Raw genomic sequence first — 56252 nt, 5'->3', positions numbered from 1 at the left:
TGTATGTCCTGGTGTCGGAGGTCACCAAAATCTGGCTTTTTGATCATGGTGGCCGGGGCAAGCGCAGGCGAAATGCGATGAGACCACTTGAGAGGAGGCCCGCAAAGCAAATCGGCCCGGCGCTCTAGCTAGACCAGCCGGGCGCAATCGCTCGCATCGATGTAGAAGTCCGGTACGCGAGGAGGTGGGCGAACGACCTGGTGTCAACCCCCAACAGCGGCCTTGGTCACGTTCACGCCAAGGTCATAAACAAGCTGCCCACCATAGTAGGCCGTTACGGTCACCAGGGCCGCGCCGGCTATTTCTACAGCGGGTATGGCGAGAGCCAATGTGCCCAATTCGCGATTTCGCGCCCACAACGCGAGTCGAATGAGACCCCAGCCCAGAAAGGTGGCGGCGCTGATAGTGCCCAAGCTCTCATGTATCTCCGCTACTTCGCTGCTGAAACCGGCGGCCTCGGCGTGGTCGAGGGCCATGCCTCCGAAGAACCAGGTGCCGACGGCGAACAATCCCGCGGTAACGGCAACAAAGGTGGAAATCGTCCCGACGCTCGAACGCATGGTTACGGCATTGCTTTTGGCGAGCGCGATGAGATCGATGACCGCAAGTGTGTAGATGAGCACAATAGGGAAGTGAACCAGGATCGGATGGACATGCTGGATTGCAGGCATTGTAAATTTTCTCCGGGAATAGTGAGGGTGGCAGCCGTTCGATACCTAGTCGTCTGTCAATCGTCGCTATCGCCGAATTCTTCGTCTTCCTGATGGGTGCGAGTGCCCGATGCGGATTTGTTGCCGATGCACTCGTCGTCGCCGACCGCTTTGACCGCCTTGGAACCAACGGTGTTCATCATGGGGATAGCCTCAAGGTCGATTGTATCGGAAGCAGTGGCGGAGGGGGCGCACGATCCATGGCTGGATTCAGCGGTGGCGGGTATGACAAGAGCTATGAGACCTGCAAGGGCGACAAGCAAAACCGGAAAGTTGCGCATGATGTATCCTTCTCTGCGCGCCCATCATCGGGCGCGATGGTTCTTGATAGACACCTGTTGCTTGCCGTCGGCTGACAACGATTGTCAGCGCTTTGAAAGCTTCCCAATGCGACATCTCTTTTCGATGAGAACCGCGTTAGCGCGCCTGGCAGCTCTGGGCATGGCAGGACTTATCTGGGCCACGCCATTTGCCGCTCGGGCACAAGACGACGACCACGACCGCGCTCGCGATCTTTATGAACGCGGCGAGATCGAGGGCCTTGCCGATATTCTAAGCGTCGTCCGCGCGAAGGCTCCAGGCGATATCGTAGCTGTAGATCTCATTCGCGTGGGAGGAAAGTGGGTCTATCGGGTTCAGGTGGTCGCTGCTGATGGTCGCCGCAGGATCGTTGATGTCGACGCCGGCGCCGGCGCCGTTTTGGGCGGCGAGGGCGACGGCAGATGAAAATCCTCCTGGCCGAAGACGAACCGCGCATTGCGGCCGACATCGCGGCGGTCCTCAAGGCATCTGGCATGGCTGTCGATATTGTTGGCGACGGCGATGCGGCCTGGTTCGCAGGCGATGTAGAGGACTACGATGCAGCAATCCTCGATCTGGGATTGCCTAAGCTCGATGGCCTCACGGTGTTGAAGCGCTGGCGCGCCAATGCCCGCCGCTTTCCAGTCCTGATCCTGACGGCGAGGGGGCTGTGGACGGAGCGCGTCGAAGGCATCAACGCCGGCGCCGACGACTACCTTCCGAAACCTTTCGAGATGGAGGAGCTGCTGGCGCGACTGCGCGCTATTTTGCGCCGGTCGAGCGGGCAGGCGGCACCGATTCTGAGATCAGGCCCTTTGCTGCTCGACACACGCCAGATGCGCATCTCGCTCCGCGGCGCTCCCGTAGCGCTTTCGCCGCTGGAATATCGGCTTCTGGCGTTCCTGATGCATCATGCTGGCCGGGTGGTCGCGCCAACCGAGCTTGCCGAACATCTCTATAGCTCCGGCAACGAACGCGATCCGAACACGATCGAGGTCATCGTTGCGCGTCTGCGGCGGAAACTTGGCAACGATGTCATCGAGACACGACGCGGGTTCGGATACGTCGTGCCTGATGGACCCGGCTGATGGGCAATTCGATCCGCTTCAGGCTTTGGTCGGCGGCAGCCATATCGATCGCCATTGCCCTGGCCATCGCCGGTGTTGGCCTGCGTTACCTGTTTGAGCTGAATGTCGAGCGGCGTGTCGTCAGTGAATTGACAGTCGATCTCAATGAACTGATCGGTGCGACAAAGTTCGCATCCGACGGCCGTTTGTCGGTCGAGTCGACGCTGGCTGACCAGCGCTTCGCCAGTCCATTGTCCGGCCACTACTGGCAGGTGGAAGACTTGGCCACCCACAGCCTCGTGCGATCGCGATCCCTCTGGGATGCAACGCTGACCCTGCCTGAGCGGGCAGCCAGCGGCGAGTTGAGAACGGAAGAGCTGAAGAGGCCCGGCGATGAACTCACGGTTGCGGTGGTGCGCACGATCACCGATGCCGATGGGCGTGCCTTTCGGGCCATCGTGGCGGAGGACCATAGCAATGTAGAAGTGTCTGTAGGCGAGTATGTCCGCGATCTCGCACCGGCGCTCATGGTCCTCGCATTCGCCCTGATGGGGGCGTTTTTCATTCAGATCACTGTTGGTCTGGCGCCGCTGGAAGGCCTGAGGGTCGCCGTCAGAGACGTGATTGCGCAGCGGACGGCGCGGCTGGACGTGGCAGCGCCGGGCGAAGTGCAGCCGCTCGCCGACGAGATCAACCGCTTGCTCGACGCCCAGGAGAAGGCCCTCTCCCGCGCCCGCTCGCGCGCTACCGATCTTGCGCATGGCCTCAAGACGCCGCTGCAAGTCCTGTCCGCCGATATCCGGACTTTGCGCGAAAAGGGCGAAACCAAGCTTGCCGACGAAATCGAGAAGAGCGCCGGCGCGATTCGCCGCCATGTCGAGCGGGAATTGGCGCGTGCCCGCTTGGCACCTGGTGTTTCCGGCAGGGCCGCGTGCCGTGTCCGGGAGGTGGCCGCTGGCGTGGTTGCCGTCGTCAAACGCACGCCAAGAGGCAAGCAGCTCTCATTCCTGATCGACGCCGCCGAGGATTTTATGGCGCCGATCGACGAAGGAGACCTATCGGAGATACTCGGCAACCTGGTGGAAAACGCGACGCGTTTCGCAAAATCCTTTGTGCGGGTTGGTGCATGCGCAAACGCAGGCGAGGTTGTTCTCGCCGTCGTCGACGATGGGCCGGGTATCCCCGAGGCCGACCGGCAGGCGGTTTTGTCGCGTGGCGTCCAACTCGACAGCAAGGGCGGCAGCAGGGGCCTTGGCCTGGCGATCGTCTCGGATATCGTCGAAGCCTATGGCGGCCGCCTTACGATGGCCAACGCCAGCCCCGGTCTGGCGGTGACCATCTACCTGCCTCGGCACGGGTGAGCGGCGCTCAGGCAAATCCGGGGAAGTAGTCAACCTTGATCCTTGAACGGCGCACACCCATGGCCAGCAACTTCTTCCGCAAAGCGTTGACCATGGCCTGAGGGCCGGAGATGTAGAAGGTGCGTTCGAGGTAGTCAGGCATGGTCAGGCGCACCAGGCGGGCGTCAATGTACCCGGGATACTGGCCGCGCTCAGCGCCCTTCGCCACGGCATGAAACGTCCTAATGCCCAGCTCGCGCCTCGCGGAGGCGAGCACTTGTCGATAAGCGATGTCTTCCTGGCTCTCTGTTCCGTAGAGAACAACGATGGGCCGCGATTCGTTGCGATCGATGAGATACTGGAGCATCGAACGGAATGGCGTGATGCCGATGCCGCCGGCCAGGAACGCGATCTTGATCTTCGGATCTGAAGGCAGCGTAAAATCACCGGCCAACTGCGCAGCATGGATAGTGCCGCCAGGCCTCATGGTGCCCAGCGCCTGCTTGAACGCGCTTGATTTCGGATAGAATTTGACGCCCAGCCGTACCGATTGCTCGGTGGGAGATGAAGCCACCGTGAAATAGCGCCGGTTGCCGCGGTTGTCGGATCTGTCGAGGCCAAGCGTCCACTCGAGGTACTGGCCCGCCTGGAAGGCGAGCTTCCGCTGCGACCTGAAGATGAAGTCGTAGCTATCGACGGCGGTTTGCTCGATGCGTTCCAAGGTCAGCACGAACCGTCCTTTCGGGCTGACCGCGTAGGCGAAGACGTTGCCCACCAGGAGAGCGAGCTCGGGTGTGAAATAGAATGAGCCGATATGGATGTTGGGCGCGAACAGAAAGCCCACAATGCCGGCAAAGGCGATACGCGGCCAGCGTATTGTCGGAGCCGTCAGCGGTTCGGTCAGCATCACGAAGGCGAAGAACAGCAGCGGCGACGAGCTAAAGGTCTCCGCGAGCGCGGTGCCATATTGAGACGGATCGGTAGTGGCCAGTATCGTCGCCAGCGCCACTCCGAAAAAGGTGGCCACGAGATCGAACCGGCGTAGCTTGCGCACCACCAGAATGCCGCCCAAGAGCACCAAGGGAAGCAACCAGACATTGCCCCCCACCCACCATGTGGCGGGGCGATCGAGCAAGAACGCGGCCAAAGCAACGCCCAGCGCGGCCGGATTGAACAGATGCTTCCTGCCGACGGCGAGAATGTATTTCGAGGAGATCGCCCATACCGAGGCGAATGCCATGGCGCCAATGCCTTTGAAGTCGGTGGCGGCGACCGGATCGAGGATAAGCGCCAGGATCATGGCGGTGATGTAGACGGACTCGCTGTTTGCGGGAACCTCGAAGATGTATGCAAAAACCCTGTTGGTGATCCAGCAGGCGGCCAGCACCAGACCGGTCGCGAGGGCAAGTGCAGACGGATCATGCGGCACAAGATCCAGGAAGCTCAAGACGAGAGCGGTGCCCAGCAGCGCCATCAGGTAGTAGAGAACCAGCCGATACATGGTCAGGTGGTCGAGAAGCCGATCCAGGGTCTTGATCATGGTTGGCAGAAAGCTCCAAAGCCGCTTGTCGGCGTGGCACGGCAGTTGCCATCGACGAGATATCCCTCGAGCCCTTGTGTCTGCTCGAGAAAGAGGATGCCGTCCCGGCCCATGGCAAAGGCCGCGGTGGCGAAGCGATCGGCCTCGAGCACATCAGAGCCTATGACGGTCAGGCTGACGATGTCGGTGATCGGATCATGCGCTGCCCGAGGATTGTAGATATGCAGCCCGCGCGCGTATGTGCCGGAGGTGGCGACGCCGCATCCTCGCGGATAGATCACCTTGATGATCTCATCCGCGTGGAACGGATTGCGGATGCCGACGCTCCAGTCCCGACCAGAAGCATTCCTGCCGGAGGACTGGATGTCGCCGCCCGCCTCGATGAAGAAGTCGCTGACGCCGGCCTGACGGACGATTTCGGCCGCGTTGCGGATGGCCCAGCCCTTGACGATGCCGGAGGGATCGAGGGAGCCGTCCGGCCTGTGAATGTCGAAATACCCGTCCGTCTCTCTTCTTGTTTGTTCCGCAAGCGCCATCACGTCACGCATCTGGCCGCTCCAGTCGCGCACCGGAACGTCGCCCCGGTTTATGGCCGAGATTTCGCTGTCTTTCCGGTAGGTGCTGAAGCGTCGGTCGACGCCGTCGAAATAGTCGAAGACCTTGCCGACAAGGTCGCCTGCCGGGACGCCCAGGTCGACAGTGATGGGCATGCCCATCAGAATTCTGGTTTCGCGCATGGAACTGCTACGACGCCTTCCTCAGGGCACCGCGCAGCGACTGGATGAAGGCCTTGCTGGTCAGGGTCGCGCCCGAAATGATGTCGACATCCGCGCTTTGCGCGGCGATGGCTTCGTCGCGCAGCATGGGCAACGCCTGCCGGTTGATGTTGACAGAGGTGCGGCGATCGTTGGGGTATCTCAGTATCTTGAGCGCAGTGAGACGACCGCCCTGAACAAGCGCTTGAAGCTGGATGATGCCGTAGTAGGCGTCGGCCGCAGGTCCAGCGTAGACCCCGTCGACATAGCCGTGAGCCGCAAGCTTCACACCGGTGCGAACGACGTGGGCGGGTGCCTCAGAATATTCCGGCCGTGGCTGCGGAACCGGAACATAAACAGCCGGTGTCACAGCAAACGAAGGTGCTTCCGGCATTTCGACACTTGCGGCTGCAAGCGTGGGGTTTCGCTTCGGTGCCGGAGGCGGCGGGTTGGCGGCCGTCGCCGGCTTCGGCGCAGCAGCCGCAACTGGGTCCGTTTTGAACTCGCCCGGCTTGTCTTGCGTCAGCTCCTGCCTCGCATTCTGTCGGGGAGCGTTGGGTAAGCGCGCCGCCGGTGCACTAGCCGGAAAGGCCGGAGCCGGAGGGACGACCCGCGGCAACAGGCTCTGCTCCGAGGCACCGGTGGGGCTCCGCACATCGATCAGGTCGTCGGCGGGGGGACTACCAGCCTGACTCCAGACATAGGCCCCGGACGACGCGATCACGAAGAGCGATAAGGCGATCTGTTTCATTAGCGTTGCATCCCAGATTCAGGCATGCATCGGCCGAGCCGCTACATGCGCGCTGGGGCAATATCTCACGTGCTAGCTGACAACTGGCTGTCAGCCGCCACGGCATGCGGAAATTGCCGGGTAGGCGAACCAGCCAATTGACTTTGATCAAGGCATTTGCCCGGATCGAAGGGCAATGAGCGTCAGGCGCTTTTTGGACAATTCTTCGGATCATGAGCCGTCTTCACACTGAAAACCATCTGGTGTCGCGCATTGGCTGGCTACGAGCCGCGGTGCTCGGCGCCAATGACGGTATCGTTTCGACTGCCAGTTTGATCATTGGGGTTGCAGCCGCCAACGCAAACACCGCCAGCGTCCTGGTGGCGGGCATTGCGGGTCTGGTTGCGGGTGCCATGTCGATGGCCGCCGGCGAATATGTATCCGTCAGTTCCCAGGCCGATACCGAGCAGGCAGACCTCGCCCGTGAGCGAAAGGAACTAGCGAACCAACCCGAGTTCGAGAGGCACGAGCTCGCGCAAATCTATATTCATCGCGGAGTCGAGCCGCGACTGGCCCTGCAGGTGGCGGATCAGCTGATGGCCAAGGACGCGCTCGGCGCCCACGCCCGCGACGAGTTGGGCATTTCCGAGACGACCGCAGCACGGCCGATCCTCGCCGCGCTGGCTTCAGCAGCGGCGTTCTCCGTCGGTGCGGTCATGCCTCTGGCGATGGTGCTGCTTTCGTCGCCTTCAAGACTCGTCGTCGTCGTATCGATTGCATCGCTGCTGTTCCTGGCGGTGCTGGGCGCAATCGGCGCGAGGGCCGGCGGCGCCGACGTGCTGAAGGCCACCGCTCGCGTCACCTTCTGGGGAGCTCTGGCAATGGCTCTGACTGCCGGTGTTGGCGCGATGTTCGGCACGGCAGGCTAGCAGATGGCACCCGTGCTGAGTTCTCTCGCCCCCGGGTGCCTATGACACAAGCACCATGGACAACGGCCCGGCGCAGAAGAGGTTGTCCTTGACCTCCCTTACCCCCTCGACGTTCTCCGCCGCGACAACCGCCGCCTGGCGCTGACGCTCATCGAAAATGGCGCCGCTCAGTTCGACGACGCCTTGGTCGACCCTCACGCCGATCAATGTGCCGTCGCCCCATGCCTGGCCCTGCAGCTCGGCGACGATGGCCTTGCGAATGAGTTCGTCGTCGGCGGTTGCCGCACCTGATTGGGGCAGGATGCGAAGCAGGGCGCGCAGCAGGTCCGTGCGCGTGATGATGCCGACGGGCTTGCCGGCCTCGACGATCGGCACGTTCTTGATGGCGTGGCGGGTCATCAGCTCGACGATATCGGCGAGCGTAGCAACCGGTGGCGCAGAGACGATCTCGGTCGTCATCACCTCGTCGACTCTTCGTGCGTTGGCGCGAACGTATTCATTGGCGATCCTGCCGGGGCCGACCAGGAATTCCAGCCAATGCGGACGAGTGCGTTGCGTGCCCAGCTCCTGGCGGCGCAAGAAATCGCCTTCGCTGATGATGCCGACCATGGCGCCATCGCGCGTGATCGGCAGGCAACTGATTTTCCTGGTCAGCATCAGATCGGCCGCTTCGGCGATCGAGGCCGAAACATCGATCGAGATCACCGGCGTCGTCATGATGGCCTGGGCTTGCATCGGCATCTCCTGCGTCCAGGCTGCTATTTGGAACACCGCGAACGACGGCGCTTTGATCTGCGTCAGTTCGATCGCGAGCCATCGCCGCTTCGATCATCGGGCTCGATCAGTATCCGCTCCGCGGCACCGTCAAGATCCTCGTACTGGCCGCTTCGCAATGCCCATAGGAATCCTGATAGGCCCAGCGCCCCCAGAAACAACGCCACCGGGATGAGATAGACGAGGGTGGTCATGGCTGGACCATCCCGGCCACGTCGGCGCGACGCTGGCGCATGCCGAGTTGAGGCGGCGCCATCCTCGTTGCGCCCCTCAGCCGCATCGCATTGGCGATCACGATCAGCGAGGACGCAGACATTGCGATCGCGGCAATGAGCGGTGTGACGTGCCCAAGGATGGCGATCGGGACGGCAAAGGCGTTGTAGACGATCGCTATAGCGATGTTTTGGCGAATGAGCCGGCCTGCCTTTCGCGAGACATCGATGGCAAGAGGGACCGCGAGAAGGCTTTCGCGCAGGAAAACGAAGTCCGCGGCCTTGCGGCCAATGTCGGCCGCTGTCGCAGGCGCGATCGAGACATGAGCCGCTCTCAGCGCCGGCGTATCGTTGAGACCGTCGCCCACCATCAGCACCTCGTGTCCCGCGCGCGTCAGCGACTCGATCCACTCCACCTTTCCCGAAGGCAGCAGCGCCGGCACGAAATTCTCGATTTCCAATGTGTCGGCAACCTCGCCGCAGGCCTTTTCGGTGTCGCCGGACAACATGTCGACCGACACGCCGGCCTGCTTCAACTGCCGTATCGCTGTCCTGGCATCCGGTCGGGTCGCATCCTCGAAGGCGAAGCACGCGACGATGCTGCCATTCCTCGAAAGCACGGTCCCGCCATAGCCGCCAATCTTGCCTTCGCCGCCGGTGCGAGCCTTCCATCCGGCCCATCCGCGTCGGCCAAGGCGCCAAGTGTCGCCACCGGCGAGCGCTTCGACGCCGAAGCCGGGTTCCTCGCGCACGGAGTCAAGCTTGGGTTGACCGGAAAAACCTCCGTGGACCGCAATGGCTTTTGAGAATGGGTGGCGGGAATGCGCTGCGATGTCGGCGGCCATCGCGAGCATGGTCGGATCGATCGCGGATGCGTTGACGAGCCTCGGCTGTCCGAACGTCAGCGTCCCGGTCTTGTCGAACACGGCCGTGTCGATCGCGGCGAGGCGTTCCATGGCCGAACCGTCCTTGACCATGACCCCGGCCTCGAAAAGGCGCCGGGCCGCGACCACCTGGACGATCGGCACCGCGAGGCCGAGCGCGCAGGGACACGTGATGATAAGCACGGCGATGGCGATGGTCATCGCCCGGTGCCAATCGCCGGATACGGCCATCCAGCCGAGGAACGTTGCAAATGCCGCCAGATGCACGACGGGCGCGTAGAGCGCCGACACCCGGTCGGCTATCCGCCGGTAGCGCGAGCGTCCGCCTTCGGCGGCTTCCATCAACCGAACCATTTCCGCCAGGAAGGAGTCCTTCGCGGCGGCGGTTGCCTGCATCGTCAGCGGACCCGTGAGGTTTAGCGTGCCGGCCTGGACATGGGTCCCGGCGCCTACTGCCTTTGGCGCGCTCTCGCCGGAGACGATCGAGCAATCGAGGTCGGAATTGCCGTTGAGTATATCGCCGTCGACCGGAACCCGCTCTCCGGCCGCGATGAGCAGGCGCATTCCGGGCATGAGTTCGGCGGCGGGCACGTATTCGCGCGTACCGTCCTCGCGCAGCACAACCGAACCCCGCGCCGCCAGCCTTGACAGGCCGTTGACGGCTGTTCGTGCCCGCTCCCGCATCACGTGGTCTAGCGTGCGGCCGATCAACAGGAAGAAGAGCAGCGATACCGAGGCATCGAAATAGGCGTGCTCGCCATGATTGATGGTCTCATAAAGGCTCATCGCGTAGGCAAGGGAAACGCCGACCGCGATCGGCACATCCATGTTCATCCGGCCATGGCGAAGCGCGTTTGCCGCGGAGCGGAAGTAGATCCCGCCGGCGAAGGCGAGCGCCGGGATGGCGATGAGGGCGGATATCCAGTGAAACAGGTCCCGCGTCGCCCCTTCGGCTCCGGACCAGACAGACACCGAAAGCAACATGATGTTGCCCGCGGCGAAGCCCGCGACAGCGACGGCGCGGATCAATTCCGACAGCGTCTTGTCCCTCTCATGGGCTTCCGGGTCGAACAGATGTGCCCGGTAGCCCAGCCGTGAGAGCACCGCGAAAAACGGAGGAACGTCCTCCCCGTGCCAGCGGACCGATACTCTTTTCGTCGAGAGATTGACGCGGGCCGTTTCAACATTCTCAAGCTTGGTGAGCGCGGCTTCGATCGCCTGGATACAGCCACCGCAATGGACCGCAGGCACCGACAGATCGGTCTGACGGCTGCCGCCCAACGAGCGGCTGGCCAGCTTGACTTCGTCACTGGATGGCAGCGCGGATGCCGCGCTGGTGACATCCAGCGCCATTTCGGCGCCAGGCGCGCAGCAGCTCATTGCATCGCTCCCTTGGAGATCACGATCCGGCGAACGTCGCGATAGGGCGCGGCAAGCCCGGCGTCGGCGTCGATTTCGACGATCCAGACGCCATCCTTCGGTGTGTGCCGCACACTGAATTCCTGGCCCGCGCCGGCCGCCAGGACCACGGCCTCGTCTTCGGCCTCATAGGCGGGATGCCGGAACAGCATACGGACGCCGTGCAAGCCGACGGGCTTGCCGGCAGCATCCGCCAGCCCATAACGGACCTCGCCGGACGCAATCGTCAGCCTGCTCTTCCAGCCAAGCGCGGCCTGCGCGCGGCCCTCGCGGGCCTTCTCGTTGAACTGCTGGCTTGCCACATAGGTGTTTTCGACGACAAGGCCGGTCCAGCTCCTGCGAGCGAACGTCGCCATCGTCAGGTTGACGGCAATGACGACCGCGAAGAAGGCAACGATGGAGAACAGCATGTGCCGGCCGGTGAACTCGCGCGGCTTGTGTGCAGGGGTGTTCATTTGCCGTTCTCCGGCGCGTTGAAACTGGCGGTATATTCGGCGGATTCGGCACTCGCCTTGTCCTGGATGCGGAATTCGAAACTCTGCACAGGGTCCTTGATCCGATCCGCCGGTTGGCGAACGAAGACCTTGAGCATCTTCAGCCGATCGGGTTCGACCGGAATGGCGAAGGAGCGGCTCGGCGGCTGGTCCACGCCGACGATGCTCATTTCGCCGCCTTCGAGACCCTCAAGCGTGACCTCGATCGTCCTCGGCTCAGGGATCATGTTGAGCAGCTTGACGGTGTAGCCGTTGCGGATCGACCCATCCGAGAGTGTCACGAATTGCGGATTTCTGTCGTGCAGCACACTCAGCTCAAGCCGCTCGCGCGTCAGCAGCGAATAGAGGAGCGCCAGCCCGATCGCCGACCATACGGCGAGATAGATGTAGGTGCGCAAGCGGAAGATCTTGCCCAGATGGAAATGCGCCAGCCCGTCGACAAAGGCGCCGCTCGCGGTCCTGACGAGCGCCGGATCCACAGGCCCGCTGCCGCCCGCCGTCGCCAGCGCCATGTTGGCGTTGTAGTCGGACAAGGTCGCGTAGGAGATCAGCCCGCGCTCCCGGCCAAGCTTGTCCATCACGCCATCGCAGGCGTCGATGCAGAGCGCGCAGGTGATGCACTCCAGCTGCTGCCCATCGCGAATGTCGATTCCCATCGGGCAGACGGCGACGCAGGCGTTGCAGTCGACGCAGTCGCCGACCGATTGCCCGGCGGCGGTGGCCTTCTTGGCATGCCGCGAACGCGGCTCGCCACGCCAATCGTTGTATGTCACGGTCAGCGAATTCTCGTCGAGCATGGCGGCCTGTATGCGCGGCCACGGGCACATATAGGTGCAGACCTGCTCACGCATCAGCCCGCCGAACACGTAGGTTGTGCCGGTCAGGACGAGGATGGTGACATAGGCAACGGGAGCGGCCGTGCCGGTGACGACTTCGGAAAGCAGCGTCGGTGCATCCGCGAAGTAGAAGATCCAGGCGCCGCCGGTGGCGACCGCGATGACAAGCCAGATGATATGTTTGGACGCACGCAGGAAGAGCTTGCGGGCGCTCCACGGAGCGGCGTCCAGCTTGATGCGGGCATTGCGATCGCCTTCGATGGCGCGCTCCACGACCAGGAACAGGTCCACCCAGACCGTCTGCGGGCAGGTATAGCCGCACCAGGCTCGCCCAACCGTCGACGTGATCAGGAAAAGACCGACGCCTGCCATCATCAGAAGGCCTGCGACGTAGTAGAATTCCTGCGGCCAGATCTCGACGAAGAAGAAATAGAAACGGCGATTGGCCAGATCGATGAGGATAGCCTGGTCGGGCGCGAACGGCCCGCGGTCCCAGCGCAACCACGGCGTCAGGTAATAGATGCCCAGCGTGATCGCCATCACCAGCCATTTGAACTGTCGAAAACGACCGGAGGCGCGCTTCGGAAAGATCTTCTTGCGCGCAGCGTAAAGTGGCTGTCGCGTCTTGGCGGAGTTGACCGCTTCGGCCTCGAGCCGTTCTACCTGCGTTTGATCCAGCACGACGATCTCCAATCGCGGCGAAGTCGTACCGCTTCTGTCCGGCAGTCTTGCAATCGCTCACGCCGTGTCGCGTTGATGCAGGTCAAATTCACTTGCCAAAAACAGATCGAGGCCCGGCGCAGCTCGCCGGGCCTCGTCGCTTGAACGGCTAAGGGTCGAGAACAGGCCCCGCTTCCTATTCTCCGCCGCCAAGCGAATGGACATAGACCGCCAGTTCCTTGACCGTCGTCTCGCCGAGGCGGCCGACCCAGGCGGGCATCACCCCATTCTTCGGGGCTTTCACCTGAGAGGCGATTGCCGCTTCCCCGGAGCCGTAGAGCCAAATCGCATCGGTGAGATCGGGAGCGCCGAGCTCCCTGTTGCCCTTTGCGTTCGCGCCGTGGCAGGCGGCGCAGTTGTCCGCGAAGACCTTCGCGCCGGGCTCGATCAAGCTCTTGTCTTTCACCGGCCCCGACAGGCTGGCGACGAAAGCGCTGACCTGGGCGATCTGCCCCGGCTGGAGCACATCCGCGAAGGCCGTCATTTCCGACTGGCGGGTATCGGGGTCGGCGGTAAAGCGGATGCCGTGCGTGATCGTCTGCTGGATCTGGTCAGTCGTGCCACCCCAAAGCCAATCATCATCGTTGAGGTTCGGAAACCCTTTCGACCCTTGTGCGCCGGATCCGTGGCATTGCACGCAATTGACCTTGAACGCCGCGCCGCCGGCCGAGACGGCGAACTCGCGCAGCGCGTCGTCCGAAGCGATTTCGGAAACGGTCTTGGATTGTATTGCCGCCACATATTTGGCCTTGCCGGCTTCCGCCGCGGCCATTTCGTTCTTGACGTCGTCGCGGCTGGAGAAGCCCAGGACGCCCCTGGTGGCGGAACTCAGCATCGGCCAGGCGGGATAGGCGATCGTATAGGCGATCGCCCAGGCGATGGTGACGTAAAAGGTGATCACCCACCACCGGGGCAGCGGGTTGTTGAGCTCCTTGATCCCGTCCCACTCGTGGCCTGTTGTCGCGATGCCCGAGATTTCGTCGATATGCTCGCTGCTCATGATCAGTCGTCCTCGAGTGGGATTTGTGCGGCCCGGTCGGCATGCGTCCTACCGCCGGGGCGAAACGCGAAGCCTATGCAGCCGATGAAGAACAGGGCCATGACAAGCAGGCCCCAACTGTCGGCAAATTCCCGCATCAGGTTGTAGTCCATCTGGCACTCTCCTCAGCGATAGCCGGCTGCTTCGTCGTAGGTCTTGAAGTCGACCAGCGTACCGAGCATCTGCAGATAGGCGACCAGGGCATCCATCTCGGTCACTTGCTGGGGATTGCCGTCGAAGTCACCGACCTTGGCCTTGGGATAGCGGGCCTCCAATGCGGACGTGTCGGCATTGGGATCCGCCTGTGCCATCAGATCGGCGTTGGCGTTGGCGATCATGTCGTCCGAATAGGGCACTCCGACGCGCCTGTTGGCGATGAGATGCGTCGAGAAGTCCTTGATCTCGATGGGCGTGTCCTTCAGGAACGCATAGCTTGGCATGATGGATTCCGGCACCACCGAGCGCGGATCGTCGAGATGCTGGACATGCCATGCGTTCGAGTAGCGATCGCCGACACGAGCGAGATCGGGGCCGGTGCGCTTGGATCCCCATTGGAACGGGTGATCGTACATCGACTCAGCCGCCAGGCTGTAGTGGCCATAGCGCTCGACCTCGTCGCGAAACGGCCTGATCATCTGGCTGTGGCAGAGGTAGCATCCCTCGCGCACATAGATGTTGCGCCCGACGAGCTCGAGCGGCGAATAGGGCCGCATGCCGTCAACCTTCTCGATGGTGTTGTCGAGATAGAAGAGCGGCGCGATCTCGACGATGCCGCCGACGGTCACCACCAGCAGAGATCCGACGAGAAGAAGCGTGGCGTTCCTCTCGATCAGCGCGTGTTTGTCCATCAGACCCATGTCTGGCTCCTTATTCGGCAGGCTGGAAGGCGGGCTTGGAGCCCGGCAGGGGTTGCTCCTCGCGCTGGTAGCCGAGGATGGTCATGGTGACGTTCCAAGCCATGATCAGCGCGCCGGCGAGGTACATGGCGCCGCCAGCGGCGCGCATGACGTAGTAGGGGTGCATCGCGGCCACGGTCTCGGCGAACGAGTAGACGAGGAAACCCTGCTCATCGTACTCACGCCACATCAGGCCCTGCATGATGCCGGAAACCCACATCACGGCGGCGTAGACGACGATCCCAAGCGTTGCCAGCCAGAAGTGCCAGGTGACGAGCCGCAGCGAATAGAGCCGCTGACGGTTCCACAGCTTGGGCACCATGTAGTAGATGGCGCCGAACGAGATCAGGCCGACCCAGCCGAGCGCGCCCGAATGGACGTGGCCGACGGTCCAGTCCGTATAGTGGGACAGCGAGTTGACGGCCTTGATCGACATCATCGGGCCCTCGAAGGTCGACATGCCGTAGAAGGCGATGGCCGCGACCATCATGCGGACGATCGGATCCGTGCGGATCTTGTCCCAGGCGCCCGAAAGCGTCATCAGGCCGTTGATCATGCCGCCCCAGGAGGGCATCCACAGCATGACGGAGAACACCATGCCGAGCGTCTGCGCCCAATCGGGCAGCGCGGTGTAATGAAGGTGATGCGGACCCGCCCAGATGTAGAGGAAGATCAGCGCCCAGAAATGGATGATCGAAAGGCGGTAGGAATAGACCGGCCGGTTCACCTGCTTCGGCACGAAGTAGTACATCATGCCGAGGAAGCCCGCGGTGAGGAAGAAGCCGACCGCGTTGTGGCCGTACCACCACTGGGTCAGCGCGTCCTGAACGCCTGAGAAGGCGGAGTAGCTCTTCGAGCCGAGGAACGAGGCGGGCATCGACAGGTTGTTGACCACATGCAGCATCGCAATGGTCACGATGAAGGAAAGATAGAACCAGTTGGCGACGTAGATATGCGGTTCCTTGCGCTTCAGGATGGTGCCAAGGAAAAGGATGAGATACGCGACCCAGACGATCGTCAGCCAGAGGTCGACATACCATTCCGGCTCGGCGTATTCGCGGCTCTCGGTGATGCCGAGCAAATAGCCGGTCGCGGCCATGACGATGAAAAGCTGATATCCCCAGAAGACAAACCAGCCGAGGTTACCGCCGAACAAGCGCGCGCGGCAGGTGCGCTGCACGACATACATGGACGTGCAGAGAAGCGCATTGCCGCCGAAGGCGAACACGACGCCGGAAGTGTGCAGCGGCCGCAGCCGGCCGAAATTGAACCAGGGCTGGATATCGAGATCCGGATAGGCGAGCTGAAGCGCGATGATGACGCCGACCAGCATGCCGACGACGCCCCAGAACACCGTGGCGATGGCTCCGTAGCGGATCGGGCCATCCATGTAGGCGGAGGGGTCGATCGCGGCTACCGGTTTGAAATCCGTGTTGCGCAACAGGATCGCCGTGAAGCCAGCCAGGACGAAGAACAGAACCCACATATGCTGGCGAAAAGGCTCATCTGCGCCGAAGCCTGCAGCCACAAGAGCGGCAAAGGCAAACAGGCCTAGAAGGACGATCTCCGTGCCAAATCTCATTGTAAGTCCCCGATCTCGAATTCCGGCGGATGCCGACCGCCGCATGAATTCCGCAACCCGAGACCGTCGGCCTTGATCTAAGTCAAAGCCGCATCGTTTCGCTTTCGGCAGCGTCGACTTCCGGAAACGACCAGGAGGCAATCATGAAGAAAGGGCCGCTTCAAAAGGCGCTCCTTCCCACGGGCCTCGACAATTCTCTGCCGGCGAGCTGGTCAGGCCATCAGGCGCTATCGGGCGAAACGATGAAGTGCGCACATCGCGAGAAACTCAGGCTTTGCGATGCGCTGGAGAAGCTGGCCGATCAATTGCCGAACGTGGACCGCCTGCAATGCCTCAACCTGGCCAACACAATCGTTCCCTTGATACGCGATGTGCATCGGTATGAGGAGGCGGTTGTCTTCCCCGCCTACGAGGCGGCTTTGACTTTGGTCGAGGCCAGTCTTTCCTCCGTCAGCAGGCTTCGCGCGGAGCATATCGAGGACGAATGCTTTGCCGGCGAGGTCACCGAGGCGCTGCTGGCGATCGGTCACGGGGGAGGAACAAAGAATGCCGAAGCCGTCGGATTCATGTTGCGAGGCTTCTTCGAAAGCCTGCGCCGCCATGTCGCCTTCGAGCGCGAGCATGTCCTGCCGCGGATCGGAATAGACGGATAAGGCTCGGCTAAAGCGCGTCGCGATCCCTCAGGTTCGCTCCATGCGCTTCAGGCGCTTGATTTTGCGCATGTCTTTGTCGCGAAACCGGGTCCACTTTCGGGAGACAGGATTTTAGTCGCCGCAGCGTTGCTCCAGGCGGCCCAGATCATCCACCGTCACATGCCGGTTGTTCTCGATCCGGATCACGTCACTCGCGCGCAGCCTGGTCAATTGGCGGCTCACCGTCTCGATCGTCAGTCCGAGAAAGTCGGCAATGTCGGCGCGGGTCAGCGGCAGGTCGAAGCTGGCCGACCTGGCCGCCGGGTCGGCAGCCGGGTCGATGTTCCTGGCAATCATCAGAAGGAAGCTCGCGACCCGCTCGGATGCCGTCTTGCGCCCTAGCGCCAGCATCCATTCACGCGCCTCGTCGAGCTCGTTCAGCGTCTGCTTGAGCAGGCGATGTTCGAGCCCCGGCGAAGCCTTCATCATCCGTTCGATGACCGTCCTTGGGAACGAGCACAGCGACACTTCCGTCGCCGCTTCGGCATCGATCGCGCTTTCCGACTTGAACGGCCTGCCCAGAAAGTCCGGAGCGAACTGGAGGCCGACAATCTGCTGGCGGCCGTCCGAAAGGCCCTTCGTCAGCTTGACCACGCCCGAGAGCACGTTCGAATAACTTTCCACGGCTTCGGCATCGCCCATCAGCCCAGCCCCAGCAGAAACGCCGCGCCTCGACGAGGTCTTGGCCAGCTCGACCAATTGGTCGGGTTCGAGCGCGCCGCACACACCGCGGTGGCGCGCTTCGCAGGATTGGCAAAGAACGGGGATGCCGGCACCATGGATATCCTGTCTGATCGTCATCGCATCGCCCAGGGTCAGAGACAAAGACGAAGACAGGATACCATTTTCGCATCGCGTTATTGTTGCGTCAGTTTGTCCATGCCGCCGGTACCTTGATCGAAATCAAAGTCCGGCTTGCCTGCCCGGCTAGATTGGCTCAATGGAACCAAAAGCTGCCAACGACGCGCATCGCTTATTGACCGCTAACCCGGCGGAGAACGTGCCACGTTACACAAGCTACCCGACAGCGCCGCACTTCCATTCGGGAGTCGACGCGGTGACGGTTCGCGGGTGGCTGAATGCGCTTGAGAGCAGTGACGAGATATCGCTGTATCTGCATATCCCCTATTGCGACAGGCTGTGCTGGTTCTGCGCCTGCCACACCAAGCAGACCCGGCACTATGCGCCGGTGGCCACCTTTCTGCGTTCGCTGCACAGAGAAATCGAAACTGTCGGCGGCCTGGTGAGCGGCCTGGGCAGGGTCCGCGCCGTCCATTTCGGCGGCGGCTCCCCGACGATGCTCAAGCCCGACGACATCCTCATGCTCGGAAGCGCGTTGCGGGACCGGTTCGACTTTCTCGATGACGCCAGTCTCAGTGTCGAGATCGATCCGAGCGACATGGACGAGGGGCGGCTTGACGCTTTCGCGGCGATAGGCATGACGAGAGCAAGCCTCGGCGTCCAGGACTTCGATCCCAAGGTGCAGAAGGCGATCAATCGCGAGCAGAGCTTCGCGCTGACCAAGAGCATTGTCGATGCGGTGCGGGCGCGAGGCGTCACGTCCGTCAACCTGGATCTGCTTTACGGACTGCCGCACCAGACCTGCGAGAGCGTTGCGGCGACTGTCTCCCAGGCGCTGACGCTGGCGCCAGACAGGCTGGCGCTGTTCGGCTACGCGCATGTGCCGTGGTTCAAGAAGCATCAGACGATGATCGATGAGGCCTGGCTGCCCGATTCAGCCGCACGCCTGGCTCAGTCGCAGCTCGCCGCGCGGCTGATTGTCAATGCCGGCTACGAGGCGTTGGGATTGGATCATTTTGCCAAGCCGCAGGATACGCTGGCCGTCGCCGCGCGCGGCGGCAAAATCCGTCGCAATTTCCAGGGCTATACCGAGGACCAGTGCGAGACTCTGATCGGCCTTGGGCCTTCCGCCATCAGCCGGTTCCGCCAGGGCTATGCTCAGAACATCATCGCGACCGGCGAGTACGAGAAGGTCGTGAACGCCGGGCAGCTGGCGGTGGCGCGCGGCATTGAGTTCAGCGTCGATGACCAGGCGAGGGCATGGGTCATCGAACGCCTGATGTGCAACTTCACTTTCTCCGCGATAGAGCTTGTCGAACGCTTCGGAAATGTCGGCCAACGCCTGCTCTGCGAGGCGAGTCGCTTGGCCATCGGCGGCGCAGGCCAGCTTCTGAGGCTGGACGGCGAGAACTTCATCGTGCCGGAACAAAGCCGTCCGCTTGTCAGGACGGTCGCGGCGAAATTCGACAAATATCTCAGGAGCGGAACCGCCAGGCACTCGGTCGCGGTCTGAGCGATACGCGGCGCCGCGGATCAGAAGTGCTCGCCAACCCTGAAGGGGCCGACACGGGTGCCGGCCGCGATCAGGTAAGCGGTCGACCAGCCGATCAGCAGAAACCCGTTCACGCCTTCCAGGGCCGCCAGGACGCGCCAACCGTGAGCGGGCACCACGTCGCCATAGCCGACAGTGGAGAAGGTGATGGTGGAGAAGTAGAGCGCGGTCTCGAAGTCGGGCAGGATTTCAAGCTGGCGATAGACGCCGGCCCAAAGCCATACTTCAGTCGTCATGATTGCAAAGAGGCCCATTACGACGGTGATCATCGCCACGACGCGACTGCGGCGGCCGTGCATGCGAAAGCGGGCGACCAGGCGCGCCATCGCGTAGGTGACCGCGATGAGACCGAACGTGTGGATCAGGACGGTCAGGCTGATGACAATCGTGCCGACGCAGAGATTGAGGATCATTCGAGGAAGCTATGTCCTCCGATGAGCTTGGTCTTTGCTTAAAATCAAGTCCGGGACCGGCTTAAAGCGCGTCGCGATCTTTCAGATTCGCTCCATGCGCTTTTGGTTTTTGATTTTACGCATGTCTTTGTCCCGAAACCGGTTCCCACTTTCGGGAGACACGCTTTAGCAGGGTCCAGGGACGATCACCAGCCCGAGTCAATCCATCCGCTACCTGCGCCCCGCGGCGGGATCCAGGCGGAAGAACATGGCGAGCTTCAGGCTCGCAGCGATCCGTTCCGCCCGCTCGACGAACACCGCCGCGATTTCGGGCGCGAACAGCTCCGACGCCGTTTCACGGAAGAGAGCCAGCCAGATATCGAAGTCGGCTTCGGTGACATCCCCGAGCTTCAGGTGCGCCGGCACCGGCCGTCCGTGATAGTCGCCGCTCTTCAAGATAACGGAGCACCAGAAGTCCGTCATCTTCTCCAGATGCGGCTCCCAATCACCAGTGATTTCGCGAGCGAAAATTGGACCGAGACGTTCGTCGTTCCTGACCTTCGCATAGAACGCGCGCACCAGCTTGCCCATCGACGCCCTGTCGACGCCGTCGTGGTCCAGAGGCAATTCGGCGGCAGGGCGCGCCCGTTCGATCACAGCGGATCTCGAAGTCATTCGTGCTCTCATTGTTGATGTCAGGTGATGCCCAGGCGGCGAAGGACGGCCCGCAGAAGGCCACCGCGCTCGCGCACAAGACGGAAGCCGAGATTGTCCGGCGGTGTGCCGACCGCGCAACCGCCGCTCTTGCCGTCGCGGATGAAGTTCGACATGTAAGTGCGGTGGAAACCCTCTACGGCATGCACGCCGCAATTGGCAATCGAGCTGACGGTGCCGTCGCTGGACATCGTTGCGTGGGCGTAACATGTCGATGTCCACTCCCAGACGTTGCCTGCAATGTCGGCAACGCCCCTTGAGTTGAGGCCAAAAGACCCGGGCGGTCGCGGTTCAGGATCCGGCTTACGTCCCAGCGCGACTTCGTTGCGATACCGCGTGAGCCATCGCCTTGCCGGGTCGGACGGGTCGCCTTCTCCGCCTTCTATGTCGGCACGAAATCGCTCGCCTGCGGCAAAGGCCCACTCCGGATCTGTCGGCAAGCGCCATGTTTCGCCGGTTCGCGCCGACAGCCAACTCGCATAGGCCTGCGCATCGATGAAGCTGACGCCTGTCGCCGGAACGTTGCCGGCATGGCGCGAGTCGGCGGGCTTGCAGGCCCCATCCGAGACGCAACGGTCATAGTCGGACGCGCTCACCTGGAACTTCATGATTTCCAGCGGCGCATCGATGGTCTCTATCAAGACGGGCGCCGGCGCGGGACGGTTGTCCTTGAGGAATTCGCCAGGCTGCGGGTGGTTGAATGAACCGGGTTTCAGAGTCACCAACTCACTCGCGGCAATTGGACTCCCGGGCTGCGAGGACATGTCGTCGATCGCGCGGCTGACGCCCAGACCGATGAGGGCGGCAGCCGCGATTGTTCCGAACGTGAAGACAGGGTCGAAAGACATCTCGAAACTCCGCCTGCCGGTGCAACCCGCCTGCGGTAACGGCGGGCTGCAGAGCGATCGGCTTCCTCGTCTAGGAGGTGATCGCCTTGGGTGCTTCGACCTGCATCATCAGATCATCGTTCCAAGTTCCGTCGACCGTGAAATGCGCGGTCGCGCCTAGCTCGACTGCCTCGATCAGATTGTGATTCACGTAGGCATAGATTCCCGGCTGCCGGAATGTGTAGAGCGCGGCACCCGCCGAACCGCCGCGTATGAACCAGGTTTCCATGTCCTTGGCCGGCGGGTTCGCGAACTTGCCCCCTTCCCAGACGAAGTCGCCGTGCCCGCCGATCAGGTGCGGGCGGGTGTCGCGATTGGCCTGGGAGTGGACGATCAGCACCGTTTCGCCAACCTTTGCCTTCATGGCGTTCTCGCCGGTCAGCGATCCCGCCTTGCCGTTGAAAACGACATGCGTCGGGATCAGCCCGCGCATCACCTTCACGGTGTCATCGTAGTTGTCGCCGGCCGAGTCGTACTTCTTGAATTTTCCCTGCTCGTCACGAGGGATGTAGAAGTCGTTCTCGCCGATATAATAGATGCGGTCGTAGCGGACGGGCTTGCCCTTTTCGTCCTTCAGGCCGTCGCGAGGCAGCACCATGACCCCTCCGCTCATTCCAGACACGACATGCCACGGGATCATCGCTCCGCCCGGCGCGCAGTGATAGACGAATGTTCCCGTGCGCGTCGCCTTGAAGCGCAGCGTTACCTGCTCACCTGGATTGATCAGCGTCAGCCCGCCGCCCCCGAGCGCGCCGGTCGCAGCATGGAAGTCGATGTTGTGAGCGAGGCTGTTGGTATCGGGATTGATGAGCGTCAGCTCGAGATAGTCGCCTTCATGCACGACCATGAGCGGGCCCGGAATGGAGCCGTTGTAGGTCATGGCGTTGAGCTGCGTGCCGTCGGCATCGACGACCATCGGCTTTTCTTCGATCGTCATGGTGAACTCGACGACCTTGGGGCCGCCCTTGGCCACCTGGTCGTGAGCGTGCACGAAAGGCGGCGCGACCAGGGTCGCTTTCTCGCGCGGCAGCCCGGCGACATCCTTCGCGGCCGCCGCCACCGGCGCTGAACCAATGGTGGCAACGGCGGCGGCAGTAAGAACAGAACCCAACAAAGCTTCGCGTCTCGTAAGCATTTCCATCTCCTGGACTTCACGATTTCGATAAAATCAGGATAGTATCTTCGCGCTCCTCGTCTTTGCGTTTTCGCAAACCTGTTGCAATTAGCGCGACTTCCTATTGAGAACTTACTTCGACAGAAACCTCCAAGGCAAAGCCTCGGCGAGCCAGCGGGCCCTCGCGCGCCGGCCAGCGCGCGGCCGGTACAAAGAGGCCGGACAGACCTCTCCCCAGGTCTGCCCGGCCTGTGCCTCCGGCCCGCCATTGCGGAGGCAGTTCGACATGCTGTCGGATCAGTTCGAAGCGGCTTTGGTCGCCTCGGCGAACAGTTCGGCAAACACGGTCTTTGCCTTGCCGGCCTGCTTGACGGCTTCCGCCGCGTCCAGGTTGACCGGTTTGCCGACGACGATCAGCACCACCATGCCCATGCCATAGTGGGGAGCGCACTTCACGCCATAGACACCCTCTTTGGTGAGAGTGACCGTGATCTGTTCACTTGGCTTGCCCTTGAAAGGCTCGGCTCCCTCCGGGATCATGTCCTTGATGCTCTCGGCATTGTGGGTCTTGTCGGTCGGCACGAACTTGACCGTATCGCCAGGCGCCGCCCGGACGAAGTCGGGCTGGAAGACCATCGAGCCCTTCTCTCCCTTGTTGAGCATCTGCACGACGTGTTCTGCGGCATTTGCCGCGCCAGCCATGGAAAGCAACGCGATTGCCGCGGCAGCGAGGGTCAGTTTCATTGGGTAGTCCTTTCTTTGGTTCACCACGGCGTCAACCGTCGCGCCCTTGTAGACGGCCGGCCGACTTGGCGATTTGCGCTGGCGCAAATTGTTCGACGAAACCGATTGTCGAAGGCGGAGGAGCACGCGAGGACGGAGCAGTCGTCCGCCCATCTCTCAAGAGACACTCTTGCGGCGCGTTTGCAGGCGCGGCCGCAGGAGCATCCCGCCAAACAGCAGCGCGTAGCCGGCGAAGGCAGCAACCCAGAGTGCCGCCGAGATGTGGAGGAGTATCGCGGCGGCAGGCAGCATCGCGGCGGCGACGCGCAAAACGGCTGCGGCTACGATCGCGACGAAGACCGCGCATGTTCCGCGGCTTGCCTTCAAATCGCGGCCTGTGTGGCCGAGGGTGGCGCGGGCCATGACGGCGAGCGTCATGCATGCGATCGCTCCCACCGCGAATGCATGAATGCCGGACACTGCCGGAATGCGTTCCGGGGCGAAAACGGCCAACCCGGCGAGCAGCAGCCCAAGCGGCACGAAGGCGAACGCAACATGCAGGATCAGAACCAACGGGTCGGGTAGCGTCCGGTGACCCGCCCAGCGGGCAAGCCGGACGGCGTTGAAGATCGCGGCGGCGACCAGCAACATGCCGGTTGCGATGCTTTCTGGAAAGAAGGTCCACCCGGCGAGCCCGACGGCGGACAGCGCGATGGTTCCAATATCGAACCTGCCAAATGACGCTGGGAGCCGGCCGGGCTTCTCGCGAACCAGCCAATTGCGCGTGAAGCTCGGAATTATCCGCCCGCCGATGATCATGATGAGGACGACAACCGCTCCAAGGCCGAGGCGGCGGCTCGTGTCGGAGACGCCCTGATAGTGCGCTTCGACATGAAACATGACATTTGCCGCCAAAAGGGTTGCGACGGGCAGGAGCACCTTGAGGTTTCGCCAGTTTCGTCCGGCAATAATTTCCGTCGCGGCGGCGGCGACCACAGCGAGCAGAAATGAGCAATCTATTGCTGCACTCAAGAGCCAGCCCATCTCTGCCGAGAAGAACACGGCTGCACGGCCCGCGATCCAGAGCAGCACGAGCACCAGCAGGCGAAAGTCCTGAACGGGAAGACGTCCGGTCCAGTTCGGGATTGCCGTCAGCAGGAAGCCTGTCACGACTGCTGTCAGATAGCCGAAGAGCAATTCGTGGATATGCCAGTCGATGGGCAGGAATGCGCTGAAGGTTTCGAGCTTGCCGTAATAGAGCGGCAACCACAAAAGGATCGCGATGCCCGCCTGCAGCGAGCCGAGCAGAAAGAAGGGCCGGAAGCCGTAGACAGAATCGCCGGATAGGCGCTTGGCCGCGTGCGCGGAATTGCCATGACATACCTCATTGGAAGCCGGGCAAGATGCCTGAGCGGTTCCTTCTATCTCGGCGCTGAGGGATGGAATTTGCCTCAGCGCAAACAAGAAAGTGAATCGCGGACGTCAGCGACAGGAGGCTTCACTTGTCGACCGGCGGTCGTCCGTGACACAGTCCGCCAGGGGCGCGTGTGTTCTGCCGGGGAGGAAAGGCAATTGGCAAGCCTTGACCGATCATTGATTGCCGGATTGGCTGTCTTCGAGGGGATCGCTGCCGCGGACCTCGATCGCATAGTTGGGCAGGCAAGGTCCATCCGGGTCGCCAAGGATCAGCCGGTGTTCGAGCAGGAGCAGGACGCGCATTCCTTCTTCCTGCTGCTCGACGGCCATGTGCGCGTGGTGAAATCGACCCCGGACGGGCACGAGGTGACCGTCCGATATATCAGCCCGGGCGAGTTGATGGGCATCGCCAGCGCGCTGGGTTTGACGACCTACCCGGCAAATGCCATCGCGGCCGTCGATTGCGTCGCGCTTGCCTGGCCAAGTCGGCTCTGGCCGACATTCGCGGCGACCTTCCCGAGCTTCAGCGCCAACACGTACAGGACGGTGGGCACCAGGCTGCAGGATGCCCACACGCGCGTCATCGAGATGTCCACCGAGCAGGTGGAACAGCGCGTCGCGCATGCGCTGCTCAAGCTGGTCAAACAATCGGGAAAAAAGACGGACGAAGGGTTCCTGATCGACTTCCCGATCTCACGCCAGGACATCGCCGAGATGACGGGCACGACGCTCCATACGGTGAGCCGGCTGCTTTCAGCCTGGGAAGACGAGGGACTCGTCAAGAGCGGGCGGCAGCGGGTGGTCGTGGCCGAGCCGCATCGACTCCTCGTCATCGCCGAAGGCCGCGCGACGAAAAGCTAATCGACGACACCGCCTTCGATCGCGGCCTGCAGGTCGCGGCGAAGCTGGTCCTCATCGAGATCATGCTCGCGTGCCGCGTCCGAAACCGTGTGAAAGGAAGCGATCGGGCAGCCGACGCACAGCATGCCGTGCTGGAGAACGACGCGGATCGCCGCCGGCGCCTCGCGCATGATGCCATCCATCGTCGCATCGTCGTTCAGTTTGCGTTTCATGCCGCTTCTCCGCTTTGGAGGCGGGCATGTTGCATCCGATTTCCGGGATGCTCGTTGCGCTGAGACAAAGAGGAAGCAGGTCGATACCGTCCCTCACGTTTTGACGGCGCAGATCGTCGACCGTGTCAGGAAGCGCTTCTCCCTCCCATTGTCGAGCGAAAACATACCGCCACGGCCCGGCACCACGTCGATAATGAGATCGGTGTGCTTCCAGGCCTCGAATTGCGAGGCGCCGATGTAGAAGGGCGCTTCTGCGATATGGCCGAGCAGCACATCCTGGTCGCTCACTATGAAGCCGTTGCGCGGATAGCACATGGGCGAAGAGCCGTCGCAGCAACCGCCGGATTGGTGGAACAAAACCGGACCATGTTCGGCAACAATTTCGGCCAGCAGTGCAAGGGCTGCCGGCGTCGCAGTGACCTTCGCTTGCATGGGCTCCTCCCTTTCTGCCGATGGGCGCGGCCTTTCGGAGCCGCGCCCATCAGCCAAGAGGCGATCAGAAGAAGCCGAGTTTCTTCGGGCTGTAGCTGACCAGCATGTTCTTGGTCTGCTGGTAGTGATCGAGCATCATCTTGTGGGTCTCACGGCCGATACCGGACTGCTTGTAGCCGCCGAAAGCGGCGTGCGCGGGATAGGCATGGTAGCAGTTGGTCCAGACGCGCCCGGCCTGGATCGCGCGGCCAAAGCGGTAGGCACGGTTGCCATCACGCGTCCAGACTCCGGCGCCGAGGCCGTAGAGTGTGTCGTTGGCGATGGCGAGCGCCTCGTCGTCGTTCTTGAAGGTCGTGACCGAAACCACCGGCCCGAAGATCTCCTCCTGGAAGATGCGCATCTTGTTGTGACCCTTGAACACCGTCGGCTTGACGTAATAGCCGCCCGCCAGATCACCGGGCAAAAGATTGCGGGCGCCGCCGGTCAGCACTTCCGCTCCTTCCTGCCGGCCTATGTCGATGTAGGACAGGATCTTTTCCAATTGCTCGGACGAAGCCTGCGCGCCGACCATCGTTGCCGGATCGAGCGGGTCTCCCTGCACGATCGCCTCGACGCGCTTGAGAGCACGTTCCATGAAGGTGTCGTAGATGGATTCATGGATGAGCGCGCGGCTGGGGCAGGTGCAGACTTCGCCCTGGTTGAGGGCGAACATGACGAAGCCTTCGATCGCCTTGTCGAAGAAATCGTCGTCCTCGGCGACAACGTCCTTGAAGAAGATGTTGGGCGATTTGCCGCCGAGCTCCAGTGTGACGGGAATCAGATTCTGGCTGGCATATTGCATGATGAGCCGGCCCGTCGTGGTCTCGCCGGTGAACGCAATCTTGGCAATGCGCGGCGAGGAGGCGAGCGGCTTGCCGGCCTCGAGGCCGAAGCCGTTGACGATGTTCAGCACGCCCGGCGGCAACAGGTCTGCGATGAGATCGGCCCACAGCATGATGGCGGCCGGCGTCTGCTCGGCTGGCTTCAGCACGACGCAATTTCCGGCCGCAAGCGCGGGAGCAAGCTTCCAACAGGCCATCAGCAGCGGGAAGTTCCACGGGATGATCTGACCGACCACCCCCAGCGGCTCATGGAAATGATAGGCGACCGTATCGTCATCGATCTGCGAAAGGCTGCCTTCCTGGCCACGCAACGCGCCGGCGAAATAACGGAAATGGTCGATCGCAAGCGGCAGGTCGGCGGCGGTCGTTTCGCGGATCGGCTTGCCGTTGTCCCAGGTTTCGGCGCATGCGAGCAGATCGAGGTTTTCCTCCATGCGGTCGGCGATGCGGTTGAGGATAAGCGACCGTTCGGCCACGCTGGTGCGCGCCCAGGCATCCTTGGCCGCATGCGCCGCGTCCAGGGCCGCCTCGATGTCCTGAGCGTCCGAGCGCGCCACCTCGCACAGCAACTGACCGTTCACGGGCGAGTGGTTCTCGAAGTAGCGGCCGGAATGCGGCTCGGCCCATTTGCCGCCGATGAAATTGCCGTAACGCTTGGCGAAGGGCGCCTTGACCGAGCGTGAGAATTCAACCTTGTTCATGTGTCTTCCTCCCAAAGCTGACGCCGCGGAATGCGACGCTTCGAAAAGAGACTTGCGATTTCCAGGCTTCTTGTCACCGTGCCCGGCACGGCGCCCGGCCAGGATGTGTCGCAAGATTGCGACACTCATGTGGGGATTCGAACAATCAGTGAGACCGATGGACGTCCAGGCGGTTGAGCTTCCGATGAAGCGTCGCGCGGCTGATGCCAAGCGCCTGAGCCGCGGCGGAGACATTTCCATCGGCGCGGGCAAGCGCCCGTTGCAGAACGCCACGCTCGGCCTCCGCAAGGACCTCAGGGCCGTCCTTCGCCCAGCCGAGCAGATCGGCTGCGGGCATCGGCTTGTCGAGGCACTGCTGCGTCATTCCAAGCGCCAGGCGAGCCGAACGGGTGGCGCCGACCACGAGATCATCGGCATCGACGGCGATAAGCGCGCCGGAGCCTTTGTCGGCGACCGGCGCCAATAGAATTCGCGCCTTGGGAAATGCAATCTTGAAATTCTCCGCTTCGATCCGGCGTGCCGCGTCGATCACCGCCATTGAGATGAGATTGGCGAAGGCCTCCGTCAGATCGGCCCGGCAGGAAGACACGTCCAGCGCAGCCACAAGATCGCCCCGGTGATCGTAGATTGGCGCGGTGGTGCAGCTCAGCCCTGTGTTGCACGTGTAGAAGTGCTGGTCGCGATGGATCGTCAGCGCGCGCTGTTCGACCAGACAGGTGCCGATCCCGTTGGTGCCCTGGCTTTCCTCATTCCAGACGGAGCCGGTCCACAATCCCCAGCAATGAAACGTTTCGTCATCCACCGGCGCGCCGCGCCGCTCCACCGGCACGCCGTCCCGATCGGCGAGAAGGACGCAGCATCCGACGCCGCCAACTGCAAGATACAGCCGGTCGAGGCTCGATTGGGCGGCCCGGACCAGCGGTTCGATGCGCTGCCTGGCCTCTCCCAGCTCGAACTCCGTCAGGTAGCGCGCCGGGCTGCGATCGGCCGGATCGAGCCGATGCAAGTTGGAAGATCGTCGCCAGGAGGCAACCAGCGCGGACTTTGCCGCCGCGTCCGAAGTGATCGCGGCCTGAATGCGGTCGGCATGATGGCCAGATAAATTCTCGCCCATGCTTATCCTCCCAAACCCTAGTCTGCCTTCCGGTTTGCGAAGCAGCCTGCCTCAGGGTTGCGTTGTTCCTGCGCCAGTTTCTGCTTTCAATCACCACACCCGTCAATTCGACAGAAGAATCAGATCCGCTCCTCACGCGGCGATTTTGGATTGATTGATAGCCTCCTTGCCGGGTGCCATCACTTCATCTGCCAAACCTAGGGCCATGAGAGTGGGATTCATTGATCGAGCGCAAAAACCATCGCCAAAAGGCGGCTGCGGACGTCAATTGCGATGGATCAAAGCCCGATCCTTCTTCCTGCAATAGACCAACGGCGGCCAGTCTTGACACCGGCCGGTCATGAACCGATGGCAGCCTCGACGCGTTGTGCTTCGGCCCGGGGTCGGTTTGGAACCAGCGAAGGAGACGGAAATGACCGAGCGCCCCAGCCCCAATCGCTTGTCCGCGCAGGAGCTGCACGACATCGATGCCTACTGGCGTGCCGCCAACTACCTGACCATCGGCCAGATCTACCTGCTCGACAATCCGCTGCTTCGCGAGCCCCTTCGGCTGGAGCACGTCAAGCCCAGGCTGCTCGGCCATTGGGGAACCTCGCCAGGCCTCAGCTTCGTCTATGCGCATCTCAACCGCGCAATCAGATCGCGCGATGCCAACGTCATCTATGTTTGCGGTCCTGGCCATGGCGGACCGGCAATGGTTGCGAACACCTATCTCGAAGGCACCTACAGCGAGATCAACCCCGATATCTCATTGGACGAGGCCGGGCTGAAGAAGCTCTTCAGGCAATTCTCGTTTCCGGGCGGCATTCCCAGCCATGCCGCCCCTGATGTACCCGGCTCCATCCATGAAGGAGGCGAGCTTGGCTACGCGCTCTCGCATGCCTATGGCGCCGCTTTCGACAACCCGGATCTTGTCGTCGCCTGCGTCGTCGGGGACGGCGAGGCGGAAACCGGGCCGCTTGCCACCGCCTGGCACTCCAACAAATTCCTCAACCCGGCACGTGACGGCGCGGTGCTACCGATACTGCATCTCAACGGCTACAAGATCGCCAATCCCACCATTCTGGCCCGCATCCCCGAGGAAGAACTGCGCGCGCTGTTTGTCGGCTACGGCTACGAGCCGTTGTTCGTCGAGGGCGACGAGCCGGCCTCGATGCATGAGCGGATGGCGGTCGTATTGGACGACGCATTGGATCGGATCGAGGCGATTCAGCAGGCGGCTCGCAAAGGCGGCATCGGCGGGCGGCCGAAATGGCCGATGATCGTGCTGCGAAGCCCGAAAGGCTGGACTGGACCCAAGCAGGTCGACGGGCTGAAGACCGAGGGGTTCTGGCGCGCACATCAGGTTCCGCTCTCCGGTCTCGCCGAAAATCCTGCGCATCTGAAGCTGCTCGAGGAATGGCTGAGGAGCTACCGGCCTGAGGAACTCTTCGACGCCGAGGGCGTGCCAGTTTCCGCGATCCGCGCCACCGCGCCGCAAGGTGCCAGGCGCATGAGCGCCAATCCGCACGCCAATGGCGGTCTTCTGCGCCGGTCGCTGGAACTGCCAGGCCTCAACGAGCACGCGGTCCCGGTGGAGCATCCCGGAGGCGTCAAGGCGGAATCGACCCGTGTGATGGGCAATTTCCTGCGCGACGTCATGGCGTTAAACCAGAACGCCGGAAATTTCCGCATCGTCGGTCCCGACGAGACGGCTTCGAACAGGCTTCAGGATGTCTTCGAGGTGACAGAGCGCGCCTGGATGGAGAAGATCCTGCCCGAGGATGTGCACCTCGGCCAGGAGGGCAGGGTGCTGGAGATTCTCTCCGAGCATACCTGCCAGGGTTGGCTGGAAGGCTACCTGCTTACCGGCCGGCACGGCTTGTTCTCCTGCTACGAGGCCTTCACCCACATCGTCGATTCCATGTTCAACCAGCATGCGAAATGGCTGGACGCCTGCGGCAAGCTGCCCTGGCGACGACCGATCGCCTCGCTGAACTATCTGCTGTCCAGCCACGTCTGGCAGCAGGAGCACAACGGCTTCAGCCATCAGGATCCGGGTTTCATCGACGTGGCCCTGAACAAGAAGGCGGACGTCGTGCGCGTCTACCTGCCGGCGGATGCCAACAGCCTGCTTTGCGTGACCGACCATGTGCTGCGGACGTGGAACCGCATCAACGTCATCGTCGCTGGCAAAGCCAAGTCCTGGCAGTGGCTGTCGATCGACGAGGCGAAAGTCCACTGCAACGCCGGCGTCGGCATCTGGCAGTGGGCGTCCACCGACAATGGGGCCGAGCCGGATGTGGTGATGGCCTGCGCCGGCGATGTTCCGACGATCGAGACCCTGGCCGCCGTCCAGCTTCTGAGAAACCATATCCCCGGCCTCAAGATCCGGGTGGTCAATATCGTCGACCTGATGACCCTGCAGCCCAAGGAACACCATCCGCACGGCTTGTCGGATCGCGAGTTCGACGCGCTTTTCACCAGGGATAAGCCGGTCATCTTCGCCTATCATGGTTATCCCTGGACCATCCATCGCCTGACCTATCGGCGGACCAACCACGACAACATCCATGTGCGCGGCTACAATGAGGAAGGGACGACAACGACACCTTTCGACATGACCGTGCTGAATGGGCTTGACCGCTATCATATCGTGCTTGGCGTGCTCGACCGAATTCCCGAGCCGGCCGGCGCGCATATCCGACTGAAGCAGGCCATGGAAGGCAAGCTGATCGAGCACCAGGCCTATATCCGCGAGCACGGGCAGGACATGCCGGAGATCCTTGACTGGAAATGGCAGCAGTAGCCGATGCCGAAGCGCCAGGCCAGATGGACGAGCGATCCGGCGTTGGCCGGGAGCGGCCGGCCATGAGCGATGCCATTCTCGTGCTCAACGGCGGCTCCTCGAGCCTGAAATTCGCCCTGTTTCAGCGGCGCGAGGAGCTTCACCTGCTTGTTCGCGGAAGCGTGTCGTCGATCGGCTCCCATCCACGACTGCACATCGCGTCCACGGCCTTCTCGCCCGAAATCGACAGGAGCCTGGGAGATGGGCCGATCGATATCGCGAAGGCATTCGAAGCCGTCGCCTCGTTCCTCGCCGGCCACGGTTTCTTGCACCAGATCGGCAAGGTCGGACATCGCATCGTGCATGGCGGCCGGGAATTTGCCCGCGCGACAAGACTGGATCAGCGCACGCTCGATGTTCTTCACGGGCTCGAGCCGCTGGCCCCGATTCATCAGTCCATCAATCTCGAAATCGTCGACCTGGCCAGTCACCTCCTGCCTGAAGCCGAACAAGTCGGCTGCTTCGATACCGCCTTTCACGCGGCGCGTCCCGAACTCGCCAAGATCTATGGTGTGCCGCATGAGATGTCGGAACAGGGCATCGTTTCGTACGGCTTCCATGGACAGAATTACAGCCACGTCGCCGCGAAGCTTCACGACCGCTACGGCGCCGTTGCCGGTGGCCGTGCAATTGTCGCGCACCTCGGCAGCGGCGCAAGCCTGTGCGCGATGAAGGCAGGGGCAAGCCTCGCGACCACCATGGGATTTTCGACGCTTGACGGCCTCGTCATGAGCACCCGTTGCGGAGCCATCGATCCTGGCGTCCTTCTGCATCTCTTGCAGGATCGCAAGCTGTCACCCGAGGAATTGACCACCTTGCTCTACGAGCAATCCGGCTTGCTCGGCGTATCCGGCATTTCCGGGGACATGCAGACCCTGCTTGCTTCGAAGGACCTTGCTGCGGCCCGCGCCGTCGACCTCTTCGTCTACCGCATCGGACGTGAAATCGGATCGCTGGCGGCCGCGCTTGGGGGGCTCGACACACTCGTGTTCACCGCGGGCATTGGCGAGCATGCGCCTCAAATCCGGCAAAGGATCTGCGAAGCTGCCGGGTGGCTGGGCGTTATGCTCGACGATGATTTGAACCGAAGCCGCGAAGAGCTGGTCAGCGCGGCGAGCTCTCGTGTCGATGTTCTTGTCATTCCGGCGGACGAGGAACGGGCAGTGGCCATGGAACTGCTCAACCTCGAAACTGCCGTCACGGGATGACTCGACCTAGAGTGGTTCAGCGATACCGTGAAACGCTGAACCGCTGTAGGCTCTTGAGTTTATGCGTGTCCGTCTCCCGAAAGTGGTTCCCGCTTTCGGGAGACATGCTTCAACCCGGCAACTTGGCGCCGAGCTTCCGCTGAACCAGGACGAGCGTCGCATCGTCGGGATCCGTCTTGACGGTGAAGCCCATGTCGCGCTCGAGCTCGATCGCGGCGCGGTTTTCGCGGCTCTCGATCGACTCGATCGTCTCGATGCCATGTTCCTCGGCGTATCGTGCGATGTAACCCAGGAATTCCCAGCCAACGCCGAGATGCTTGCGGTCCTGGCGAATGCAGACGGCCACTTCGCCGCGCCGGTCCGCCGGATCGCTGGCCAGCGTCGCTACCGCGATCAGCATTCCGTCGGTCGAGAAGGCGAGAAAATTATGGACATGCGGATCGTCGGAACGGGTCATCGCCACCAGCCGCTCGTGCGATACCTGCTTCACGGCCCCGAGGAAGCGGAAGCGCAAATCCTCTGCTGTCACATGGGTGAAGAACTCGGCTACGAGCGGCTCATCCTCAGGGCGTGCGCGACGGACTTCGAAGCGAAATCCGGTATGCGTGGTGAGCGTGCTTTTCATTGTCGTCCCTTCCAGGAGATCGATGCGGTGATTGACCCTCAGATGAGCCTCATTCCCCCATCGCCAGAAGCGTATCCCGCTTGAGAATTTCGATGCTGCGCAGGTTGAGCAGGCGGATGACGCCCTTCTCCTTCAGGCGGGTGAAGACGCGCGACACGGTTTCGATGGTGAGGCCGAGATAGTCGCCGATGTCGTTGCGCGACATCGGCAATTCCACCTGGCGCAGTCCGCCCTGGCGCTCCGACATCTCGACCAGGAATGCCGCGACGCGCTCGATGGCGTTCTGACGGCCAAGCACCAGAAGATGTTCCTGTGCCCGGGTCAGGCCCTTGAGGGCAAGCGGCAGGAGCTGGCGGGACATGTCCATGCCCGAGGGAGCGCGAAAGACCCGCACTCCGGTTGCGTTGATGGCTTCGGCGAAGAAGTGGTGCGTGGCATCGGCTTCGAAACCGAAAGTTTCTCCGGCCAGATGGAATGCGCTGATCTGCCTGCGGCCGTCGGCAAGCAGGCGGTAGATGCGGACCGCGCCGAATTCGACCTGGTAGAGAGCACCCGCCTTTTCGCCCTGGGCGTAGATCTCGGCACCTGCGGGGAAGAAGCTGACCGGCTGTGCTGTCGCCACATCAAGGACGGGCGCGGGGGCCTGGTGGGGAACATATGACGGCAGTTCGATCTTGACGGAGGCTTGAGCGTGCATGGCTGTGGTCCCGGTGAATTCTCGACAGCAGCAATCGCGCAAATCCCGCCATGCCGAAATTCGGTTATGTCCCTACGGGAAACTACTTAGAGGGCAGGCCGAAACCATCCGATCGAGCCAGGTCTCGCCGCGCGAAGCGGTTGTTCCATGCGATTGACCACGATCAAGGCCTGCATGAATTGGCTCGGCGACTATTTGCTCGGAACCAGCGTGAAACCAAGGAATCCGACCATGACGTCCGACATCATCGCCATCTGGGCTGGAATACTCGGCCTTTCCTATCTTGCCGGCGCAGGGCTCTACTTCGAAATGGTTTCGGCAGTGAAGCTCAGCCACGCTTCGGCGAGCCATGGCTTCGGTCGTCGCACCCGGCCGCAACCCGTCAGGATCAGGCACTCGCGATAGGAACGGGTGCCGGATCAGCGCGTTTTCCAGGAAACCGGGGGAGCGTGATGAAGGCAATGGTGCTGGAAAAGTCCGGCACGCCTTTGCACCTCGTCGATCGCCCCGACCCCATGCCGGGACCGGGGGAGATCAGGCTCAAGGTGGAGGCATGCGCGGTCTGCCGGACCGACCTGCATGTCGTGGATGGCGATCTGCCGCGGCCGAGGCTGCCGCTCGTTCCGGGCCACGAGATCGTAGGGATCGTCGATCTTGTCGGTGAAGGCGTGTCGCGATCCCGGCTCGGGCAGAGAGCAGGCGTTCCATGGCTGGGACACACCTGCGGACACTGTCCCTATTGCACCGCCGCCGCCGAGAATCTCTGCGACCAGCCACTCTTCACCGGCTATACGCGCGACGGTGGTTTCGCCAGCCATGTCGTGGCCGACGAGCATTTCGCCTTCGAGCTCGACGCCGCGGCGGATCCGGTGTCCTTGGCGCCGTTGCTGTGCGCGGGGCTGATCGGCTGGCGCTGCCTCAAGAAGGCGGGCAACGGCACCCGGCTCGGCATCTACGGCTTCGGCGCCGCCGCCCACATCATCACCCAGGTGGCGATCTGGCAGGGACGTGAGGTCTTCGCTTTCACACGGCCGGGCGACGTCCAGGCCCAGGAATTCGCGCGCTCGTTAGGCGTGGCCTGGGCTGGGGCGTCCGACACCCTGCCGGCAGTCGAGCTCGATGCCGCGATCATCTTCGCGCCGGTCGGCGACCTGGTGCCGGCGGCGTTGCGAGCCGTGCGCAAAGGCGGCCGCGTCGTTTGCGGCGGCATCCACATGAGCGATATTCCATCGATGCCCTACAGACTTTTGTGGGAAGAACGAGAATTGGTGTCGGTCGCGAACCTGACCCGCCGCGACGCGGAGGAATTCTTCCCGATTGCCCGGCGCGCTCAGGTGCGTACCCACACAAAGGTCTATCGGCTCGAGGAAGCCAACCAGGCGCTGGACGATTTGCGCATGGGCAGGTTGAACGGAGCCGCTGTCCTGCAGCCGTGACTGCAGCAGACCAAGGCGCGTCGCGATCTTTCAGACTACCTCCAGGCGCTGTTGTCGGTCCGTTCCGCGCCATCGGCATATGCCGAGGCCAGGGCGCTGCACGGGCGATGAGGCGACGGTCGAGACGGCCTATGACAACGAGGATGCGGTGTGACATGGCCCGGCTCCGGCCCGCTTTCGTGAGAATTGCTAGGGCTGCTCGACCCGGGCCACTTGATAAGTGTGCATGGCCCCATTGCGCTTTATCGAGACATACTCGCCGGTGACGAAGCGTTCCTCGCCAAGATGGAAGCCCACCTCATCGTCACGGTCGCCCTCGGCGTAGTCGAAATACCATTGGCCGCCCGGCTTGCGGCGCAAGCAGCCGACAAGGTCGTCTTCGCCGGTGCGGAAGCGGCGGACTCGGCAGACCGCCCGGTGCGATTTCCATTCCTCTGCGTCCAGCCTTCCTTCGTCGGTCAGTGGCGCCAGCACGTCATAGCCTTCTTCGCGGTCGCCCTCTGGATGGCCCTTCTCGCGAGCCAGAAGCAGGCGGATGTTCCTGAATTTGGGGGTGAGGTCGTGCAAAGTGGTCATGACAAACTCCTTTGCGGCCATTCCTACCGCAACGATCGGATGTGGCCTTGATCAGGGTCAAACTGGCTCGGTGGAAGCCTCAGCTGGCGCCTGTCGGCACATGGCTGCGAACCCAGCTGACGATCTGGCCGGCGCTCATCGCCCCCGAGACGCGCGCGATTTCTCGCTGGCGGTGAAACAGGATCATGGTGGGGATGCCGCGAATGCCCAACCTCGCCGCGGTGGCCTGCTCCGTGTCGGAATTCAGCTTGATCAGCCGCACATGAGGCTCAAGCGCCGTGGCGGCGGATTCATAGGCCGGCGCCATCGTCTTGCAGGGACCGCACCATGGGGCCCAGACATCGACGAGGACGGGGAGTGTGCCGCGTCCGATCTGATGATCGAAGTTCACCGTGTCGACATCCTGGGGGAATCCCGAAAACAGCCGGGCGCCACACTTTCCGCATTGCGCGTCGGCGCCGTTTCGGTTGGGCGGCAGGCGGTTGACCACGCCGCATTTGGTGCAAACCACCAGGTTCTCCTGCGTCATGACGGCTCAATTCTCCTGTCTCGGCTGTGTTCGAAACGCCCGTCGCCAAGGGCACGCAGTGCATTGAGGATGACGGCGACGTCTATGCCCTCCTGAAGCAGCGCTCCCGCCACGGGTGTTATGTGCCCGGCTGCGGCCAAGACCATGGCGGCGCCTGAGAGCGTCAGCCCGACAATGATGCTCTGCAGGGCGATCCCGCGGGTGCGCCTGGCGATCCGCAATGCGTCGGCAACGGGCTGCAGCCTGTCGGCCAGCACGACGACATCCGCCGCTTCCGACGAGGCCGTCCCACCGCGTGCCCCCAGCGCGATACCCACGGTCGCCGCGGCAAGGGCAGGGGCATCGTTGATGCCGTCGCCCACCATCATCGTGGGCGCCATAGCCTTCTCGGCCTCGACCGTTCCAACCTTGTCTGCCGGCGTGGCATCGGCAACCACGGCATCGAGATTGAGGGAAGCGGAAATCTTCTCAGCCGCGGCGTGGTCGTCGCCGGTCAGCATGACCATCCGGGCCACACCAGACGAACGCAATTCGCGCAGCGTGCCGCGGGCATCCTCGCGGATCGCATCGCCGAAGGTAAAGATCCCGGCAAGGCGACCGTCGAGCGCCAGAAACACCCTCAGCACCTGCGCGTTGCGATACCGTTCCTCGCCATTCATCGCCCATCGAGGCAGCGGCCCGTCCCCAAGGACCAGCGATCTTGACCCGGCCGCGACCGGTATCCGGTCTATCAGACCCTTGAGGCCTTCTCCGCGATGTTCGTGAACGTCGCGGGGCTGGGAAAGCGCCAGGTCCCTGTGGCGAGCGATGCGGGCAATCGAGTCCGCAAGGACATGATGCGAAGCCTGCTCAAGCGAGGCGAGCAGACGCAGCAGTTCATCGGCTTCCTGGCCCGGAGAGACGTCGATCTCGATCAGCTCGGCGCCGCCGAGCGTCAGGGTGCCGGTCTTGTCGAAGACCGCGGTGCGTATCTGGGCGAGCGCTTCGAGCGCGGTGCTGCCCTTCATAAGGATGCCGGCGCGGGCACCGCGGGACACGCCGCCGATGAAAGCAACGGGTGCGGCGAGGATCAGCGGACAAGGCGTTGCGACAACCAGCACGGCAAGGGCGCGGACCGGGTCATCGGAAAGATACCAGGCGACACCGGCGACCACGAGCGTGAGCGGGAGAAGCAGCAGGGCGAAACGATCGGCAATGCGTATGAACGGCGCCTTGGCGGTTTGCGCGGCAGCGACCATGCGCACGATCGCGGCATAGGTGCTGTTGTCGGCGACGGCCGAGGCCCGCATGACAAAGGCCTCGCCGGCGTTGACGGTGCCGCTGCGCAGCGCGTCGCCGGCACTCCGCCGCTCGGGCAGGGGTTCTCCGCTGACAGTTGACTCATCGAGCGATGCCGAAGCGTCGATCAGGATGCCGTCGACGGGCAGCAGTTCGCCGGCGCGCACCAAAAGCTCGTCGCCGACCGCCACCTGATCGACAGCAACGGTCTCCGAGCCGTTCGCGCATTTGCGATGCGCCAGGCGCGGCGCCCTGTCGGTCAGGGCCCTGAGGTTCCGCTCCGCCCGCCCGCGCGCAAGATCCTCGAGCACCGTGCCGCCGGCATACATGATCGCGACGACGACTGCCGCCAAAGCCTGTCCCAGCAGCAACGCCGCCGACATCGAAACCAGCGCGATCGCGTCGACACCAATCCGGCCGATCCAGAAATCCCGCAGGATCGAAATGGCAAGCACCACAACGACAGGCAGGGTCGCCGCCATCCAAATCGCATCAGGCGAGACGGAGCCGATACCGCTCCGCCAGACGCCGAGCCCAAGCGCCAGACCGAGAATGGCGATGATCAGCAGCGCACGCCGCAGCACCGTCTCGTTCATGGCCGCCGCCATCAAAGTTCCTCGATCGTTTCCTGCAGCAACAGCCGGACATCCTTTGCCGTCGCGGCAAGCTTGGGGTTGCCGATTGCTCCCATCGCCGCCATCGGATCGATGGCCGCTACCTCGACCTTGCCGGGCGCAAACTCCGTCACGATCACATTGCAGGGCAGCATGGCGCCGATCTTGTCTTCAGCCTGGAGCGCGCGCCATGCGAAATGCGGATTACAGGCGCCGAGGATCATGTATGGCTTGAAGTCCACGCCCAGCTTGACCTTCATCGTGTGTTCGACATCAATCCTTGTCAGGATACCGAAGCCCTTGCCGGCAAGCTTCCTGGTCACGTGTTCGATCGCCGCGGCGAACGGCATGTCGAGGCTTTTGCTGAAATAATAGCTCATCGGGGTTCTCCTTCGACGATGGGCACCTGTCAGAGGCGAGAGGTCGCATCGGAAAGCCATCAGCTAACCGGGAGGGCAGGAGTCGGGCTTTGATCCATCGCAAGGAAGGTCGATCCGAGTGGTGAAAAGTAGCGGCAGGAGTTCCCGGGATGACAATCCGAAATCTTGAATATGCCGTTTCGCCGAGATCCATCGCCGTCATTGGCGCGTCCGGGCGCGCCGGTTCCGTCGGCCGCGTCGTCTTCGACAACATCGTCAGTGGCGGCTTCGAGGGGGAGATCTGGCCGCTCAATCCCAAGCATTCACAGGTGGCCGGCCATCGCTGCTATGCGAAGGTGGCTGATCTGCCGGGCATTCCCGACCTGGCTGTGATCGTGACCCCACCAGACAGCGTTCCCGGCATCGTGCGCGACCTGGCCGAGAAAGGCGCACGAGCGGCCGTCGTCATTACCGCCGGGCTCAATCACGAGAACGGTCTGCGCCAGGCAATGCTCGATGCGGCCAAACCCTCGCTCATGCGGATCATCGGGCCGAACACGGTCGGGTTGATTGTCCCGCCCGCCAAGCTCAACGCCAGTTTCGCTCACATGGCGGCGAAACCCGGCAACATCGCGCTGATCTCGCAATCCGGAGCGATCGCCACGTCGTTGATCGACTGGGCGGCCGAGAACGATGTCGGCTTTTCCCGCATCATCTCCCTGGGGGACATGGCGGACGTCGACGTCGGCGACTGCCTCGACATGCTGGCGGGTGATTTTCACACGCGAGCGATCGTGATGTATCTCGAAACGATACCCAATCCGCGCAAATTCATGTCGGCCGCGCGGGCGGCGGCGCGCCTCAAGCCGGTCATCGCCATCAAGCCCGGCCGGCACGAGCAGGCAGCCAAGGCGGCGGCGACGCATACCGGAGCGCTTTCGGGCGCGGACAGGGTCGTGGACGCAGCTTTGCGGCGGGCAGGGGTGTTGCGGGTGAAAGACCTCGCCGAACTGTTCGACGCCGCCGAAACGATCGCGCGCTACTCCCCGCTCGAGAAGGCGCGGATCGGCATCGTCACCAATGGCGGCGGCGCCGGGGTTCTCGCGGTCGACAAGCTGATCGATCGTGGGGGCGAGTTGGCCGAACTCGCGCCGTCGACGATCGAGCGGCTCAACCGCGAGCTGCCGTCGACCTGGTCGCACGCAAATCCGATCGACATCGTTGGCGACGCAGCGCCGGAACGCTATGGGGCGGCGCTCGAAGCCCTTGCGGCAGATCCGGAGACGGACGTCATCCTGGTGATGAACTGTCCGACCGGGCTCGGTTCCGCGCCCGACGCGGCCAGAAAGGTGGCCGAGCTTGGCGACGAAGGCGAGATCGGAGGAAAGCCGGTGCTGGCATGCTGGCTCGGCGAGCAAACCGCGCGTGAGGGTCGACGTATCCTAACGGACGCCGGCATTGCGAGCTTCGAAACGCCAGAGGATGCAGCCATCGCGGCGACTTACCTCGGCGAATGGTCGCGGGCCCAGCGGGCGCTCCTGCGGACCCCCTCGAGTCGAAGCGAAAACGCAACCGACGGCAAGGCCGCGGTGCATGCCATCTTCCGGCAAGTGGCAGGCGAAGGGCGGCGCATGCTGACGGAGCCGGAAGCAAAAGCGGTGATCGCCGCTTACGGCATTCCTGTGCCGCGAACCATTGTCGCCGGATCCGTCCCGGAAGTGGTTGAGGCCGCCGGCCAGCTTCTCGAAACCTCTGAAAGAGTGGTCGTCAAATTGTTGTCGAGGGTGGTTTCACACAAGTCAGACGTCGGCGGCGTGGTCCTCGATATCGCGACCGCCGAGAAAGCCGCAGAAGCCGCGAAGTCGATCGAGACACGCCTGCGCGCACAGGCGCCAGGGACGAAGGTGGACGGCTACGCCGTGCAAACCATGGTGGCGCGCAAGCACGCGCATGAACTCATTGTGGGCATGAACCTGGATCCGATGTTCGGCCCGGTCATCCTGTTTGGCGCCGGCGGCATCGCGGTCGAGGTGCTGGACGACACGGCGATTGCGCTGCCGCCGCTCGACGACGTGCTGGCCGGAGATCTGATCGCTGCGACGCGAATAGGCCGCTTGCTCGCCGGCTACCGCGATCGCAAGCCGGCCGATCGCGTGGCGATCATCGCTGCGCTCAACAGCCTGTCGCAGATGATCGTCGACTTCCCTTGCCTGGTCTCTCTCGACATCAATCCGCTGCTGGCCGACGGCGAGGGCGTGATCGCGCTCGATGCCCGCATCGAAATCGATCCGCGACGCGTGAATGAACCAGCGCCGAACGCGGCCCTTGCCATAAGGCCCTATCCATCGGGATGGAGCCGTGATTTTCAGTCGGACGGTATGTCTTTTTTTATCCGGCCGATCATGCCGGCGGACGTGGCGCTTTATCCGGCATTCCTGGGGAGGATTTCCCCCGACGACCTGCGGCTGCGTTTCCTCTCGCCGCGCAGGAACTTCCCGGACCAGATGCTGAAGCGGCTGACGCAGCTCGACTACGATCGCGACATTGCCTTCGTCGCGCTTGAGAAGGACACAGGAGCGCTGGCCGGAATCGGCAGGCTTTCCTGCGACCCGGACCACAAGACCGGCGAATACGCTTTGCTGGTGCGATCGGATCTGCAGGGGCATGGCCTGGGGTGGGACCTGCTGAAGCAAGTCATCGACTATGCGAGGGCCGAACGCATCGGCCGGATCGAGGGCACAATCCTCAACGAAAACCGCAAGATGCTCACGATGTGCCGGGAATTCGGCTTCTCGGTTGCGCATCACCCCACCGAGCCCGGCCTGTCGATAGCGGCGCTGGAGGTGGGTTAAAGCATGTCTCCCGAAAGTGGAAACCGCTTTCGGGACAAAGGAATGCGTAAGATCAAAAACCTAAGCGCATGGAGCGCATGTGAAGGATCGCGACGCGCTTTAGGCGCCGGCCTCCCTCTATGACCCCGTCTTCCTGAAGCCGACTGGGGATGAAGCAGTGCCTTCAACGAAAGCCACCATCCCGGCGGTGATTTCGCCGACATCGCGGTCGGCGTCGATCTTGTGCCACGTCAAAGGACCTGCATTGCGCTGCAATTGCCGTGAGAGGATGTCGACCGTGGCATCGGAGGGACCGCCCTTGCGCTCGCCAACCCGGCGCCAAAGCACGGACGGATCGGCTGTCAGCCAGAATCCCGCAAAAGGAATGGCCCTGTCGCTCGCGACACGCTCGATCCTGTCGCGATCGTCCGGCTTGTCGAAAACAGCGTCGGCCACGACGGAGCCGCCTTCGGCAAGGATCAACTCGGCGCGCCACGCCATCTGCCGATAGACGCGTTCGGACACGCCAGGCCGGTAGGCCTTGTCAGGAAGCTTCGTTTCGGCGGGCACCCCATGCATGGCCTTGCGGATGCGATCGCTCTCGACGATCCGGGCGCCCGGGGCCGCGCCGATGCGGGGAGCGAGCGCCTCGGCGACCGTCGTCTTGCCCGAGCCGCTCAGGCCGCCGATCGCGATGAGCCGCGGCGGCGTTTCGGCAAGCAGGGCTCGCGCGAGCTCGAAATAGGACCGCGCTTCGACGATCTGTTCCGCGGCGTTGGAGCTGCCTTCCTCGACCTGCGTTGCCGTCACATGCGCGCGCACCGCCGCCCGCACCGCCATGAGGAACGGCAGCAGGATGAAGCCGTCTTCGTCGTCAGCTTCGTCGAGATAGCGATTCATCACCAGGTTGGCGAATTGGGGAAAGCCGCGGTGCCACAGATCCATCAACAAGAAAGCCAGGTCGTAGAGCACGTCGACGGTGGCGATCCCGTCGTTGAATTCGATGCAGTCGAACAGGCGCGGCTCGCCATCGAAGAGGCAGATGTTGCGCAGATGCAGGTCGCCGTGGCAGAGACGCACCCGGCCGGCAGCCTCCCGCCGGTCAAGCAGATCGGCATGGCGGGCAAGGGTGGCGCGAAACGCCTCGTCGAGCGTCTCGATTTCCCTGCCATCGAATACGTGGCTTGTCGCAAATCCGGCCGAATTGATTTCAAGCACGGCGCCGATGTTCGCCGATCCGCTGCCGGCGTGGATCTCGTCGGCGCTGCGATGGTATTGCGCGATCATGCGCGCGACCTTCGTCATCAGCGCGGGCGTGAGCTGGCCCTCGCTCGCCATGCGGTCGAGAAGTCGCGACTGGTCGAAACGAACCATCTCGATGACAGCATCAACAAGTTCGCCCGGCCCGTCCATGGCGAGCCGGTCCCCGCGCCGTGTTATCCGCCCCACCCGAAGGTAAAGGCCGGGCGCCGTCCTGGAGTTCAGCTCCACTTCCTTCTCGCATGCGGCGAGCCGAAGCTCAGGCGTTGAAAAATCGACATAGGGCAACTTCACCGCCCGCTTCAGTTTGAAAGCGCGTCGCCCGCTCAGGAAAATCCGGGAAATATGGGTTTCGATCGTCTCGACGGGGCCAGCCTCGCCAAGAACCGCCGGGTCCTTCAGCATTTCGACCACGACATCCTGGTTCTCAACGATCATAGGCTGTGCCTCGGATTTGGTTTTCGGCATCGTTCGATCTTGCCGACTGAAACCGATGAGTTTCCTAGCGCTGGAGCGTCTGGACGTAACCGGCGAGGTTGTGAATGCGTTCCGTGGTCACGGCTTCCCCGCCATACGGGCCGTATCGCTTCACGTCGTCGGGCAGGAACTGGTCGCCCCAGACCGGCATATCTCGTTCGCCATGCTCCGGTATCATCCCGCGGCCGTCGATCGTCGCGTAGACCCGCCAATACGGGAATTCCCCGCCATTGCGTCTGGTCAGCGTCGTCAAATCCGCAGGCCGCTTCCGCAACGTATCGGCGAGCGGGCCGTCGCCCTTGCCGTCGACACCATGGCAAACCGCGCAGGAATTCATGAATTCCTGTTCGCCGTTGCTCATCTCTTGTGCCGCAGCTGCGCTGACGGTCAGCGCAGCTAAACTCACCGCAATCCAGACTCTCATCGGCCTGCCTCCAGCTACGGGCATCAGCTTAGAGCGTGCGAGGAGCGCCTACGTTGACCGGGATCAATCCGGCGGACTGATCGGTTTTGATTTGGCGCAAGGAAGGACTCCCGCCGGTTCGTTACGGTTGCGAACCTCAGTGGACGTTCGGACAAGGGAGCTGCCGCCATGTCGTTCAGGACATTGCTAACGGTTACAGGAACGGATCAGGGAGACGTCGATCTGAAGCTTGCCGCAGCGCTGTGCGAAGAAATCAATGCCCATCTCTCCGTGTTGGCTCTGGTCATCGCCGCGCCTCCTGCCGGCGGTGAATATGCGGTGGTCTCGCCGGCCTGGCTCGCGGAACGAGAAGCCGAGATGAGAATGCTGGAGAAGCGCACCGCTGCAGTCTCCAAATTGCTGTCGGAAAGTCTCGTATCGGCCGATCTCAGCAGCGACTATCCGGATCGATCCTGGGCGGATGAAGTCATCGGCCGGCGCGCCCGCTATGCCGATCTGACGGTTATTGGGCCGGAGTTGCTCACGACCGGGACGCTGAAGAAGAAGGTCATCGAAGGCGCATTGTTCTCATCGGGCAAGCCGATCCTCCTTGTCCCGGGTGGCGCGCGCGCGACGTTGAAGCCGAAGCGCATCGTTGTTGCATGGGACGCCAGCCTGGAAGCTTCGCGCGCCGTCCGGGAGGCGCTCGACATGCTGTCCAACGCCGAAGAGGTGCGCATCGCCATGGTCGATCCGATTGAGGACGAACGGCACCATGGAGATGAGCCCGGCGCAGACGCTGCTGCCTATCTCGTCCGCCATGGTGTGAAAGTCGTTGTGGACCGCCTGCCAAGCGCGAACCATTCGATCGCCGACGTCCTTCGCCAGCATGCCGTCGACACTGGCGCCGAGCTCATGGTCATGGGTGCCTACGGTCATTCCCGGCTGCGCGAGCGGATATTCGGCGGCGTTACCAGGTCCCTGATCGAAGGACCCGGACTGCCAATCCTCATGGCTCGTTGACGAGCACCAGGAAAGACATGGCGCCGCCAGGGCGGTTAGCGCCGTGGCAGCACGCGCGACGGTGCAAGCTTTGCGGGCCCGCGAGCTCGAAGCCAGCCGGTCGGCTAACGGCCAACCGGCTCCGTTGTCCTTCAGCCTCGGCCGTCGATCCCGGCAGGCAACGGTTCCGACTATTCAAAGGAAAAACGATGCCGCTCCGCGAGTTCCGTTGAAGTCGCCTCCACAGTGCGCCGCATGACGATGTCCGCCAGGTGGACGCCAGCGTATGGTCGGACGCATCGGCAAGCGGCTCCGCCTTGCTGTCACGGCCAGAAAAGAAACCCCGACTGCAGCGGTTGGGTGGTGGGGACGCTGGCAGTCGAGGTCAATAGGTTTTCTAAAAAGTGTGACGCCGTTTCCTGCGAGACGCAAGTTTCCGTCCTCAGGCGGGGTCGCGCCTGCGCTCATCTCCTTGGTGTGGCGCATGAGCGGACAATTCAAAGTTGTAGTACTTTCGACTATATTAGCCACCTAAGATATAATTACCAAATTGTTAACCGGGATTAATGCGCCTTTTCCACAGCATCGTAGTATGCATTTCAGGCTGGGGTACCTCAATGGAGCGGGGGCGCCATACGTCTGTACGTTGGGACAGCGTATGCTCTACTCCTTGAATCCCATCAAGACAGCCTGACACACGGTGAATGAGCGTATCAGTTCATGCTTCCGACACGCTTTTGCGATGGAGCCAAGACAAAGGGGGAGAAAGCAAGATCGGCGGCGGAGAGGAGTAAATAAGGCGATGGGACATCCTCAGATTTCCGATTTCTGGAATGAAGCAACAGGACCGCTACCTAATGGGCATTTACAGAGTGCGACTGGCCTTAGCGGGTCCGACCTTGAAGGGGGGCGTCAGGCCGAAGGCCTGGTGGTAATAGTCGACAAGCGGGCCCTTGAGCGCGAATGCCTGGCTCGTGGCCTTGTCGAGCACAATCCCGCTTTGCGCGTCAGCGCGGTGGGATCGCTTGAAGAGATCCAGCGCGTTGCCGGCGAGGCGGAGCCATCCGCGATCCTCGTCATTCTTGGAGCCAGAAAGGTTACCGACCAGAACGTTCGGGCGGAACTGGTACACTTCATCTCCGAGGTTGGCGCAGTGCCTGTAATCGTCGTGGTGGATTCCGATGAGCCGGGGGAGATTCTCGCAGCTCTTGAATGCGGCGCCCGAGGCTACATTCCGACAAGCGTGAAGGTGAAGGTCGCCGCCGAGGCCATTGGTCTCGCTCGCGCCGGCGGAATCTTCGTGCCCGCCAGCTGCGTGCTGGCGCTTCGCGAGATCATCCACTCGACGGCAAATGGTGCTCGCCCGCTTACCGGCATGTTCACCGCGCGCGAGGCCGCAGTCGTGGAGGCGCTCAGGAAGGGCAAGGCAAACAAGATCATTGCCTATGAGCTCAACCTCTGCGAGAGCACCGTCAAGGTCCATATCCGAAACATCATGAAGAAGCTGAAGGCTACGAACCGCACAGAGGTAGCCTACAAGCTCAGACAGATGATGCTTTGACGACCCCCTCGGCCGGCTCTTGCCTGCCGGCCGGGGAACACCATTGTTGAGCCACCGTTGCTCCTCGATCGGAGCCTCGGATGTCTTTGATATCCGCGGCTCCGACCCGGGATTCAAGAAAGTTGGACATGCCCGCCGTGTTGTGCGCGCGGATGTGGTCGGCTTCAGGCATGTTCCCGGCCAATCGCCTCGGATCCTGTCTTGACCAGGAATCCAACACTATCTTTTCCCAGCTCCGCGTCGCGATAAGCGGCTTCGGCAGCCTTCAGCCCTCCTGTCAGCCTGCGGATTGTCGGAGCGGGTCCGAGTACGTCAAATGGCAGGCCCAGTTGACCGCGGGTGAGCCGCTTCGGCGGCCAAACCCTGAGGCCGAAATAGCTGGCGGCCGAGCGATCGATCCCGCCGCTGAACTGCACCAGCAGCGTGCGGCGCGAGTTCCTGGCAATACGGCCGAGGCTGTTGATGTCCATTGGTGGTTTGCTGGAGGGCCGCATGGCGACCACGACCACGTCCCACGGGTCGTCGCTCAGCAGCACCGGGTGCGAAAAAACGCTTACTCTTGCCCCATCTTCCCGCAGCATATGCTCGAGGAACGGCGCGTAGGGGGTGTTGCAGACAATGGCCAACCTCGCGGCGCGTTGATCGACACCGGCGTCGTCGAGCAAGGCGCAGCATAACCGCGCGAATTCCGGCAGCAGGTCTATGGCCGGGTGGCTCAGATTGAGAGCCGCGACTTTGATGCCGGCCTCGTCACAGGCGTCGAAGTCCACAACGCCTGGACAAAGCTCCCACGGCTCAGCCATCAGCGAAACGACCGCCCGCGAGGGCAAGAGTTCGGTGAGCGATCTCGAAATCGGCGCGACCTGAAGACAGTTCGCAACGAGGTCGACATCCAGCCATCTGCGGCTATCGATGCGGTGCGTGATTTCCACGCGCTCGCTGACATTGGCGTATCTGCTGAATGCCAGCGTCGAGTCCGCGGCTGCCGCGAGGTTCGGATGTCTGGCGGACATGCGGGCGAGCGCAATGACACGGCCGGCATTGGCGAGCGCCGCTGCTGACGCAGCCAGCGCCTGGTATCCCGTCGCGGCGCCGACAACCACGGTGAGGCCGGAGAGATCGAGATCGAGCAAGGCTATCTGCTCGCGCACGATAGCCAGCGCTTCCGCGCGGTCGATCTCGGCACCATGACGAGCAAACGGCCTCGCCGGGAAGTCACGGGACGAAGGCATCAATGTGGCTCCAGACATTCCCTCATCCTTGCCGGAAGTGCGCCGGCCCGAATTCGGTCGGCGCTCCCGACCGCCTGGTGACCGAACCGGTTCCGATGCGTCGATCTCGCCATACCGCCGAACTTACCCGAACTGCTACTGCAGAAAACGGAGTGCTTGGGGATACGTCGTTCGATCAGAAGGCTTACCGCCAGAATGTCTGCGACCCGCTGATCAGGCTAAGGGGGTAACCGGCGCCAGACACGGCGCTACCTCCTTTGCTGCTCTTGCCGGCAATGACACGCCGTTGTGAAGTTGAATGCGGAAAATCCAGCCGTGTTCCTTGGCGAAACTCATGACGATCAGCGCATTTGACATGAACTCCCACGGGCCCGGCATCCGCGTCGGGCAAAACCGTCGCCCGCTTGGGGGGCGGTCCAAGAGGATGATGGATGTGACGGTCGCGTCGATCGCGCTTGTCCTCGCCGCTCCGGTTATGCTGGCGATTGCCCTCCTGATATTGCTGACCGACGGCGCGCCGGCGATATTCTCCCACACCCGGGTCGGCTTCAACGGCAAGCGCTTCTCCTGCTACAAGTTCAGGACCATGGTCGCCAATTCCGAGCAGGTTCTGGCCGAGTATCTTGCGACCAATCCGGAAGCCGCCAAGGAATGGGAGCAGAACTGGAAAATCAGAAACGACCCCCGCATCACGTTCCTGGGACACATTCTCAGGAAATCGAGCCTGGATGAGCTGCCTCAACTCATCAACGTGCTGCGCGGCGAAATGAGTTGTGTCGGCCCTCGGCCGGTCGTTCCCAACGAATTGCAACGCTACGGCGCTTGTGCGATCGACTATCTTCGGGCCCGGCCGGGGCTTACCGGCCTGTGGCAAGTGACGGGCAGAGACGCAATAGACTATCCCAGTCGTGTCAATATCGACAGCCGCTACGTGCGGAACTGGTCCATGTGGGCCGATGTCATCATTCTCATACGGACGATCTTTGCCGTGATGAAATTCGACCATGCGTCTTGACCAATGCGCGTCGCGCTGAAACGGATTCGGGCGACGCGCTTCAGGCCTTGTTTTCATGCACATCGTTTTCGCAAAACCGCTGCGCGACATGCGTTGGGCGCATCGCGAATTCTTCCTCGTGCCTGTCTATGCCTCGAAGACCGCAGTACCACCGGCGGTCCCAGCCATCATTGCTGAGGGGGCATGCTGCGCCGCCACATGACGCCGAGGAGGAGGCCGAACAGGTAGGCGAGCTGCAGCGCGACAACGAGGAGCAGGATCGAAAGCAAGCGGTGCCAATCGAACAAACCGCCAATGCCGCCTGCTATGGTTGCGACCACGACAATGACGGCTGTCGCGACGATAAGCGCGGGCGCACGAACGCGAAGTCCCAGCAAGACGCCGATCGCACCGACGGCGATGAGACCCAAAAGCACTGCGATCTCCTATGGTGTGGAAGACTCAAAGTGTGCCGTGCGCAAAGTCTCCCACATCCGCGGATCCGGACCAACACTCAATCTCGGCGCGCTGCCCGTCGCCTTAACAAGGTGGCTGGAAATCGCCGCACCACGGCCGCTTGCACAAAAGGCGTAGGACAGCTTGTCCCAATGACGTCCTTTCGCTCATTTCCTTGCCCGCGGGCTGAGCCTACGCTGCTTATGAAATAGGTACGCGGAAGTTCACCCGCGGTGCGGCAGCGTGTCTTGAATCGTTGCGCCGGAATTTACTGTGAGCACACCATTCGCCACAGCCTCATAGGCCGCCGAAGATGCTGGAAGCGCCGCCTCCGGTGAGATGACCCACCCATGCTGCAAGTATCTATTCTCCTGCTTATCATGTCGACATGGTTCCCCGGCGCCGCGCGGATTGGCGGAGCCGACGGTTCAATTTCCTTTTTGCTGGCCCTGTTCTGCGCCTTGCTAAGCGTCGCTACCTACAGCGAGATAGCAAGAAGCCTTCATCGAGCTGAAGCGGCCTTGACGACTGCTGTGCTGACGACGGCTGCATTCATCGTTGTTCTTTCCCTGCTATCGATGACCTACGCCGACAACCCGATCAGGACTGGACGCGCGGTTTTCGCGCAGGTGTTTGGTTTCGCTACGATCCCGGCCGTTGCGGCGATCTCCATTAGACCCAAGGGTCCTGAGGCGGTTGACAGGATTGTAACGGCGATGATCATCATGAGCGTCGTAACATCCTGCCTCGTGATAGTAGGCCTGGGCGGTGCCAGGTTCGCCGACAGGGCCGCAGGATATTTCAAGCATTCGAACCAACTGGGAATTGCCCTGTCGGCGGGTCTGCCGCTTGTCGCCGCGAGACTCACCGTTTCCCGCAAATACCGAATTCTTCTCCTTGGCAGCCTCGTGGCGGTGCTCCTTGGCCTGGTGAAATCAGGCTCAAAGACCAATTTCGTCGTCGGTGTTGTTGGTCTTGGATTGTTCTTTGGGCTATACTGTGTTTATCTTATAAGAAGAAAGAAGAATCCGATATCAATAATTGTTGGGATGGTTGCGGCTCCGGTATTATTTCTGGCGAGTTTGCAGACGTTGCAGCATTTCAATCCGCGAGCCTACAACCTGCTGTTCGTTCAACTCTCCGGAGGCGACGCGCACTCCATGATATCGCGGCAACGCCTATGGTCGATGTCGATCGATCTGGGCTTGGCGCATCCGTTCCTGGGTGTGGGTGCGGGCCAGTGGATAGGCGACATAGCTCCCCACAGTCATAACCTGTTCATCGACTATTTCCGGACGCTGGGAGTGCCCGGCCTCGCTTTGGTGACGGTCATTGCTCTGTTGGCCACGTTCTACCTGGCAAGCGCCGTTCTTCACACATTGATTGGTAGTGACGCGAGCGAGCCCTCGGCAAAGACCGATGTGATGGTGCTCGGTGCATCGGTTTCTGTGTTGAATTATCTCGTCGCCAATCAGATGAGCGATTCCTTCGGCCCGTCGACGGCGCCTTTCTTCTGGCTGCCATTGGCGCTGCTCATGTTCTATCGCGGAATGCAGCGACTGCCGCGGACCGAGCGGGCCGAGAATACTATGCAGTTCAAAGGCACTGCGTCGCCGGCATTCCAACACTGACCTTTTCCTGCTCTCTCCTTGTTCTTCCGAGCGCTATCTCCGTCAAGTGAGCCCATGACTTCGCATACGGTTCGTGACCTGGTGGCGGGCCTCCCGTCATCCGAAGCGCGTGCGCTTCATACAGATATTCGCTTTGTAGAATTCTTTGGTCTCCCCGGCATTGGGAAGACGACCGCCTCCAGCCTGATGGCGAAAAGCTTGCAACGGTGCGGTCCGCTGGTTGGCGAAGTGAGGATAGCTGGGGAGACACGAACATTCATCGGCAGGCAGATATACAGGATCGGAATCGTCATCCCACGATTCAGAGATCCTGAGTTCCGTTCGCTGGTTGGGCGGATTGGGCGCTTCGTCATCGAAAGCGGGCAGATGTCGCTTGTCGATGTGATCAAAGTTACCTGGAACCTTTGTTCTTTGATCGCCTACATAGAAGATGAGAGAACAAGAAAGAATTCGATAATCATACTGGATCAGGGGTTGCTGCAGGGCTTCTGGTCCATCTTTCTGAAGAGCAAGCATCGAACGACATCCGAAAAATGGCTTGATATACTTTCTTCCATTGGCATGCATGACATGATTTTTGTTCATCTGCGCGGCGGCGCCGACATCGCACGAGATCGACTCCTGACCAGGAGCGATCGGTCCTCGCGGATGCAAAGAAAATCTGCGGACAGCTACCCTGATCTCTGGTCGGCGGCGGATCATACTTGCCGCGAAATGGCTGCGGACCTCGAAAGGGAAATGCGCGCGGAAGACCACTCCTGCGTACTGGCGGCGGTCGATGTGGACAGGCTGGCATCGCCCGAAGACGTTGCGGAAAGAGCGCTCGAGGCGGTCCTGCTCGCATGCCTCGACAGGCATCGGTTGTGCGACATGGCAGGACAATGAGCATGAGAATGGATCGCCGTGCATTCATGAGCCTTGCCGGCTCATATCCCCTATTCGCCCTGTTGCCCGGACCACAAAAGGCGCAGGGCGGGCAGGCGCCACTCCCGCCGATTGACAGCGGGAAAGGCCAGCCGATCGTCTTGAATGGCGAGTACGGCTATGAGCAGCAGTCAATTCGGAACCTCCCGGAGGGATCAACAATCGATGCCCGGAATGCGTCCTTCACGGTTGCCAACAGCCGGAACAGCGAGCCGAGCGTGACGATGGGCTGCGACGAGGGGACGCTGCCGGTCAATCGTTATCCGGTTGTCATCCGCGACTGCCCCGGCGTTCGGTTCATCGGCGGGCGCTTCAATGGTGAAGTACCGCAGACGTCGGACTGGGAGGACACATACTGCAACAGCGCGGCTCTTCTCGTCAGGGGCGAAACCGCGGACGCCACGATAGAAGGTGTTCGTGTGCGCCGCTGCTGGGACGCAATTCGCTTCGCCGAAGGGGCCACGCGCTTTCGCGTCAAAGGCTGCTGGCTCAGCGAGGTCCGGGATGACGCGGTGGAGAACGACTATCTGCTTAGCGGCACCATCGAAGATTGCCTCTTCGATGGGTGCTTCTCGGGGATCAGCGTGGATCCCGCGAAAAAGGAGCGGGACGGAACGAACGAGACCGTGCATATCGACAGAACGCTCATCCACATGCATGCCTATCTGGCCAAGGGTGAAATCACGCATCAGACGCCGGTCAAGGCCACCGACCGATCACCCAGGTTGCGGATCACGGGATCGGTCTTTGCGCTCGCCGCGGCAAACATGCGTGGGTTTCATCGTCTGGAACGCACGTGGCGGCTGGCGATCGAATGCCGGGACAACATGCTGCTGTGGCTGCCCGACGAGCCGATGCCGTCCGCATTCCCGATGCCACCGTCCGGCTTCACGGTGCTGACGGGAATCGATGCCCGCCGATACTGGGACAAGGCGCATCTCCAATGGATCACGGCGCATCAGGACGTGGCCCGCTTTACCGACGAAGCGCTGTGAGGCCGCACCGTCGGCAAGCAGCGGATCGTTGCCGTCCACAGCTGCAACGACGGCAATCAATCGACCTGAGCGCTGACACCGCCTCCATGCCCGCGGTCTCGCCCTGTCGGCAGGATCGCACCCAGATCAACTGGTTGATCACTCATCGCACGAACTGCGCAAACACGGAAACAGAGGTGGGAGCCATGAAAGGCAGGGAAGTCGAGCTGCTATGCACGCTGGGTCCGGCGTCGCTGAACGACAAGGTCATCCATTGGCTGGAGCGGGCCGGCACCTCGCTATTGCGCCTCAATTTGTCACACACGAAGATCGAGGATCTCGAGCGGATCATCACCTTCATCCAGAAACGGACGCACATTCCGATTTGTCTCGATACCGAAGGCGCGCAGATCCGCACCGGCCCGCTGGCCGACGGAAAGGTGACGGTGCGCGAAAACCGGTTCCTGACTGCCCGGGCGCGGCCAGCGGCAGGCGACCAGTTCGGCATCAGTTTCTACCCGGCATATATCATCGACAAGCTTCAAGTCGGCGACTTTATCAGCATCGACTTCAACGCTGTCCTGACCCAGGTCGTGGAGAAGAACAACGACGCCGTCATCCTGAGGGTTCTGAACGGTGGAGAGCTCGGCCAGAACAAGGCCGTAACGGTGCAGCGCACTATCGAGATGCCGCCCCTTACCGACAAGGATCTGGCGGCCATCGCGATCGGCCGCCGGATGGGCATCCGCCATTTCGCGCTTTCCTTCGCGCATCGTGCGTCGGACGTCGACGGCACCCGGGCCAAGGCCGGCCCCGGTGCGGTCATCATCTCCAAGATCGAATGCCTGAGCGGCTTGCGCCATCTCGCGTCCATCGCCGAGAAGTCGGATGCGATCCTGATCGATCGCGGCGACCTGTCCCGCGAAGTTCCGATCGAGCAGATTCCGGCAATTCAGAAGATGATCATCCGCACCGCCAAGGCGCATGGCGCGAAGGTCTATGTCGCAACGAACCTGCTGGAGTCGATGACGAGTTCGCCGACGCCGACACGCGCCGAAGTCAACGACATCTACAACACTCTGGCGGACGGCGCCGACGGCCTCGTCCTGGCGGCGGAAACCGCCATCGGCCAATACCCGGTCAACTGTGCAAGGATGGTGGTCAAGGTCGCCGAGCAATTCCGGCGCAATGTGCACAACGGCACGCATTCCATCCGGGTGCGCCCATCGTCTTTGCTGGCCGGCGTCGAGCCTCATGGCGGACGCCTGGTCAGCCGGACGCTCGGGCCGGCGGAAGACCTGGACATCAGGGATCTCCCCGCGATCACCGTCGGTGACGATGAGCTGACCGACGTCGAGCAGATCGCGCGCGGCACCTTCTCGCCGCTGTCGGGCTTCATGGACAGGGCGTGCCTGGAAAGCGTACTCGAATACAACCAGCTTCCCTCCGGCCTGGCCTGGACAATGCCGGTTGTCCTGGCCGTCCCGAGGGAGATCGCAAGCCGATTTTCTGAGGGCGACAGGGTTCTCCTTTCCAGCAAAAGCGGAATGGCGCATTCCGTTCTCGACATCGGCGAAACCTACGATTTCGAGCCGGAGCTGCTCGCGCGCAAATGGTTCGGCACGGACTCGCGCGAGCATCCAGGCGTCGCCCGCGTGCTTGCGCGCGGCGGCCACTTCCTGGCCGGCGGCATCACGCTCATCCAGCCGCTGCCCTTGCCATACCGGCGCTACGACCTGACGCCGGCCCAACTGCGCATGGTCTTCGCGCATAAGGGCTGGAGCCGGGTCGTGGCCTTCCACAGTCGCAACATGGTCCATCGCGTCCATGAGGTGATCCAGATGGCCGCCTTGGAGCGCACTTACGCCGACGGCCTGCTGATCAACCCTGTTGTGGGACTTGCCAAGCGCGGCGATTTCATGCCGCACCTTATCCTCGACGGCTACCAGGCCATGCTCGACTACGGCATTTATCCGCCGGGCAAGGTGGTGCTCGCAAGCTTCATCACCTATCCGCGATTTGCGGGCCCACGCGAAGCGGTTTTCACGGCATTGTGCCGCAAGAACATGGGCTGCAGCCATTTCATCATCGGACGCGACCACTCGGGCGTCGGCGGTTTCTACGCTGCCAATGCGAGCAGGGAGCTGTTCGATGAGCTCGGCGATTTAGGCATTGAACCGATCTTCTTCGATGCCATCGGCTACGACACCCAGTCCGAGAGCTATGTCGATCTGAACGCCTGCGAGGCCGCGACGCCTATCAGCGGCTCGGAGATTCGACGCGCCTTGAGGGCGGGGGAGGCGCTGCCGAATTGGATGATGCGATCCGAGGTGCAGGACGTCGTGCGCGCCGAGATGATGGTGCAGCACGCACTGTTCCAGGAATAGGGCACAAACCGGGGATGAGAGATGGTCAATGGAACGAGACATTTCGGGCTGATGCCCCAACAGGATTGCGGATATCCGCAGCCGGGAACGGTGTTGTGGCTGCTGGGCCCAACCTCGGCCGGCAAGACGACGCTGGCGACCCGCGTTGTCGCGGATTTGCGACGGCATGGCGTTCCGGCCATTCTCTTCGACGGCGATGAGGTCCGTGGGCTCTTTGGAGCCGATCTCGGATTTGGCGCGGACAGCCGTTTGCGGGTGGTCTCGGTCCTGGTGCATCTGGCCAACAAGGCTGCCGATGCCGGCCTGCGCGTGGTGGTCGCCGCGCTCACCGCCGGGCAGGATGCGCGCCAGTATGTCCGCGAGAATGTCACAAACCTGACGATCGGCTACGTCGCCTGCTCCGTCCAGACTTGCGCGCAAAGGGATCCGAAAGGGCTGTATCGCAAGGCGATGAGCGGCGAGATCGATACGCTGATCGGCTACAACACCGAGTACCGGGCACCCGACAACCCGGACCTCGTACTCGATACCGAGGCACATTCCCTGGATGAACTCGCGGCGCGGATTGTTGCCTCCTATGTTCGCGATTGACCGTGGCGGTGACCCCCCGACAACATCCCAGATTCACCTTTCGAGCGCGTCAAACAAGGCGGCGCCATGAACGATTCTGAACTCGCGCGCTTCTTCCTGTCCCTTGTCGTGCTGCTCGTCGGCGCGTTGGGCGGCGGACATATGTTCGAGCGGCTGAAGCTGCCGCGCGTGATTGGCGAGATCGCGGGCGGAATTGCGCTCGGCCCGTCGGTGTTGGGGCTTGTCTTGCCCGACGCGCACAAATGGTTGTTCGCCGGGTTTCCCGCCCAGGGTGCCTTGCTCTCCGCCTTTTACTGGCTGGGCCTCGTTTTGCTGATGTTCACCGCCGGCTTCAAGATGCAGACGGAAGGCATGGCGGGATCGGGCCGCATCATACCGGCGCTGGTGGTCGGCGCGCTGGTGGTTCCGTTCGCATGCGGCTATCTCGGCGCGCCGCTGTTCGCGGACGCACAGAAGGGCGACGCCTTTGCATTCAAGCTGGTGATGGGTATCGCGGCGGGCGTCACGTCGATCCCGGTCATCTCGCGCCTCTTCCTCGATCTCGGCCTGATGAACAGTTCGTTCGCGCGCAACATTATCGGCGCCGCGACCATTCAGGATCTCATTCTTTGGAGCATGCTTGCCATCGCCACGGCGGTGCAGCACGGCGACGCTGCCGACG

General features: G+C 62.3%; 56 protein-coding genes and 1 pseudogene (2 of these 57 cut by a window edge). 22 read left to right on the top strand and 35 right to left on the bottom strand.

Annotated elements, in window-relative coordinates:
- Positions 1 to 128, top strand: partial view of a magnesium-translocating P-type ATPase gene (gene mgtA, locus EN853_RS17025; RefSeq protein ID WP_127860789.1) — the final stretch only. It extends 2503 nt beyond the left edge of the window; only the last 128 of its 2631 coding nucleotides appear in the window; its start codon lies off the left edge, out of view; its stop codon occupies positions 126 to 128.
- 75 nt (positions 129 to 203) lie between these two features.
- On the opposite strand, the gene EN853_RS17020 is transcribed toward mgtA, so the two are convergent.
- Together EN853_RS17020 and EN853_RS17015 are read right to left on the bottom strand one after the other, a co-directional pair.
- Positions 204 to 671, bottom strand: coding sequence for a DUF2231 domain-containing protein (locus EN853_RS17020; RefSeq protein WP_127860790.1), 468 nt, complete (start codon positions 669 to 671; stop codon positions 204 to 206).
- Between the two features lie 56 nt (positions 672 to 727).
- On the bottom strand, positions 728 to 991 hold the full coding sequence (locus EN853_RS17015; RefSeq protein ID WP_127860791.1) for a hypothetical protein: 264 nt from the start codon (positions 989 to 991) through the stop codon (positions 728 to 730).
- A 160-nt stretch (positions 992 to 1151) separates the two neighbouring features.
- Between EN853_RS17015 and EN853_RS17010 the strand changes: the two genes are divergently transcribed.
- The 3 genes from EN853_RS17010 to EN853_RS17000 are packed head-to-tail and all read left to right on the top strand — an operon-like array spanning position 1152 to position 3438.
- A complete protein-coding gene (locus EN853_RS17010) occupies positions 1152 to 1436 on the top strand; it encodes a PepSY domain-containing protein (protein ID WP_245517154.1) in 285 nt (94 codons plus the stop codon).
- A complete protein-coding gene (locus EN853_RS17005; RefSeq protein WP_127860792.1) occupies positions 1433 to 2098 on the top strand; it encodes a response regulator transcription factor in 666 nt (221 codons plus the stop codon). Before EN853_RS17010 ends, EN853_RS17005 begins: the two co-directional genes overlap by 4 nt.
- Complete coding sequence (locus EN853_RS17000) at positions 2098 to 3438, top strand: HAMP domain-containing sensor histidine kinase (protein ID WP_127860793.1); 1341 nt, start codon at positions 2098 to 2100, stop codon at positions 3436 to 3438. The genes EN853_RS17005 and EN853_RS17000 overlap by 1 nt, the downstream gene beginning before the upstream one ends.
- A gap of 7 nt (positions 3439 to 3445) precedes the next feature.
- Here EN853_RS17000 and EN853_RS16995 read toward each other — a convergent pair whose 3' ends face one another.
- The 3 genes from EN853_RS16995 to EN853_RS16985 are packed head-to-tail and all read right to left on the bottom strand — an operon-like array spanning position 3446 to position 6463.
- Positions 3446 to 4957: an RnfABCDGE type electron transport complex subunit D gene (locus EN853_RS16995; protein WP_127860794.1), complete on the bottom strand. Its 1512-nt coding sequence runs from the start codon at positions 4955 to 4957 to the stop codon at positions 3446 to 3448.
- Positions 4954 to 5694 (bottom strand): FAD:protein FMN transferase, encoded by a 741-nt coding sequence (locus tag EN853_RS16990; protein WP_127860795.1) that lies wholly within the window; start codon positions 5692 to 5694, stop codon positions 4954 to 4956. The genes EN853_RS16995 and EN853_RS16990 overlap by 4 nt, the downstream gene beginning before the upstream one ends.
- Positions 5695 to 5701: 7 nt before the next feature.
- Positions 5702 to 6463, bottom strand: a complete 762-nt coding sequence (locus EN853_RS16985; protein ID WP_127860796.1) for an FMN-binding protein — start codon at positions 6461 to 6463, stop codon at positions 5702 to 5704.
- 212 nt (positions 6464 to 6675) lie between these two features.
- On the opposite strand from EN853_RS16985, the gene EN853_RS16980 reads away from it, so the two are divergent.
- A complete protein-coding gene (locus EN853_RS16980) occupies positions 6676 to 7371 on the top strand; it encodes a VIT family protein (RefSeq protein ID WP_127860797.1) in 696 nt (231 codons plus the stop codon).
- 39 nt (positions 7372 to 7410) lie between these two features.
- Here EN853_RS16980 and EN853_RS16975 read toward each other — a convergent pair whose 3' ends face one another.
- From EN853_RS16975 to ccoN, 9 genes are all read right to left on the bottom strand, one after another.
- Complete coding sequence (locus tag EN853_RS16975) at positions 7411 to 8106, bottom strand: CBS domain-containing protein (protein ID WP_127860798.1); 696 nt, start codon at positions 8104 to 8106, stop codon at positions 7411 to 7413.
- 62 nt (positions 8107 to 8168) lie between these two features.
- Positions 8169 to 8339: a cbb3-type cytochrome oxidase assembly protein CcoS gene (gene ccoS / locus EN853_RS16970; RefSeq protein WP_127860799.1), complete on the bottom strand. Its 171-nt coding sequence runs from the start codon at positions 8337 to 8339 to the stop codon at positions 8169 to 8171.
- Entirely contained in the window at positions 8336 to 10621 is a 2286-nt protein-coding gene (locus EN853_RS16965; RefSeq protein ID WP_127860800.1) for a cation-translocating P-type ATPase, read from the bottom strand. Before EN853_RS16965 ends, ccoS begins: the two co-directional genes overlap by 4 nt.
- Positions 10618 to 11115: a FixH family protein gene (locus EN853_RS16960; protein WP_127860801.1), complete on the bottom strand. Its 498-nt coding sequence runs from the start codon at positions 11113 to 11115 to the stop codon at positions 10618 to 10620. The genes EN853_RS16965 and EN853_RS16960 overlap by 4 nt, the downstream gene beginning before the upstream one ends.
- Positions 11112 to 12671, bottom strand: a complete 1560-nt coding sequence (ccoG, locus tag EN853_RS16955; protein ID WP_127860802.1) for a cytochrome c oxidase accessory protein CcoG — start codon at positions 12669 to 12671, stop codon at positions 11112 to 11114. Before ccoG ends, EN853_RS16960 begins: the two co-directional genes overlap by 4 nt.
- A 175-nt stretch (positions 12672 to 12846) precedes the next feature.
- Positions 12847 to 13710: a cytochrome-c oxidase, cbb3-type subunit III gene (ccoP, locus tag EN853_RS16950; protein WP_127860803.1), complete on the bottom strand. Its 864-nt coding sequence runs from the start codon at positions 13708 to 13710 to the stop codon at positions 12847 to 12849.
- A gap of 2 nt (positions 13711 to 13712) precedes the next feature.
- Positions 13713 to 13862, bottom strand: coding sequence for a cbb3-type cytochrome c oxidase subunit 3 (locus EN853_RS16945; protein ID WP_127860804.1), 150 nt, complete (start codon positions 13860 to 13862; stop codon positions 13713 to 13715).
- 12 nt (positions 13863 to 13874) lie between these two features.
- Positions 13875 to 14606: a cytochrome-c oxidase, cbb3-type subunit II gene (ccoO, locus tag EN853_RS16940; protein WP_127860805.1), complete on the bottom strand. Its 732-nt coding sequence runs from the start codon at positions 14604 to 14606 to the stop codon at positions 13875 to 13877.
- Positions 14607 to 14616: 10 nt separating this feature from the next.
- Positions 14617 to 16227, bottom strand: coding sequence for a cytochrome-c oxidase, cbb3-type subunit I (gene ccoN, locus EN853_RS16935; protein ID WP_127860806.1), 1611 nt, complete (start codon positions 16225 to 16227; stop codon positions 14617 to 14619).
- Between the two features lie 143 nt (positions 16228 to 16370).
- Here ccoN and EN853_RS16930 point away from each other — a divergent pair, with 143 nt between their 5' ends.
- Entirely contained in the window at positions 16371 to 16880 is a 510-nt protein-coding gene (locus EN853_RS16930; RefSeq protein ID WP_348631580.1) for a hemerythrin domain-containing protein, read from the top strand.
- A gap of 111 nt (positions 16881 to 16991) precedes the next feature.
- Here the strand turns inward: EN853_RS16930 and EN853_RS16925 are convergent, their stop codons facing one another.
- The gene (locus tag EN853_RS16925; RefSeq protein WP_127860807.1) at positions 16992 to 17720 is read right to left on the bottom strand and encodes a Crp/Fnr family transcriptional regulator; all 729 of its coding nucleotides are present in this window, start codon (positions 17718 to 17720) and stop codon (positions 16992 to 16994) included.
- Positions 17721 to 17859: 139 nt separating this feature from the next.
- On the opposite strand from EN853_RS16925, the gene hemN reads away from it, so the two are divergent.
- The gene (gene hemN, locus EN853_RS16920; protein ID WP_127860808.1) at positions 17860 to 19233 is read left to right on the top strand and encodes an oxygen-independent coproporphyrinogen III oxidase; all 1374 of its coding nucleotides are present in this window, start codon (positions 17860 to 17862) and stop codon (positions 19231 to 19233) included.
- Between the two features lie 20 nt (positions 19234 to 19253).
- Here the strand turns inward: hemN and EN853_RS16915 are convergent, their stop codons facing one another.
- The 6 genes and pseudogenes from EN853_RS16915 to EN853_RS16890 form a co-directional block, all read right to left on the bottom strand.
- Entirely contained in the window at positions 19254 to 19685 is a 432-nt protein-coding gene (locus tag EN853_RS16915) for a potassium channel family protein (RefSeq protein WP_127860809.1), read from the bottom strand.
- 210 nt (positions 19686 to 19895) lie between these two features.
- Positions 19896 to 20339 carry a group III truncated hemoglobin gene (locus tag EN853_RS16910; protein WP_127860810.1) on the bottom strand — a complete coding sequence of 148 codons (444 nt, stop codon included), beginning with the start codon at positions 20337 to 20339 and terminating at the stop codon, positions 19896 to 19898.
- 20 nt (positions 20340 to 20359) lie between these two features.
- Positions 20360 to 21142, bottom strand: coding sequence for an SUMF1/EgtB/PvdO family nonheme iron enzyme (locus EN853_RS16905; protein WP_245517059.1), 783 nt, complete (start codon positions 21140 to 21142; stop codon positions 20360 to 20362).
- 154 nt (positions 21143 to 21296) lie between these two features.
- On the bottom strand, positions 21297 to 22400 hold the full coding sequence (nirK, locus tag EN853_RS16900) for a copper-containing nitrite reductase (protein ID WP_127860812.1): 1104 nt from the start codon (positions 22398 to 22400) through the stop codon (positions 21297 to 21299).
- Positions 22401 to 22676: 276 nt separating this feature from the next.
- Positions 22677 to 23123: a pseudoazurin gene (locus EN853_RS16895; RefSeq protein WP_127860920.1), complete on the bottom strand. Its 447-nt coding sequence runs from the start codon at positions 23121 to 23123 to the stop codon at positions 22677 to 22679.
- Between the two features lie 156 nt (positions 23124 to 23279).
- A pseudogene (locus tag EN853_RS16890) lies at positions 23280 to 24478 on the bottom strand (NnrS family protein).
- Between the two features lie 196 nt (positions 24479 to 24674).
- Between EN853_RS16890 and EN853_RS16885 the strand changes: the two are divergent.
- Complete coding sequence (locus tag EN853_RS16885) at positions 24675 to 25379, top strand: Crp/Fnr family transcriptional regulator (RefSeq protein WP_127860813.1); 705 nt, start codon at positions 24675 to 24677, stop codon at positions 25377 to 25379.
- Here the strand turns inward: EN853_RS16885 and EN853_RS16880 are convergent.
- From EN853_RS16880 to EN853_RS16865, 4 genes are all read right to left on the bottom strand, one after another.
- The gene (locus EN853_RS16880) at positions 25376 to 25591 is read right to left on the bottom strand and encodes a DUF1858 domain-containing protein (protein ID WP_127860814.1); all 216 of its coding nucleotides are present in this window, start codon (positions 25589 to 25591) and stop codon (positions 25376 to 25378) included. The genes EN853_RS16885 and EN853_RS16880 overlap by 4 nt on opposite strands.
- Before the next feature lie 93 nt (positions 25592 to 25684).
- Positions 25685 to 26023 carry a DUF779 domain-containing protein gene (locus tag EN853_RS16875; RefSeq protein ID WP_127860815.1) on the bottom strand — a complete coding sequence of 113 codons (339 nt, stop codon included), beginning with the start codon at positions 26021 to 26023 and terminating at the stop codon, positions 25685 to 25687.
- Positions 26024 to 26087: 64 nt separating this feature from the next.
- The gene (adh, locus tag EN853_RS16870) at positions 26088 to 27605 is read right to left on the bottom strand and encodes an aldehyde dehydrogenase (protein ID WP_127860816.1); all 1518 of its coding nucleotides are present in this window, start codon (positions 27603 to 27605) and stop codon (positions 26088 to 26090) included.
- Positions 27606 to 27750: 145 nt separating this feature from the next.
- Positions 27751 to 28719, bottom strand: coding sequence for a helix-turn-helix domain-containing protein (locus EN853_RS16865; RefSeq protein WP_127860817.1), 969 nt, complete (start codon positions 28717 to 28719; stop codon positions 27751 to 27753).
- A gap of 412 nt (positions 28720 to 29131) precedes the next feature.
- On the opposite strand from EN853_RS16865, the gene EN853_RS16860 reads away from it, so the two are divergent.
- Together EN853_RS16860 and EN853_RS16855 are read left to right on the top strand one after the other, a co-directional pair.
- Positions 29132 to 31507: a phosphoketolase family protein gene (locus tag EN853_RS16860; RefSeq protein ID WP_127860818.1), complete on the top strand. Its 2376-nt coding sequence runs from the start codon at positions 29132 to 29134 to the stop codon at positions 31505 to 31507.
- 62 nt (positions 31508 to 31569) lie between these two features.
- Entirely contained in the window at positions 31570 to 32754 is a 1185-nt protein-coding gene (locus EN853_RS16855) for an acetate/propionate family kinase (RefSeq protein ID WP_127860921.1), read from the top strand.
- Between the two features lie 109 nt (positions 32755 to 32863).
- Here the strand turns inward: EN853_RS16855 and EN853_RS16850 are convergent, their stop codons facing one another.
- Both EN853_RS16850 and EN853_RS16845 read right to left on the bottom strand, forming a co-directional pair.
- Complete coding sequence (locus EN853_RS16850; RefSeq protein WP_127860819.1) at positions 32864 to 33379, bottom strand: GNAT family N-acetyltransferase; 516 nt, start codon at positions 33377 to 33379, stop codon at positions 32864 to 32866.
- A gap of 49 nt (positions 33380 to 33428) precedes the next feature.
- Entirely contained in the window at positions 33429 to 34076 is a 648-nt protein-coding gene (locus EN853_RS16845) for a helix-turn-helix domain-containing protein (protein WP_127860820.1), read from the bottom strand.
- A 231-nt stretch (positions 34077 to 34307) separates the two neighbouring features.
- Between EN853_RS16845 and EN853_RS33975 the strand changes: the two genes are divergently transcribed.
- Positions 34308 to 34481, top strand: a complete 174-nt coding sequence (locus EN853_RS33975; protein WP_167524499.1) for a hypothetical protein — start codon at positions 34308 to 34310, stop codon at positions 34479 to 34481.
- Between the two features lie 47 nt (positions 34482 to 34528).
- The gene (locus EN853_RS16840) at positions 34529 to 35512 is read left to right on the top strand and encodes a zinc-dependent alcohol dehydrogenase family protein (RefSeq protein ID WP_127860922.1); all 984 of its coding nucleotides are present in this window, start codon (positions 34529 to 34531) and stop codon (positions 35510 to 35512) included.
- Between the two features lie 189 nt (positions 35513 to 35701).
- Here EN853_RS16840 and EN853_RS16835 read toward each other — a convergent pair whose 3' ends face one another.
- The 4 genes from EN853_RS16835 to EN853_RS16820 form a co-directional block, all read right to left on the bottom strand.
- Positions 35702 to 36088, bottom strand: a complete 387-nt coding sequence (locus EN853_RS16835; protein WP_127860821.1) for a hypothetical protein — start codon at positions 36086 to 36088, stop codon at positions 35702 to 35704.
- A 79-nt stretch (positions 36089 to 36167) separates the two neighbouring features.
- A complete protein-coding gene (gene trxC / locus EN853_RS16830; RefSeq protein ID WP_127860822.1) occupies positions 36168 to 36617 on the bottom strand; it encodes a thioredoxin TrxC in 450 nt (149 codons plus the stop codon).
- Positions 36614 to 38503, bottom strand: coding sequence for a heavy metal translocating P-type ATPase (locus tag EN853_RS16825; RefSeq protein ID WP_245517058.1), 1890 nt, complete (start codon positions 38501 to 38503; stop codon positions 36614 to 36616). Before EN853_RS16825 ends, trxC begins: the two co-directional genes overlap by 4 nt.
- Complete coding sequence (locus EN853_RS16820; protein ID WP_127860823.1) at positions 38503 to 38889, bottom strand: DUF302 domain-containing protein; 387 nt, start codon at positions 38887 to 38889, stop codon at positions 38503 to 38505. The genes EN853_RS16825 and EN853_RS16820 overlap by 1 nt, the downstream gene beginning before the upstream one ends.
- Positions 38890 to 39038: 149 nt before the next feature.
- Between EN853_RS16820 and EN853_RS16815 the strand changes: the two genes are divergently transcribed.
- The gene (locus tag EN853_RS16815) at positions 39039 to 41720 is read left to right on the top strand and encodes a bifunctional acetate--CoA ligase family protein/GNAT family N-acetyltransferase (protein ID WP_127860824.1); all 2682 of its coding nucleotides are present in this window, start codon (positions 39039 to 39041) and stop codon (positions 41718 to 41720) included.
- Positions 41721 to 41837: 117 nt separating this feature from the next.
- On the opposite strand, the gene EN853_RS16810 is transcribed toward EN853_RS16815, so the two are convergent.
- Both EN853_RS16810 and EN853_RS16805 read right to left on the bottom strand, forming a co-directional pair.
- Positions 41838 to 43397, bottom strand: a complete 1560-nt coding sequence (locus tag EN853_RS16810; RefSeq protein ID WP_127860825.1) for a bifunctional aminoglycoside phosphotransferase/ATP-binding protein — start codon at positions 43395 to 43397, stop codon at positions 41838 to 41840.
- 64 nt (positions 43398 to 43461) lie between these two features.
- Positions 43462 to 43860, bottom strand: coding sequence for a cytochrome c (locus tag EN853_RS16805; protein ID WP_127860826.1), 399 nt, complete (start codon positions 43858 to 43860; stop codon positions 43462 to 43464).
- A gap of 168 nt (positions 43861 to 44028) precedes the next feature.
- Between EN853_RS16805 and EN853_RS16800 the strand changes: the two genes are divergently transcribed.
- Together EN853_RS16800 and EN853_RS16795 are read left to right on the top strand one after the other, a co-directional pair.
- On the top strand, positions 44029 to 44862 hold the full coding sequence (locus EN853_RS16800; RefSeq protein WP_127860827.1) for a universal stress protein: 834 nt from the start codon (positions 44029 to 44031) through the stop codon (positions 44860 to 44862).
- A gap of 781 nt (positions 44863 to 45643) precedes the next feature.
- The gene (locus EN853_RS16795; protein ID WP_127860828.1) at positions 45644 to 46402 is read left to right on the top strand and encodes a response regulator transcription factor; all 759 of its coding nucleotides are present in this window, start codon (positions 45644 to 45646) and stop codon (positions 46400 to 46402) included.
- A gap of 164 nt (positions 46403 to 46566) precedes the next feature.
- On the opposite strand, the gene EN853_RS16790 is transcribed toward EN853_RS16795, so the two are convergent.
- Positions 46567 to 47535 carry a hypothetical protein gene (locus EN853_RS16790; RefSeq protein ID WP_135914192.1) on the bottom strand — a complete coding sequence of 323 codons (969 nt, stop codon included), beginning with the start codon at positions 47533 to 47535 and terminating at the stop codon, positions 46567 to 46569.
- 433 nt (positions 47536 to 47968) lie between these two features.
- Between EN853_RS16790 and EN853_RS16785 the strand changes: the two genes are divergently transcribed.
- Entirely contained in the window at positions 47969 to 48649 is a 681-nt protein-coding gene (locus EN853_RS16785; protein ID WP_245517057.1) for a sugar transferase, read from the top strand.
- Positions 48650 to 48816: 167 nt separating this feature from the next.
- Here EN853_RS16785 and EN853_RS16780 read toward each other — a convergent pair whose 3' ends face one another.
- Positions 48817 to 49065: a hypothetical protein gene (locus EN853_RS16780; protein ID WP_127860830.1), complete on the bottom strand. Its 249-nt coding sequence runs from the start codon at positions 49063 to 49065 to the stop codon at positions 48817 to 48819.
- A gap of 369 nt (positions 49066 to 49434) precedes the next feature.
- Here EN853_RS16780 and EN853_RS16775 point away from each other — a divergent pair, with 369 nt between their 5' ends.
- From EN853_RS16775 to EN853_RS16750, 6 genes are all read left to right on the top strand, one after another.
- Positions 49435 to 50715 (top strand): O-antigen ligase family protein, encoded by a 1281-nt coding sequence (locus EN853_RS16775; RefSeq protein WP_127860831.1) that lies wholly within the window; start codon positions 49435 to 49437, stop codon positions 50713 to 50715.
- 54 nt (positions 50716 to 50769) lie between these two features.
- Positions 50770 to 51600, top strand: coding sequence for an AAA family ATPase (locus EN853_RS16770; protein WP_127860832.1), 831 nt, complete (start codon positions 50770 to 50772; stop codon positions 51598 to 51600).
- Between the two features lie 8 nt (positions 51601 to 51608).
- Positions 51609 to 52634 (top strand): hypothetical protein, encoded by a 1026-nt coding sequence (locus EN853_RS16765; RefSeq protein ID WP_127860833.1) that lies wholly within the window; start codon positions 51609 to 51611, stop codon positions 52632 to 52634.
- The gene (locus EN853_RS16760) at positions 52583 to 55000 is read left to right on the top strand and encodes a pyruvate kinase (protein ID WP_245517064.1); all 2418 of its coding nucleotides are present in this window, start codon (positions 52583 to 52585) and stop codon (positions 54998 to 55000) included. Before EN853_RS16765 ends, EN853_RS16760 begins: the two co-directional genes overlap by 52 nt.
- A gap of 21 nt (positions 55001 to 55021) precedes the next feature.
- Complete coding sequence (locus EN853_RS16755; RefSeq protein ID WP_127860834.1) at positions 55022 to 55591, top strand: adenylyl-sulfate kinase; 570 nt, start codon at positions 55022 to 55024, stop codon at positions 55589 to 55591.
- A 66-nt stretch (positions 55592 to 55657) separates the two neighbouring features.
- On the top strand, positions 55658 to 56252 hold the start of the coding sequence (locus EN853_RS16750; protein ID WP_127860835.1) for a cation:proton antiporter. 860 nt of this gene lie beyond the right edge of the window; 595 of the gene's 1455 nt are visible here — the first part of the coding sequence; it begins with the start codon at positions 55658 to 55660; the stop codon falls past the right edge of the window.

The sequence above is a fragment of the Mesorhizobium sp. M1C.F.Ca.ET.210.01.1.1 genome (assembly GCF_004791585.1).
Taxonomy (GTDB): domain Bacteria; phylum Pseudomonadota; class Alphaproteobacteria; order Rhizobiales; family Rhizobiaceae; genus Mesorhizobium.
This window is presented reverse-complemented; position numbering and strand designations above follow the sequence as displayed.

Coding starts and splice junctions, on each gene's coding strand:
- EN853_RS17020 (WP_127860790.1), bottom strand. CDS start 671: ATGCCTGCAATCCAGCATGTCCATCCGATCCTGGTTCACTTCCCTATT.
- EN853_RS17015 (WP_127860791.1), bottom strand. CDS start 991: ATGCGCAACTTTCCGGTTTTGCTTGTCGCCCTTGCAGGTCTCATAGCT.
- EN853_RS17010 (WP_245517154.1), top strand. CDS start 1,152: ATGGCAGGACTTATCTGGGCCACGCCATTTGCCGCTCGGGCACAAGAC.
- EN853_RS17005 (WP_127860792.1), top strand. CDS start 1,433: ATGAAAATCCTCCTGGCCGAAGACGAACCGCGCATTGCGGCCGACATC.
- EN853_RS17000 (WP_127860793.1), top strand. CDS start 2,098: ATGGGCAATTCGATCCGCTTCAGGCTTTGGTCGGCGGCAGCCATATCG.
- EN853_RS16995 (WP_127860794.1), bottom strand. CDS start 4,957: ATGATCAAGACCCTGGATCGGCTTCTCGACCACCTGACCATGTATCGG.
- EN853_RS16990 (WP_127860795.1), bottom strand. CDS start 5,694: ATGCGCGAAACCAGAATTCTGATGGGCATGCCCATCACTGTCGACCTG.
- EN853_RS16985 (WP_127860796.1), bottom strand. CDS start 6,463: ATGAAACAGATCGCCTTATCGCTCTTCGTGATCGCGTCGTCCGGGGCC.
- EN853_RS16980 (WP_127860797.1), top strand. CDS start 6,676: ATGAGCCGTCTTCACACTGAAAACCATCTGGTGTCGCGCATTGGCTGG.
- EN853_RS16975 (WP_127860798.1), bottom strand. CDS start 8,106: ATGCAAGCCCAGGCCATCATGACGACGCCGGTGATCTCGATCGATGTT.
- ccoS (WP_127860799.1), bottom strand. CDS start 8,339: ATGACCACCCTCGTCTATCTCATCCCGGTGGCGTTGTTTCTGGGGGCG.
- EN853_RS16965 (WP_127860800.1), bottom strand. CDS start 10,621: ATGAGCTGCTGCGCGCCTGGCGCCGAAATGGCGCTGGATGTCACCAGC.
- EN853_RS16960 (WP_127860801.1), bottom strand. CDS start 11,115: ATGAACACCCCTGCACACAAGCCGCGCGAGTTCACCGGCCGGCACATG.
- ccoP (WP_127860803.1), bottom strand. CDS start 13,710: ATGAGCAGCGAGCATATCGACGAAATCTCGGGCATCGCGACAACAGGC.
- EN853_RS16945 (WP_127860804.1), bottom strand. CDS start 13,862: ATGGACTACAACCTGATGCGGGAATTTGCCGACAGTTGGGGCCTGCTT.
- ccoO (WP_127860805.1), bottom strand. CDS start 14,606: ATGGGTCTGATGGACAAACACGCGCTGATCGAGAGGAACGCCACGCTT.
- ccoN (WP_127860806.1), bottom strand. CDS start 16,227: ATGAGATTTGGCACGGAGATCGTCCTTCTAGGCCTGTTTGCCTTTGCC.
- EN853_RS16930 (WP_348631580.1), top strand. CDS start 16,371: ATGAAGAAAGGGCCGCTTCAAAAGGCGCTCCTTCCCACGGGCCTCGAC.
- EN853_RS16925 (WP_127860807.1), bottom strand. CDS start 17,720: ATGACGATCAGACAGGATATCCATGGTGCCGGCATCCCCGTTCTTTGC.
- hemN (WP_127860808.1), top strand. CDS start 17,860: ATGGAACCAAAAGCTGCCAACGACGCGCATCGCTTATTGACCGCTAAC.
- EN853_RS16915 (WP_127860809.1), bottom strand. CDS start 19,685: ATGATCCTCAATCTCTGCGTCGGCACGATTGTCATCAGCCTGACCGTC.
- EN853_RS16910 (WP_127860810.1), bottom strand. CDS start 20,339: ATGACTTCGAGATCCGCTGTGATCGAACGGGCGCGCCCTGCCGCCGAA.
- EN853_RS16905 (WP_245517059.1), bottom strand. CDS start 21,142: ATGTCCTCGCAGCCCGGGAGTCCAATTGCCGCGAGTGAGTTGGTGACT.
- nirK (WP_127860812.1), bottom strand. CDS start 22,400: ATGCTTACGAGACGCGAAGCTTTGTTGGGTTCTGTTCTTACTGCCGCC.
- EN853_RS16895 (WP_127860920.1), bottom strand. CDS start 23,123: ATGAAACTGACCCTCGCTGCCGCGGCAATCGCGTTGCTTTCCATGGCT.
- EN853_RS16880 (WP_127860814.1), bottom strand. CDS start 25,591: ATGAAACGCAAACTGAACGACGATGCGACGATGGATGGCATCATGCGC.
- EN853_RS16875 (WP_127860815.1), bottom strand. CDS start 26,023: ATGCAAGCGAAGGTCACTGCGACGCCGGCAGCCCTTGCACTGCTGGCC.
- adh (WP_127860816.1), bottom strand. CDS start 27,605: ATGAACAAGGTTGAATTCTCACGCTCGGTCAAGGCGCCCTTCGCCAAG.
- EN853_RS16865 (WP_127860817.1), bottom strand. CDS start 28,719: ATGGGCGAGAATTTATCTGGCCATCATGCCGACCGCATTCAGGCCGCG.
- EN853_RS16860 (WP_127860818.1), top strand. CDS start 29,132: ATGACCGAGCGCCCCAGCCCCAATCGCTTGTCCGCGCAGGAGCTGCAC.
- EN853_RS16855 (WP_127860921.1), top strand. CDS start 31,570: ATGAGCGATGCCATTCTCGTGCTCAACGGCGGCTCCTCGAGCCTGAAA.
- EN853_RS16850 (WP_127860819.1), bottom strand. CDS start 33,379: ATGAAAAGCACGCTCACCACGCATACCGGATTTCGCTTCGAAGTCCGT.
- EN853_RS16845 (WP_127860820.1), bottom strand. CDS start 34,076: ATGCACGCTCAAGCCTCCGTCAAGATCGAACTGCCGTCATATGTTCCC.
- EN853_RS33975 (WP_167524499.1), top strand. CDS start 34,308: ATGACGTCCGACATCATCGCCATCTGGGCTGGAATACTCGGCCTTTCC.
- EN853_RS16840 (WP_127860922.1), top strand. CDS start 34,529: ATGAAGGCAATGGTGCTGGAAAAGTCCGGCACGCCTTTGCACCTCGTC.
- EN853_RS16835 (WP_127860821.1), bottom strand. CDS start 36,088: ATGACCACTTTGCACGACCTCACCCCCAAATTCAGGAACATCCGCCTG.
- trxC (WP_127860822.1), bottom strand. CDS start 36,617: ATGACGCAGGAGAACCTGGTGGTTTGCACCAAATGCGGCGTGGTCAAC.
- EN853_RS16825 (WP_245517058.1), bottom strand. CDS start 38,503: ATGGCGGCGGCCATGAACGAGACGGTGCTGCGGCGTGCGCTGCTGATC.
- EN853_RS16820 (WP_127860823.1), bottom strand. CDS start 38,889: ATGAGCTATTATTTCAGCAAAAGCCTCGACATGCCGTTCGCCGCGGCG.
- EN853_RS16815 (WP_127860824.1), top strand. CDS start 39,039: ATGACAATCCGAAATCTTGAATATGCCGTTTCGCCGAGATCCATCGCC.
- EN853_RS16810 (WP_127860825.1), bottom strand. CDS start 43,397: ATGATCGTTGAGAACCAGGATGTCGTGGTCGAAATGCTGAAGGACCCG.
- EN853_RS16805 (WP_127860826.1), bottom strand. CDS start 43,860: ATGAGAGTCTGGATTGCGGTGAGTTTAGCTGCGCTGACCGTCAGCGCA.
- EN853_RS16800 (WP_127860827.1), top strand. CDS start 44,029: ATGTCGTTCAGGACATTGCTAACGGTTACAGGAACGGATCAGGGAGAC.
- EN853_RS16795 (WP_127860828.1), top strand. CDS start 45,644: ATGGGACATCCTCAGATTTCCGATTTCTGGAATGAAGCAACAGGACCG.
- EN853_RS16785 (WP_245517057.1), top strand. CDS start 47,969: ATGACGATCAGCGCATTTGACATGAACTCCCACGGGCCCGGCATCCGC.
- EN853_RS16775 (WP_127860831.1), top strand. CDS start 49,435: ATGCTGCAAGTATCTATTCTCCTGCTTATCATGTCGACATGGTTCCCC.
- EN853_RS16770 (WP_127860832.1), top strand. CDS start 50,770: ATGACTTCGCATACGGTTCGTGACCTGGTGGCGGGCCTCCCGTCATCC.
- EN853_RS16765 (WP_127860833.1), top strand. CDS start 51,609: ATGGATCGCCGTGCATTCATGAGCCTTGCCGGCTCATATCCCCTATTC.
- EN853_RS16760 (WP_245517064.1), top strand. CDS start 52,583: ATGGATCACGGCGCATCAGGACGTGGCCCGCTTTACCGACGAAGCGCT.
- EN853_RS16755 (WP_127860834.1), top strand. CDS start 55,022: ATGGTCAATGGAACGAGACATTTCGGGCTGATGCCCCAACAGGATTGC.